Source organism: Streptomyces sp. NPDC041796, assembly GCF_055590785.1.
Genome location: NZ_JBVJAH010000014.1, coordinates 119269 through 174850 on the forward strand (window position 1 = coordinate 119269; position 55582 = coordinate 174850).

Below are 55582 nucleotides of genomic sequence, written 5' to 3' on the forward strand. Positions count from 1 at the left end.
TCCCCCCCTCCCCGTTTCGTGTCGGGCCGTGGGGGTCGGGGAAGCGGGCGTTGCCCCCCCCCCCCCCCCCCTCCCCCTCCCCCCCACCCCTCTCGTGTCGTGCAGCGTCAGACGGTGACCGGCACGGCCACCTTCCGCTCGGCCTCGCGGACGCCGTGGTCGTCGTCGCCGCCGTCGATCGGCGACGCCGACGCCGCGTTGTAGGCGTCGAGGTCCAGGATCTTCTCGCGGGCGGCGACGACCACCGGGACGAGCGCCTGGCCGGCGACGTTCGTCGCCGTACGCATCATGTCCAGGATCGGGTCGATGGCCATCAGCAGGCCGACACCCTCCAGCGGCAGGCCCAGCGCGGAGAGGGTCAGCGTCAGCATGACCGTGGCACCGGTCAGACCGGCGGTGGCCGCGGAGCCGACGACCGAGACGAAGGCGATCATCAGGTAGTCCTGGATGCCGAGCTGGACGTCGAAGATCTGGGCGATGAAGATCGCGGCGAGCGCCGGGTAGATCGCGGCGCAGCCGTCCATCTTCGTCGTCGCGCCGAACGGTACGGCGAAGGAGGTGTACTCCTTCGGCACACCGAGGCGCTCGGTGACCTTGACCGTGACCGGCATGGTGCCGACGGAGGAGCGGGAGACGAAGGCGAGCTGGATCGCCGGCCAGGCGCCCTTGAAGAACTGGACCGGGTTGACCTTGGCGACGGTCGCCAGCAGCAGCGGGTAGACGCCGAACAGGACCAGCGCGCAGCCGATGTAGACGTCGGCGGTGAAGGTGGCGTACTTGCCGATGAGGTCCCAGCCGTAGTCGGCGATGGCGTAGCCGATGAGGCCGACGGTGCCGATCGGGGCGAGGCGGATGACCCACCACAGGGCCTTCTGCAGCAGTTCCAGCACCGACTCGCTGAGGGTGAGGATCGGCTGGGCCTTCTCGCCGAGCTTGAGGGCGGCGATACCGGCGACGGCGGCCATGAAGACGATCTGCAGGACGTTCAGTTCGGTGAAGGGCGTGATGACGTCCGTCGGGATGATGCCGGTGAGGAAGTCCAGCCAGGAGCCGGCGTTCTCGGGCTTCTCGCCGTCCTTGGGGGTGAGCCCCGTTCCGGCGCCCGGGTTGGTGACCAGGCCGATCGCGAGGCCGATGGCGACCGCGATCAGCGAGGTGATCATGAACCAGAGCAGGGTGCGGGAAGCCAGCCGGGCGGCGTTGTTGACCTTCCGCAGGTTGGTGATGGACACCAGGATCGCGAAGAAGACGAGCGGCGCGACGGCCAGCTTCAGCAGCTGGACGAAGATGTGGCCGACCTTGTCGAGCGTGGTGTGCAGCCACTGCACGTCATAGGTGCGGGTGAGCCAGCCGAGGACGACGCCGAGGACGAGACCGGCGACGATCTGGGCCCAGAAGGGCACCTTGGGTATGCGGGACGTGCGCTTCGTGGGGGTTTCGGTGCTCGCGGACGCGGACACGGACACACTCCAGTGGTACGTATCGGGGAATACGGGACGGGGGTGCGGCGCACACGCCTTCCGGCGGCGCCGCTGCATGATGCCGGGTCAGATTTCGCGGCAACAGACCGCGGACATACAGCGGCAGAGGTCGACATGCAGGCGCGCCACGAGCGGGATGCTCATGGCGTCGGCTTGGGGGCGCACTGCTGTCTTCACGCCGAACACGTTAACACTTGAACTTTGAGGACCTCAAAGCACTTCTTTGGGTCAGGCCGGCCGGAACGCCAACACCCCCGTGCGAAGCGTGGCTTCGGCACGGGGGTGCGGGAAGTGGGTGAGCTACCTCACTGGACGGCGCTGTCCTCGCGGGTCCGGTTGGCCTCCAGGCGGGCCTTGGCGCTGTCGACCTTCTCGACGATCTGCGCGGACATCGCGTCACGCTGCTTGCGCAGCAGGACGAAGCTGAGGGGCGCCGAGATCACGATCGACAGGAGCAGCACCCAGAGGAGGTTGGAGTCCCCGAGACCACGCGGCAGCACACCGACGTACACCAGACCCCACAGGGCGAGGAAGCAACCGGCGAAAACGCCGAGGCGCATGAGGGTGTACCGGATCGTGGCGCTCGTGCTGGCAGCAGCGGACACGGCGGGGCCTTCTTCCTTCGTATTCCTTCGTACGGCGTTCCTGCCCGTCTAGTGAAGCACGTGACGAATCGATCAATTCAGGGGGTGAGCGGCAGATACATGATGATGTCGTCGCGGTCGTCGCCGTCGGCGACGCGGATCGCGTCCGGGATGCGCCCGACCTCCTTGTAGCCGCACGAGCCGTAGAACCGGTCGACGCCGGTGCCGCCGCGGCAGGTGAGCCGGATCGCGTCGATGCCGTCGATGCCGCGTACCGCCGCCTCCGTCGCGGCCATGAGGTCGCGCCCGTACCCCTTGCCCTGGTGGCGGGGGTGGACCATCACGGTGTAGAGCCACACCCAGTGCTTCATCAGACGGTGCGTGTTGTACGTGATGAAGGCCGTGGCGGCGACGGCGCCGTCCTCGTCGCGGCCGACCAGGAGGCGGGTGCGGCCCTCGGCGACGGCGGTGAGGTGCCTGACCCACTCGGGGCGGATGTCGTCGGGAGTGACGGGCGGGACGAAGCCGACGGCGCCGCCCGCGTTGGAGACGTCCGTCCACAGGGTGAGGACGCCGTCGCGGAGGGCAGAGTCGATCTGCGGATCCAGCTCGAAGTTCAACGGCATGCGTTCGACGATAAACGGATCAGCGCAAGGCCCGGGCGGCGATCCGCAGGTCGGACACCAGGCCCTCGTAGACCGCTTCGCGGTCGTCGGCGCGCAGCACCGCCGAGGGGTGGATGGTGGCGACCAGGCACTCGCCGCGCTCCTCGTGGCCGGGGAACGGCAGCAGCATGCCGCGTTGCTTGGTGACCCGGAACGACGAGCCGAGCAGGGCCTTCCCCGCGGTGGCCCCGAGGGCGACGATCACCTCGGGGTCGACGAGCCGCAGCTCCGCCTCCAGCCACGGCTTGCAGGCGGTCATCTCGCGGAGGCTGGGCGACTTGTGGATACGGCGCTTGCCGCGTTCGGGGACGACCTCGAACTTGAAGTGCTTGACGGCGTTGGTGACGTACGTGTCGCCCGGCTCGATCCCGGCCTCGTCCAGCGCCCGGGTGAGCACCTTGCCGGCCGGCCCGACGAACGGCGCGCCCTGCCGGTCCTCCTGGTCACCCGGCTGCTCGCCGACCAGCAGGACCCGCCCGTGGGCGTTCCCGGCGCCGAACACCGTGCGGGTCGCGTCCCGGTGCAACGGGCACCCCCGGCACCCGGCGGCAGCCTCGCGCAGCGCCTCGATGCCGGCTGCCTCGGGTACGAAGGGCTCGGCGGTGTACGCGTCCTCGGGGGCCTTGGTACCAGCCATGGCCCCCGGGTACCCGCGGGGTGGCGGGTCGGAACCGGTCAGACCCGCATGGGCTGGGGCGACTCGCGGCGGTCGGCGTCCGGGCCCGGGTACTCGCGGATGATCTCGTAGCGGGTGTTGCGCTCCACCGGGCGGAAGCCCGCGTCGCGGATCAGCTCCAGCAGGTCGTCACGGCCCAGCTTGTTCGGCGTGCCGTAGTTGTCCGCGTCATGCGTGATCTTGTACTCGACGACCGACCCGTCCATGTCGTCCGCGCCGTGCTGGAGCGCGAGCTGGGCGGTCTGGACGCCGTGCATCACCCAGAAGACCTTGACGTGCTGGACGTTGTCGAACAGCAGCCGCGAGACCGCGAAGGTCTTCAGCGCCTCGGCGCCCGTCGCCATCGTCGTCCGCGCCTGGAGCCGGTTGCGGATCTTGCCGTCCTGCATGTCCACGAAGTCGTGCTGGTAGCGCAGCGGGATGAAGACCTGGAAGCCGCCGGTCTCGTCCTGGAGCTCCCGCAGCCGCAGCACGTGGTCCACGCGGTGGCGCGGCTCCTCGATGTGCCCGTACAGCATCGTGCAGGGGGTCTTCAGACCCTTCTCGTGCGCGAGGCGGTGGATGCGGGACCAGTCCTCCCAGTGGGTGCGGTGGTCCACGATGTGCTGGCGGACCTCCCAGTCGAAGATCTCCGCGCCGCCGCCGGTCAGCGACTCCAGTCCCGCCTCGATCAGCTCGTCGAGGATCTCGGAGGCCGACAGCCCGGAGATCGTCTCGAAGTGGTGGATCTCGGTGGCGGTGAAGGCCTTGAGGGAGACGTTCGGCAGGGCCTTCTTCAGCTCGCTCAGTGAACGCGGGTAGTAGCGCCACGGCAGGTTGGGGTGGAGCCCGTTGACGATGTGCAGCTCGGTGAGGTTCTCGTTCTCCATCGCCTTCGCGAGGCGGACGGCCTCCTCGATGCGCATGGTGTACGCGTCCTTCTCGCCCGGCTTGCGCTGGAACGAGCAGTAGGCGCACGACGCCGTGCACACGTTCGTCATGTTGAGGTGCCGGTTGACGTTGAAGTGGACGACGTCACCGTTCTTGCGCGTCCGCACCTCGTGGGCGAGACCGCCGAGCCAGGCCAGGTCGTCCGACTCGTAGAGGGCGATGCCGTCCTCGCGGGTCAGCCGCTCCCCGGACCGGACCTTCTCCTCCAGCTCGCGCTTGAGCCCCGCGTCCATGACGCCTCCCATACGTGTGTCAATCGGGCTCCCCCACCGTACTCCCCCGTACTTCGCAGGCGGGGGGACCCCCGTGGACGCTCCGCGTCAGCCTTCCTCCGGCAGGTCGCCGACCCGGTTCTCCCACTTGGTGGAGAGCACGATGGTCGTCCGGGTGCGGGACACGCCCTTCGTGCCGGACAGCCGGCGGATGGTCTTCTCCAGGCCGTCCACGTCGCTCGCCCGCACCTTGAGCATGAACGAGTCGTCGCCGGCGATGAACCAGCAGTCCTCGATCTCGGCCAGGTCCCGCAGCCGGCGCGCCACGTCCTCGTGGTCGGCGGCGTCGGAGAGGGAGATGCCGATCAGCGCCGTGACGCCGAGGCCGAGGGAGGCGGAGTCGACGGTGGCGCGGTAGCCGGTGATGACGCCGGCCGCTTCCAGGCGGTTGATGCGGTCGGTGACGGAGGGCCCGGAGAGCCCGACGAGCCGGCCGAGCTCGGCGTACGAGGCCCTGCCGTTCTCGCGAAGGGCCTGGATGAGCTGCCTATCCACGGCGTCCATATACCTGAAGCCTTCCATTGTTCAGCAACACAGCACGTTTAATTGTAGAATCAAAGGCGCACAGAGCCAATGCCCTGTGAATCTTTCAGATGATCAAAGACGATCCGTCAGGAGATGACACTCATCGTGTACACGATCGAGATGGCCCACGCCCACATGCGCGCGCTGCAGGAGCTGGCCAACCGCTCGCGTGCCCACCAGCCGGCCGCCGCGTACCGGGTCGACCGCGGGTCCGCGCCCCGCGCGCGCCGCGCCGGGAAGCGCTAGTCCGCACGCGCACCCCCACCCAGTTCCCCCTTCCAGCGGCGGTACAGCCGGTGCGGCACACCCGCCGCGTCCAGCACCCGCCCCGCGACGAAGTCCACCAGGTCCTGGATGTGCGTCGCGCCTGCGTAGAACGCCGGAGAGGCGGGCAGCACGACCGCGCCCGCCTCGTCCAGCGCCACCAGGTGCTTGAGCGTCTGGCCGTTCAGCGGGGTCTCCCGCACCGCGACCACCAGCGTGCGCCGCTCCTTCAGCGTCACGCTCGCCACCCGCTGCAACAGGTCCTTCGACAGGCCGAGCGCCACCCCCGCCACGCACGCGGTGGACGCGGGCACGATCAGCATCCCCTTGACGGGGTACGACCCCGACGACGGCCCCGCGGCGAGGTCGCCCGCCGCCCAGTGCCGTACGTCCGACACGTCCACCCGGTACACGCCCGGCTTCCCGTCCGCGCCCCGCGACAGCCACTCGGTGAGATCCTCGCGCCAGTGCGCGTCCCGGAAGGCGATCCCGGTCTCGTCGAGCAGCGTCAGCCGCGACGCCCGGGACACCACCAGATCGACGCTCTCCCCGGCAGCGAGCAGCCCGCGCAGCACGGCGGCTGCGTACGGGGTCCCTGACGCCCCCGACACCCCGACGACCCACGGACGACGCTGCGTTTCTCCCGGTTCCACGACGCTGAGCCTATCCGGCCGGTCCGATACCGGACCGGCCGGTACGGAACCGAGCAAGGTGCCCCGGACGTTTCCGGGGGGAGACACGCGACACCACAGGGGGCCGCCATGGCGGATACGACAAGGGGCGACGTCACCGGCCGGACGACCGGCGCCGGCCGGGTCGGGGCGGCCGCCGCGCTGATGGCCGCGTGGGTGGCCCTGCTGTGGCTGCTGGAGGCCGTGGACCTGGTCACCGGCCACGCGCTCGACACGTACGGCATCTCCCCGCGCGAGGTCGTCGAGCTGCGCGACCTCGTCCCGGCGGCGTTCCTGCACTTCGGCTTCGGACACGTGGCGGCGAACACCGTGCCGCTGCTGGTGTTCGGCTTCCTCGCCGCGCTCGGCGGCATCCGCCGCTTCCTCGCCGTGGCCGCGCTGATCGTGGTCGTCGACGGCCTGGGCGTGTGGCTGGTCTCCCCCGCCCACAGCGTCACGGCGGGCGCGTCGGGCCTGATCTTCGGACTGTTCGGCTACCTGCTGGTGCGCGGCTTCGTGGACCGCAAGCCGATGGACATCCTGGTGGGCCTGCTGATCGGCGCCGTCTGGGGGAGCACCATCCTGCTCGGCATATCGCCCACCCAGTCGGGCGTCAGCTGGCAGGGCCACTTGTTCGGGCTGCTCGCGGGCGTGGCGGCGGCCTTCGTCTTCCGCCGCCGCCCGCGCACGGCGCCCCCGCTCAGAGCGTGAGGCCGCGCACCAGCAGGTCGGTCAGCGCGCACACGAAGAGCGCGACGCCGATGAAGCCGTTCGTCGTGAAGAACGCCCGGTTGAGCCGTGACAGGTCGTGCGGGCGCACGATGCTGTGCTCGTAGAGGAAGGCGACGGCGACGACCACCAGCCCGGCCCAGAAGAACACCCCCGCGTCGGTGGCCAGGGCGTACCAGACCAGCAGCGCGGTGGTGACGACGTGGCAGGCGCGGGCGCCGTGGAGGGCCGCCGGGATACCGAAGCGCGCGGGGACGGACTTCACCCCGTGGGCACGGTCGGCCTGGACGTCCTGGCAGGCGAAGATCAGGTCGAAGCCGCCGATCCAGACGCCCACGGCGAGCCCCAGGATCACCGCGTCCCAGGACCAGGCCCCGGTGACCGCGAGCCACGCGCCGACCGGTCCGATGGCCTGGGCGAGCCCCAGGATGGCGTGCGGGAAGTTCGTGAACCGCTTGCCGTACGGATAGACCACCATCGGTACGACGGCGAGGGGCGCGAGCACCAGGCACAGCGGATTCAGCAGGGCGGCAGCCCCGAGGAACGCCACCAGGGCCACCAGCGCCCCGGTCCAGGCGGTGCGGACGGACACCGCGCCGGTGACCAGCTCGCGGCCGGCCGTGCGCGGGTTACGGGCGTCGATCTCGCGGTCGATGATCCGGTTGCAGGCCATCGCGAAGGTGCGCAGGCCCACCATCGCGACGGTGACCAGGAGCAGCTCCATCCAGTGGACGGTCCTGTCGTCCTGGTACATCGCGGTGAGCGAGGCGATGTAGGCGAAGGGCAGCGCGAAGACCGAGTGCTCGATGAGCACCAGGCGCAGGAAGGCCTTCACCTTCCCGGCCGGCTGCGGCACGGCGGACGCGGACGCCGAGGCCGACGCGGTCACAGCCCGTACTCCTTCCAGCGGCGGTCGACCAGCGCCGCCGTCGCGGGATCGGACTCGACCATGTCCGGCCAGCCGCCGTCGCGGGTGTAGCCCTCCTCGGGCCACTTCCTCGTGGCGTCGATGCCCGCCTTGCCGCCCCAGAACTGCTGGTACGACGCGTGGTCCAGATGGTCGACCGGCCCCTCCACGACCGTGAGGTCGCGGGCGTAGTCGGTGTTGCCCAGCGCCCGCCAGGACACCTCGTGCATGTTGCGGACGTCGCAGTCGGCGTCGACGATCACGATCAGCTTGGTCAGCGACATCATGTGGGCGCCCCAGATGGCGTGCATGACCTTCTGGGCGTGCTTGGGGTACTTCTTGTCGATCGAGACGATCGCGCAGTTGTGGAAGCCGCCCGACTCCGGCAGGTGGTAGTCCACGATGTCCGGGACGATGATCTTGAGCAGAGGGAGGAAGAAGCGTTCCGTCGCGCGGCCCAGCGGCCCGTCCTCCGTCGGGGGGCGCCCCACGACGATCGACTGGAGCAGCGGCCGCCTGCGCATCGTCACACAGTCGATGGTCAGCGCCGGGAACGGCTCCTGCGGGGTGTAGAAGCCCGTGTGGTCGCCGAACGGCCCCTCGGGGAGCATCTCGCCCGGCTCCAGCCAGCCCTCCAGGACGACCTCGGCCTGCGCGGGGACCTGGAGCGGCACGGTCTTGCAGTCGACCATCTCGATCCGCTTGCCCTGGAGGAAGCCGGCGAACAGGTACTCGTCGATGTCCTCCGGCAGCGGCGCGGTCGACGCGTACGTCACGGCCGGCGGCGCCCCGAACGCGATCGCGACCGGCAGCCGCTCCCCGCGGCGGGCGGCCACCTGGTAGTGGTTGCGGCTGTCCTTGTGGATCTGCCAGTGCATGCCGATGGTGCGCTTGTCGTGGCGCTGGAGCCGGTACAGGCCGAGGTTGCGGATGCCGTTCTCGGGGTGCTTGGTGTGCGTCAGCCCCAGGTTGAAGAAGGAGCCGCCGTCCTTGGGCCAGGTGAAGAGGGCCGGGAGCCTGTCGAGGTCGACGTCCTCGCCGCGCAGGACGACCTCCTGCACCGGCGCGTCCTTGACCTTCTTCGGCGGTACGTGGGTCATCGCGCCCAGCTTGCCGAAGGCCTCGCGCACCCCGACGAAGCCGTGCGGAAGCTCCGGCTTGAGCAGCCCGCCGATCTTCGCGCTGATCTCGTCGTACGACTTCAGGCCCAGGGCCTTCAGCAGCCTGCGGTCCGTCCCGAAGACGTTCATCGCCAGCGGCATCGCGGACCCACGGACGTTCTCGAAGAGGAGAGCCGGGCCGCCGGACTTCTGGACCCGGTCGACGATCTCTCCGACCTCCAGATACGGGTCGACTTCGGCCTTGATGCGCTTGAGGTCGCCTTCGCGCTCCAGCGCCCTGAGCAGCGAGCGAAGATCGTCGTAAGCCATGGGGCCCAGTATCCGTCACCGGCTACGCTGGGCGTGTCACCGGGGCTGACCAGACGCGGCCCGCCAATGCTTCCAGGGGGCTGTCCCACATGCTCAGGGCACTGCTGTACATCCTGCCGCTGGCGCTGACGATCTACGCCTTCATCGACTGCCTGAACACCCCCGAGGACGAGGCCAGGCACCTCCCCAAAGTGGCCTGGATCTTCATCATCCTGCTGTTCTGGATCGTCGGCCCGATCGTCTGGTTCGCCGCCGGCAAGCTGCGTCACGCCCCGGGGGGCGGGCGCACTCCCTCCGAGTGGCACCGGAACCACCGCACCGAGTGGGTCGCTCCTGACGACAACCCCGAGTTCCTGAAGTCGCTGCGCGAGGAGAACCAGAAGGACGAGTCGCTCCTGAAGGACTGGGAGGCCGACCTGCGCCGCCGCGAGGACGAGCTGAAGAAGAAGGACCGGGACGAGCAGCAGGACGGCGGCGACGGCGGCACCGAGAAGTCCTGACCCGTTTCGCGGAAGTCCTGGCCCGTTTCCCGCGGGAAGGGCCCGGCGGCGGGGAAGGTACCCGCCATGGACCATCAGCAGCAGGCACGGCGGTGGCTGGAGACGGCCGTCGCCGAGGCGCGCGCGGGGCTCGCCGAGGGCGGGATCCCCGTCGGGGCCGCCCTGTACGGGGCGGACGGCACGCTCCTCGGGCGGGGGCGCAACCGCCGGGTACAGGACGGTGATCCCTCCACGCACGCCGAGACGGCCGCGTTCCGGGCGGCCGGGCGTCAGCGGTCGTACCGGGGGACGACCATGGTGACCACGCTGTCGCCCTGCTGGTACTGCAGCGGGCTCGTGCGGCAGTTCGGGATCCCGCGGGTCGTGATCGGCGAGGCGCGGACGTTCCACGGGGGCCACGACTGGCTGGCCGGGCACGGCGTGGAGGTCGTCCTGCTCGACGACCCGGAGTGCGTCGCCCTGATGCGCGGCTTCATCGAGGAACACCCGGCGCTCTGGAACGAGGACATCGGCGATGAGTGAGCGACGACGGATCCCCACGATCGATCTGGCGCCATGGCTGTCCGGCGACCCCGACGCCCGCGCGGAGACCGCGCGCACCGTCGACCGGGCACTGCGCACGGCCGGGTTCCTGCTGGTGACCGGCCACGGCGTCGAGCCGGAGCTGCGGGCGGCGATCCGCCGGGAGGCGCGCCGGTTCTTCCACCTGGACGCCCGGGCCAAGGAGCCGTACGCCGTGAGGGTCGGCGGGCGCGGCTGGCTCGGGCCGGGCGCGGAGACCAACGCGTACGCGGAGGGCACGCAGAGCCCGCCGGACCTCAAGGAGTCGCTGTCGTTCGCGTCCCACGAGCCGACCGGCGACCCGGCGGTGGACGCGGAGTGGTTCCTGCCCAACACGTGGCCGGCCGAGGTGCCGGGGCTGAGGCCGCTGGTGGAGGAGTACCTGGCGCGGATGCGGGAGCTGTCCGACCGGCTGCTGGAACTGCTGGGCGTGGCGCTCGGCGAGGGTGATGACTTCTTCACCCGGCACACCGCTCATCCCACCTGGGGCTTCAACATCAACTGGTATCCGGGGCGGGACGTGCTCGGCGAGCCGGAGCCGGGCCAGTTCCGGATCGGGCCGCACACCGACTTCGGGACGGTGACCGTGCTCGACCGGCAGGCGGGCAGGGGCGGGCTCCAGGTGTTCACGGACGAGGGCGGCTGGGAGGACGCCCCGTACGACCCGGACGCCTTCACCATCAACATCGGCGACCTGATGGCCTTCTGGACCGGTGGACGCTGGCGCTCGGGCCGCCACCGGGTGCTGCCGCCGCCCGCCGACGCCCCCACCGAGGAACTGGTGTCGCTGGTGTACTTCTACGAGTGCGATCCCGGTACGGACGTCCGGGGCACCGACTCGCACACGTATCTGCGCGGGCAGCTGGACGCCATCACGACTGAATGACGGTTCCGCCGACTCCTCACGCGGTCAACGGTTCGAAAGTAACCTTGACTTGACGCTGAGTCACGGGGGGTGGCGGTGGACAGAGAGCTGTACGGCCGCGAGGCGGTCCTGGACACGTACGGTCTGGCCGCCCGGCTGACCGGACTGACTCCGTACAGCTTCGCCCCCGCCGGGTACGAGCACGGGGACGATCCACCCGTCACCGTCTTCACCGGCGGCCGGGGCATGGGAAAGACGGCGCTGCTCAAGCAGGTGCGCAACGCCTACCGGGGCGGCACCCCGCTCGCGCTGCTGGACTGCGCGCACATCGAGCCGCCCCTCGACCACGGGCCCGGCTGGAACCCGCTGACGGGCGCGCTCGCGGAGCTGGCCGTCCAGTTGTCGCCGAGGATCCTCACGGCCAAGCCGGTGGAGTTCCCGAGGCTCGCCCTGGGCCTGGCGGCGGTCGCGGTCACCGGCTGGTCGCAGGAGGACGACGACCGGGCGCGACGCGACCTCCAGCGCCTCGGCCCGGTCCTGGCCACCGTGGACGAGGCCAAGGGCGCGGCGGGTACGTGGGTCTCCAAGGTGCTGGCCAAGCTGGCCGCCACGGCCGCCGAGTCGACGTCACCGCTCGCGGGGCTGCTGGCCGAGGCGACGGTGGAGACGGTCCTGGAGGAGGTGTTCGGCCGCTACCAGCGCAAGTCCAAGTCCTGGTACGGCGCGTACCGCAACGCGGGCGGGCGGGGCGAGCTGGGGCTGCACCAGCTCGCGGTCGACTTCGAGCGGGGCGGGCGCCGCCAGGAGGAGGCCGAGGCGTTCCTGGTGGGCGCGCTGGTGGAGGACGTGCGCCAGGCCTACGTGGGCCTCACCCGGCGCGGGACCCGGCGCGGCCGCCCGGTCGTGCTGCTGGACAACGCCCACCTCCCGCTCGGCCGGCGCCTGGTCGAGCCGATCCTCAGGGACCGCAGCGCCGGGAGCCGCGATCAGTTCGTCATCGTCGCCTCGTCCCGTGACGCGGACCACGAGGGGCTGCGCCGGGCGACCCGCAAGCGCCTGCCGGAGGTCGCGCACAAGGCGGGCTGGGAGCGGGGCGCGGACATCACGTCGGGCGTCCTCGCCGTGGAGCTGACCCCGCTGAGCGCGGCGCACACCAGGTCCATGTTCGACCGGTACGACCCGGCGGGGTCCACCCCGGCCGACCTGTCGCGGGCGGTCCACCGCCTGACGGGCGGCCGGCCGCTGGCGGTGGCGCTGCTCGGGCGGACGGCCGGCGGGGTGCCGGCGGCCGGGCGCGGCGGGCTCACGCCGGGTGCGCTGCTGGACCTGACGGTGGAGGTGCGCGAGGACACCGCCGCCGTACCGGTCGCGGACACCCTGCTGGGCGAGCTGCTGCCGCCCGGGCTGCGGCCGGACGTCGCCGCGGTGCTGGCCGCCGCCCACGACGAGGAGTCGGCCCGCCTGCTGGCCCGCACTCGGCTGCGCGGCGCGTCGGCGGAGGGCGACGTGGCGTTGCTGGTGCGGGACGCGCTGCGGGCGGACGGCTGGCCGGAGAGCGGCGGGCACTTCGTGGCCGACCCGCTGCTGCGGGCCCTGCTGCTGCACCGGCTGCGGTTCCACGACGGCGACGCGCCCGAGCACGCCGCGTGGCGCGCCGTCCACGAGACGCTGCACCGCCACTACGGGCCCGAACCCACGCCGTACCGGCTGCGGCAGGAGCTGGCGCTCGGCCGCACCGAGGAGGCGGTGACCGAGCTGCGGCTGACGTTCCCCGGCCCGGACGTCCTGGGCTGGCTGGACCGGCTGCGGGTCGTCGCCTCCGCCCCGTACCCCCGCGCGCACCGGCACACCGGCCCCGATCCGCGGCGCGCGGTGGCGCTCGGCGAGGACCCGGGCGGCCCGCTGCCGGACGGGCTGGACGGGGACGCGACGGCGCTGCACCTGGGGATGCGGCGGCTGCTGCACGCGGTGTGGCTGCTGACCGACCCGCTGGCGCTGCCGGACGACGACGTGGTGGACAAGCTGGTGCACGAGCTGCGCCAGCTTTCCGGCCGGCACCTGACCGGCACCAGCCCGCTGTGGGACGCGGCCACCCACTGGCCGAGGGACATCCGTGCCTGGCGGGGCCTCACGGTCCCCCCGGGCCGGGAGGACGGAGTCTGACGTGCCCAATCCACTGCGCTACCGGGTCTTCTACACCACCCGGCAGAAGGTCGTGACCAGCGTGCTGGTGCTGGCGCTGCTGGCCTGGGGCACGGTCTACGCCGTCGGCCGGCTGACCACTCCGGAGGACCGCTCCTGCGCCCCGGGGGTCGCCCGCCCGGTGGGCGGTGACGAGTGCGTCGGGGTGTCCGGTGACGGCTACGCCTTCGAGGTTCCGGCCCTGAAGGACGTCGCCTCGGCGATCGCCGAGGAGAACAAGCGCCTGAAGGCGGGCGAGTACGCCACCGTGGCGCTGCTGCTCCCGCTGACGTCCACGAGCCCGTCGATGCGGATCAAGGTCCTGCACGAGGTGCAGGGCGCGTTCGCCCAGCAGTACGAGGCCAACAACAAGTCCAACAACCAGGTCCCCAAGATCCGGCTCGTCCTCGCCAACACCGGCAACGGCAACGCCCACTGGCGCCCGGCCGTGGACGCCCTGAAGGCGATGACCGGTGCGCCCCACCACCTGCGCGCGGTGTCCGGCATAGCGACCAGCAGCACGCCCGTGCGGCAGGCGGTGAGCGAGCTGACCCGGTCGGGCATCGCGGTCGTCGGCACCACCATCACCGCCGACGACCTCACCAACGGTCCCGGCAGGAAGCCGTTCCCGGGTCTCGCGCGGGTCTCCCCCACCAACAGCGACGAGGCCGAGGCGCTCTCCCACTTCGGCAGGGTGAACGCGGCGAAGGCGATCCTCGTCCACGACGCCCGTGACGGCGACCACTACACGGACACCCTGAAGGCCGCCTTCTCGAAACTGCTGGCGAAGTCCCCGTACCAGCCGCAGCTGTTCACCTCGCCGAAGGACCCGACCCACGAGGGTCCCACCGCCAACACCTTCCGGCAGATCGCCCACCTGCTGTGCACCACCCGCGCTGACACCGTGTTCTTCGCCGGACGGCACACACAGCTACGGCAGTTCATCAACGCGCTGGGCACGCGCGGCTGCACGCACCGGCCGTTCACCGTGCTGACCGGCGACGAGGGCTCCTACCTGGGCGCGGACCCCCAGCTCGACCGGAGCGCGCTCGGCAAGGGGCTGACCGTCCGCTACGCGGCGCTGGCCCACCCCGACGCGTGGCAGGAGGCGCCGGGCAGGACGCTGCCGAAGGCGGGCGGGTCGGCGGCGGCGTACGAGCGGTTCCGCTCGATGATGGACGCGGTGCGTGCGGAGAAGGTGGGGCCGATCGAACTGTCCGACGGGCAGGCGATCATCGCGTACGACGCGATGGCCACAGCCGTGCACGCGATCCGGCAGGCGACGGTCGAGGGCCGGCTGCCGGCCCGGGAGGACGTGGGGCTGCAATGGCCGCAGGTCACCGGGGACCTGCGGGTGAGGGGCGCGAGCGGCTGGATCTGCCTGGACAATCACGGCAATCCGTACAACAAGGCGGTGCCGGTGGTGGAGCTCACGGGGGACAAGCCCCGGTTCGTGCAGATCGCCTGGCCGAAGGGGAAGCCCCCGACCGGCGAGTGCATGCCTCCCCGCACCCAGTAGCGCCCGTGGCCCGCGGGGCCGCTACGTCGCGCCGAAGTCCCGGGCCTCGTACTGGTCGCGCAGTTCCTGCCGGCGCTCCCGGGACCAGGCCGCCCAGTCCGCCGGGCGGCCGTCCAGGGAATCGGCGAGGTACAGGAAGTGGTCGTGCCAGCCGGCCAGGCAGTCCAGCCGGAACTCGTCCGTCCCACGGAACTCGTTGGTGAACCGCAGCGCGCTCGCCCCCGGCCCACCGCCCGGCTCCAGGTGGAACCGCATCCGGCCGTGCACCTCGACCGTGTACTCCACGATCCGTTCCAGGTCCCACGCGGTGACCGTCCCGGACACGACGGTCGGGGGCTCCGTGTTGAGCCAGCGCAGGGTGATCTCGCCGCCGAGCCTGCTCTGCAGGATGTCCGTCTCGGCCAGCCACCCCCGCAGCCCGCCGGGGGTGGTCAGGGCGAGCCAGACGCGCTCCTCGGGGTGGGGCAGGGGGACCACGAACCGCAGGGTGTGGGTGTCGCCGTGGCTCTCGCTGATACCGGGAGGGATCTGATCGGCCATGTATCCAGCGTCGCGCGGTCCCGTGACGAGCGCTACCTCAGGCCCCCGGGCCTCACACGCCCGCGTACGAGTGGAGGCTGTTCACGAACATGTTGACGCCGTAGTAGTTGAAGAGCCAGCAGGCGAAGGCGATCAGCGCCACGTACGCCGCCTTGCGGCCCTTCCAGCCGGCCGTCGCCCGCGCGTGCAGGTACGCGGCGTAGGCGACCCACGTGATGAAGGACCAGACCTCCTTGGCGTCCCAGCCCCAGTAGCGGCCCCACGCGTCACCGGCCCAGATCGCGCCCGCGATGATCGTGAACGTCCACAGCGGGAAGACCGCCGCGTTGACCCGGTAGGCGAACTTGTCCAGGCTCGCGGCCGCCGGCAGCCGCTCCAGCACGGAGCGGGCGAAAGCGCTCGGCGTGCCGCCGTTCGCGAGCGTGTTCTCGTAGGAGTCCCGGAACAGGTAGAGCAGCGTGCCGACGGCACCCAGGTAGAACACCGCGCCGCAGAAGATCGCGGTCGAGACGTGGATCCACAGCCAGTACGAGTGCAGGGCCGGGACGAGCTGGTCGCTCTCCGTGTACAGCCAGGTCACGGCCACGCCCAGGTCCAGCAGGACTGTGGTGACCAGCGGGAGGCCCATCCAGCGGACGTTCTTCTTCGCGACCAGGAGGCCCAGGTACGCGCCGACCACCACGGTGGAGAAGGTGATCGAGAACTCGTACATGTTGCCCCAGGGCGCCCGCTGCACGGACAGGGCGCGGGCGACCACACCGGCGGCCTCGACGAGGAAGGCGAGGGTGGTCAGGGACACTGCGATGCGCCCGTACAGGTCTCCCTTCTCGTCGCCGCCGGCCGCGCCGGGACCGTCCGGCACGTCGCGGGTCCCGGCCGTGGAGCGGGTGACGACCTTCGGCCGGTCGAGGACGGCGGTGCCGCCCTGCTGCCCGGCACGCACCTGGGCCTGCGCCCGTGCGGCGGCGGGGGTCAGGGCCGCCGCCGTACGGCCGACCTTGCTCCGGCTGCCGAGGACCCACTCGGCGATGTGCGCGAGGAAGGCCAGGGTGTAGACGGCCATCGCGGAGTAGACGAGCACATTGCTCATCTCCGCCAGGCTCTCGTTGGTCGCGGCGGCGAGATTCACTTCTCAGCCCCTTCATCGGCTGGTTCAGGCGCGGTCGGCGCCTGCGCGTTCAGGGTCATGGCCAGGTCGGCCAGCTCCTCGGGGAGCTTCGCGGACTCGCTCCGCCCCAGCCCCGCCATCTCGACGACGGTCACGCCGTCGTCCCCCGGTACGGCCCGCACCCACACCCGGCGGCGCTGGATGAACAGCGAGCCGGCCAGCCCGGCGATCGCGGCGATCGCTCCGGCGAGGGCGAGGCCGTTGCCGGGCTGCTGGGAGATCTGGAAGCTGGCCCACTCCTTGATCTCCTTCTCGAAGGTGATCGAGCCCGCCCCGTCCGGAAGGGTCATGGTGTCGCCGGGCGCCAGCGTCTGCTTGAAGATGTCACCGTTCTCGTCCTTGAACGGCTTCATCTTGCTGGTGTCGAGCTGGTAGACGTTCTGCGGCAGGCCACCGTCGACGCGCAGGTCGCCGAGGTACGCGCTGAGGTTCAGCGCGGGCTGGGCGAGCCCGGGGAACCGGCTGAACATCTGGCCGCTGCCCTTGCCCGCGTACGTCGGCACGAAGAAGGCGGGGAAGCCGAGCTGGGCCTTCTTGCCGGTCTTGTCCCGGTAGCCGTCCATCACCTTGATCACGCCGGTGGAGGTGATGTTGTTGTCGATGGGCAGGAGCGGCACGGCGCCCTGGAACACCGTGCGGCCCTGGCGGTCCTTGACGGTGACGACGGGCGCGTACCCGTGGGCGATCAAGTAGACCTTCGAGCCGTCGATCTCCAGCGGCTCGTTGACCCGGATGACGCTCCGCTTCCGTACGCCGTCGCCCTTCGCGTACGTGACGTCCGCCTCGAAGGTGCGGGGCGTGCCGCGCTGCGGACCGCCGGTCTCGTACGTACCGGTGAACTGGTTCAGCTTGAAACTGAACGGCTCCAGCTCGTCGGTGGAGAACAGCGACCCGGATTTGAAGTCGTCGTACTGGGTGAGCGTGTTGGAGAAGCCGCCGCCCTCGATGATCAGCTTGCCGCCCTCGGACTTGAACAGCTGTCCCACCGCGAACGCCACCAGCATCACGATCAGCGCGATGTGGAAGACGAGGTTGCCGACCTCGCGCAGGTACCCCTTCTCGGCGGCGACGGCGTCACCGGCCGTATGGGCCCGGAAGCGCCGCTTCTTGAGCAGCGCCAGCGCCGCCTCGCGCACCTCCTCGGGCGCGGCCTCGGTGCGCCAGGTGGTGTACGCGGGCAGGCGGGTGAGCCGCCTGGGGGCGGCCGGCGGGCGCCCGCGCAGCTGCCCCGTGAACTGCCAGGTGCGCGGGACGATGCAGCCGATGAGTGAGACGAACAGCAGGATGTAGATCGCGGAGAACCACACCGAGCTGTAGACGTCGAACAACTGGAGGCGGTCGTAGATCGGCGCGAGGACGTCGTGCTGCTCCTTGAAGGAGCGGACCTTCATGTCGTCGACGCTGTTCTGCGGGATCAGCGAGCCGGGGATCGCACCGAGGGAGAGCAGGAAGAGCAGGATCAGCGCGACCCGCATGGACGTCAGCTGGCGCCAGAACCAGCGGATCCAGCCGAGGACGCCGAGCGCCGGGCCGCCGGTGAGGTCTTCCTTGGGGGCGGTCGAAAGCTGCGCGCCGGCCTCCGCCATGTCCCGCTCGGTCGTTTCAGTCTTGCTCATGGATCTAGATCCCCACCTGGAAGCCTGCGGACCACCCTTGCATCTGCTGCACCAGGCTGTCCCACGCACCTGTGAGCAGCAGCAGACCGGTCAGGATCATCATGCCGCCACCGATCCGCATCACCCACGCATAGTGCCGCTTGACCCAGGAGAAGGCACCGAGCGCCTTGCGGAAGGCGATCGCGGCGAGCACGAACGGCACCCCGAGGCCGAGGCAGTACGCCACGGTCAGCAGCGCCCCGCGCCCCGCGCTGGCCTCGTTGGCGGCGAGGGCCTGGACGGAGGCGAGCGTCGGTCCGATGCACGGCGTCCAGCCGATGCCGAAGAGCGCGCCCAGCAGCGGCGCCCCGGCCAGCCCGGACACCGGACGCTTGTGGAAACGGAACTCGCGCTGGGTGAACCAGGGCATGAGCCCCAGGAAGAAGATCCCCATCAGGACCATCAGGACGCCGAGGACGGTGGTGAGCGTCTCGCGGTGTGCCTGGAGGGTCCAGCCGAAGTAGCCGAAGAGGGCGCCGCCGGAGACGAACACGGCGGAGAAGCCGACGACGAAGAGGGCGGCCCCGGCGGCCATCCGGCCGCGCCGGGCCTCGGCGAGGTCGGTGCCGGTGACGCCGGTCACGTACGAGAGGTAGCCGGGGACGAGCGGCAGGACGCAGGGGCTGAAGAACGAGACCAGTCCGCCGAGCACGGCGACGGGCAGGGCCAGCAGGAGGGCACCGCTGAAGACCGTCTCGTTGCGGCCCAGCTCCTCGGCGGCGAGGAGGATCACAGGATCACGCCCGTCACTTCTCGGCCAGCAGCGGGTCGATCATCTTGCGGAGCTGGGTGTCGTCCAGCGCCCTGAGCGAGCGCGAGGCGATCTTCCCGTCGCGGTCGAGCAAGACGGTGGAGGGGATGCCCTGCGGGTTGAGGGTGCCCTTGGGGAAGCCGTAGAGGACGAGCTCGCCGTCCGGGTCGTAGAGGCTCGGGTAGGGGACCTCGTAGTCCTTCTCGAAGGCGAGGGCGGACTGCTTGTTGTGGTCGCGGGTGTTGATGCCGACGAACTCCACGCCCTTGGCTTTGAGCTCGCCCGCGACCTTGGCGAAGTGCTTGGCCTCCGCGCGGCACGGGCCGCACCAGGAGCCCCAGACGTTCAGCACGACGACCTTGCCCTTGAGGTCGGCGACGTCCAACTGCTTGCCGTCCAGGGTCTGACCCGCGATCTTGCCGGGTGCCCTGCGCTCGTCCTTGGCGACGGTGTCGACACCGCCGGTGTTGGTGACGAAGTTGGTGTTGCCGCCACCGCCGGACTTCCCGTTGGAGTCGCCGGTGCACGCGGTCAGCGTGAGCGCGGCGGCCAGGGCGCCGACGGCCAGGAGGGTGCCTCGGGGGGCGCGGCTGAAGCTCATGTGAAAAGTTTCGCATGTGCCTTTCGGGGATCTTGCGCGCCCCCCTGGCTGTCCGTGAAGCCCGATGTCAGGCGGACTTAAGGAAGCTGTTCCAGCCGCCCGTCGGCGATTGGCCCACCTCGAGCGTACGGAGCTTGTCGAGGATCTTCGGGTCCTGGACGTCGAGCCAGTCGACGAACTGCTTGAAGGACACCAGCCGCACGTCCTTCTTCCCGGCCATGCCCTTCAGCGCCTCTTCGACGGCGTCCATGTAGATGCCGCCGTTCCACTGCTCGAAGTGGTTGCCGATGTAGAAGGGCGCGCGATTCGACTCGTAGGCGCGGGTGAATCCGGCGAGGTAGGCCTCGGTGGCCTGCTTCTTCCATTCGGGATAGCGCGAGGGCATGCCCTTGGTCGTGTTCTGCGACTGGTTGGCGAGGATGTTGTAGTCCATGGACAGGACCTCGAAGGAACGCCCGGGGAAGGGGATCTGCTGGAGCGGCAGGTCCCACAGGCCCTGGCGCTTGACGGGCCACTTCTGGTGGCCGCCGGGTGAGCTGGCGTCGTAGCGCCAGCCGAGCTTCTTGGCGGTGGGCAGGAGGTTGTCCTGGCCGAGGAGGCAGGGGGTGCGGGCGCCGATGAGCTCCTTGCGGTAGTCGAAGGGCAGCGGATCGAGGTCGGTCCAGCCGCTGTTGGTCTTCCACTCCGTGACGAATTTCACGGCCTGGTCGATTTCGTTCTGCCAATCGGCCGGGGTCCACTTCTCGACCGAGCCGGAGCCGGCACAGAAGTGGCCGTTGAAGTGGGTGCCTATCTCGTGTCCGTCGAGCCAGGCCTGCCGGACGTACTTCAGTGTCTGCTTGATGTGGTCGTCGGTGAGGTAACCGATGTCCGAGGCGCCGGTGCGGTTGTTCGGCGGGCGGTAGAGGGTCTTCTTCGATTCGGGCAGGAGGTAGAGCCCGGAGAGGAAGAAGGTCATCGCCGCGTCGTGGTTCTTGGCGAGTTCCAGAAAGCGCGGGAAGAGGCCGTTGCCGACCTCGCCGGCGCCGTCCCAGGAGAAGATCACGAACTGCGGCGGGGTCTGCCCGGGCTCCAGCGGAACGGGCTTGTCGGGCTGGTTCGGCTGCTTTCCCGTGTCGGCGGTGGAACCGTCGCCTATGGGACGACCCTCTACCTTGCCGGGGGCCGCATCTTTCCGGCCGCCCTCACCGGGCTGGTTCCCGGGCTTGTCCGAGCCGCCGCCGAACCCGCAGCCGCCGACCCCGATCGCGGCCGCGGCTCCGACTCCGGCTCCCAGCAGGCCCCTTCGACTGATCCCGCGCATATCGTCCCCATCCGCGCTCGCTCGTTGCCGGACATACCTTCCAAACCGGCAATGTGTGAGAGGGGCGGAAGAAGAGGACGGTTCCCGCGATTACCACATAATCTGCTGTGTAACGGGATGGTTACCCGCTTGTGCGTCCGCCGGGGCGACCACGCGCCCCGGCGGATCGGGTGCCGGGCCCGGTTCAGGCGCCGAAGGCCTTGGACTTGCCCTTGACGGGCTTGGCACCGGCCAGCAGGTGCGGCGGGACGAGGTCACGGGCGGGCTCGCTGTAACCGACCGAGACGATCCTGTCGCCGCGGTAGGTGAACGTGGTCAGGGACGCGAGCGTGCACTGCCGGCGGCGCGGGTCGTGCCACAACCGCCGCCGCTCCACGAAGCTCCGGACGATCCAGATCGGCAGCTGGTGACTGACGCAGACCGCCTCGTGCCCGCGCGCCGCGTCACGCGCCGCGTTCAGGGCGCCCATCATCCGGACGACCTGGTCGATGTAGGGCTCGCCCCACGACGGCCGGAACGGGTTGGTCAGGTGCCGCCAGTTGGCGGGCCGGCGCAGCGCGCCGTCACCGACCCCGAACGTCTTGCCCTCGAAGACGTTGCCCGCCTCGATCAGCCGCTCGTCGGTGGCGAGGTCCAGCCCGTGCGACTTGGCGATCGGCTGGGCGGTCTCCTGCGCGCGCTCCAGCGGCGACGCGACGACATGGGTGACGTCCCGGCCCGCCAGGTGCTCGGCCACCCGGTCGGCCATCTGCCGGCCGAGCTCGGACAAGTGGTAGCCCGCCCGCCGCCCGTAGAGGACCCCGTCGGGATTGTGCACCTCGCCGTGGCGCATCAGGTGGACGACGGTGATGTCGTCCTTGCCGGTGGTGCTCATGCCGTGGCCTCCGCGGCGGCGCGCGCGGCGGCGGGCAGCGCGTCGGCGATCCGCTCCACCGCGCGCTCGTCGTGCGCGGTGGACACGAACCACGACTCGAAGGCGGACGGCGGCAGGTAGACGCCCTGCGCCAGCATGGAGTGGAAGAACGCGGTGAAGCGGAACGACTCCTGCTTCTTCGCGTCGTCGTAGTTCACGACCTCGGCGTCGGTGAAGAAGACGGAGAACATGTTGCTCGCCGTCTGGAGGCGGTGCGCCACGCCCTCCTTGGTGAGCGCCCGGGTCACCAGCCCCTGGATCTCGCGCGAGACGGCGTCGACCTTCTCGTACGCGGCGTCGTCCAGCAGCCGTAGCTGCGCGAGGCCGGCGGCCGTGGCGACCGGGTTGCCGGACAGGGTGCCCGCCTGGTAGACCGGGCCGGCCGGGGCCAGGTGCGCCATGACGTCGGCGCGGCCACCGAACGCGGCGGCCGGGAAGCCGCCACCCATCACCTTGCCGAAGGTCATCAGGTCGGGCGCGACGCCGTCGACGCCGTACCAGCCCGCCTTCGACGTACGGAAGCCGGTCATGACCTCGTCGGAGATGTACAGCGCCCCGTTCTGGGCGCACAGGTCCTTCAGCCCCTGGTTGAAGCCGTCGCGCGGCGGGACGACGCCCATGTTGCCGGGCGACGCCTCGGTGATCACGCAGGCGATCTCGCCGGGGTGGGCCGCGAAGGCCTGGCGCACGGCCTCGAGGTCGTTGTACGGCAGGACGATCGTGTCGCCCGCCTGGGCGCCGGTGACGCCCGGCGTGTCGGGCAGACCGAAGGTGGCGAGGCCGGAGCCGGCGGCGGCCAGCAGCGCGTCCACGTGCCCGTGGTAGCAGCCGGCGAACTTCACGACCTTGGCGCGGCCGGTGAAACCACGGGCCAGCCGGATCGCCGACATGGTGGCCTCGGTGCCGGACGACACCAGCCGGACCTGCTCCACAGGGGCGATCCGGGCGACGATCTCCTCGGCGAGCGCGACCTCGCCCTCACCCGGCGTTCCGAAGGAGGTGCCGCGGGAGACCGCCTCCTGGACGGCGGCGATCACCTCGGGGTGCGCGTGGCCGAGGATCATCGGCCCCCACGAGCAGACGAGATCGACGTACTCGCGCCCGTCCGCGTCGGTGAGGTACGGACCGGCACCGGACACCATGAACCGGGGCGTACCACCCACGGCCCGGAAGGCACGTACGGGAGAGTTCACGCCGCCGGGCGTCACGAGGGACGCGCGGTCGAAAAGCGTCTGTGAGACTGGGGCTTCGTATGAATACGGCACGTTGGTCCTGACCTGCGAGAACGAGTTGACGGCAGCAATGCTCGGGCATGGCGTCCGGGGCGGGGCAGTGAGCCCTCCTTGAACGGTCCGCCTGTCCGCGACGTTGTTTACGACGAGGCGCCGGACCTCCGGGTCTGCGAAACTGGGGCGTCATAGGGAATGCTCACGGAATCCATGGTGTCAGAGGCCAGGACGTTCTTGCGGACAGGTGTTTCACCGCACGTTCGTGGGGGAGGTCACTGTCACGATGATCGGGTTGCGCGGCGGGGGCTGTGTTACCTAAAAAGCAGTCGGGTGGAGATATGCATCGCGGTGGCGGACTGGGCGAGGGGACCGACGACCTGGGTCCTGAGCCTGCCCGGCGGGGGAAGCACCGGCGCGAGCAGGACAGAGCCTCCTTGGGGCCGATCGGGAGCGGTGGTGGCCGGGGCATGGGGGTGACCTACAAGTACTTCGGCGCTCCCAATGGCGCGACCGCCGCCCGCGTACCGATCTCGATGCGGCCCGAGGAACTGGGCGGCGACGAGCTGGGCATGGGTGGCATGTTCACCAAGATCAAGCCGGAGACCATAGCCGCCATGGTGCTGACCGGTATCCAGGGGATGCCGCTGCACAAGGTGCCGCCCCTGGAGCTGGTCGTGCTGCACCCCGACTACGCGGTGGTGAAGCTGCCGATGACGGTGGTCGACCCGCTGCGCGGCATCGGCGAGGAGTCGGTGGGCGCGGCGGCGTTCATCTGGTCGACCGTGCCGGACCGCGGCGGCCCGCGGGACGCGTTCAACGTGTACCAGCTGCTCCACGAGTGGCAGGACTTCTCGGTACGGCTGCACGAGGCCGGCCACCAGCCGTACTGCCTGGTCTGGCCCTGAGCCGGGGCCTCGCCCCGCGGCGCAGGCCGTCAGGGTCCCCGGTGCTGTTCCGGGCGTCGTTCCAGGGCGCCGTTGCCGGGCGTCGTTGTCGGGCGCCGCGTTGCCAGGCGCCGTTGACGGGCGTCGTTCCAGGGCGCCGTTGCCGGGCGCCGGGGGACCGTTGCCCACCCGTCGCTGTCAGAGCCCCGCCCTACAGTGCCGGTATGGGAAGTGACGTGTCGCCGGTGCGCATCGAGGCGTGGTCGGAGCGGGACCTCGACCTGCTCCGCGCCGTCAACGCGCCGGAGCTGATGGGGCACCTGGGAGGCCCCGAGACCGAGGAGCAGCTGGTCAAGCGCCACCAGCGGTATGTGGACCTCAGCACCGACCGGACGGGGGCCGGGCGGATGTTCCGGATCGTGCTGGAGCCGGAGGAGGTCCCGGTGGGAGTGATCGGCTTCTGGGAGCAGACCTGGGACGGGATACGGGTGTACGAGACGGGCTGGACGGTGCTGGGCGGCTTCCAGGGGCGGGGCGTCGCGACGGCGGCGACGGCGGCCGTGGTGGAGCGGGCCCGGGCGGCGCGCAAGCACCGGTATCTGCACGCCTTCCCGTCCGTGGACAACGCCGCGTCGAACGCGGTGTGCCGGAAGGCCGGTTTCCGGCTGCTCGGCGAGCGCGACTTCGAGTACCCGCCGGGGAATCCGCTCCGCACCAACGACTGGCGGCTGGACCTGAAAGCCTCCGGCGCGAGGGGCCGGCTCCTAGGCTGATCAACCACGAGGCGCTGTCCCACCGCCCACCGGAGGTCGTCCCATGCTGCTTGCCCACATCAGTGACCTGCACCTCGACGGCACGGAGCGCGCGACGGAGCGCGCGACCCGTGTCGTCGCCCACCTGAACGGCCTGTCGCAGCGGCCGGACGCGGTGCTGGTCACCGGTGACATCGCGGACCACGGCGCACCCGAGGAGTACGCGGAGGCGGCACGGCTGCTCGGCACCCTGGACGCACCCGTCCTCACCTGCCCCGGCAACCACGACGACCGCGCCACGTACCGCAAGGTGCTGCTGGGCGGGGACGGGCCAGGAGGCACCGGGCCGGTCAACGAGGTGCACCTGGTGGCCGGGCACGCGCTGCTGCTGTGCGACTCGACGATCCCCGGCGAGGACGAGGGGCTGCTCGACGACGAGACGCTCGACTGGCTGGCGTGCACGCTGGACGACCTCGGCGACACCCCGGCGATCCCCGCGTTCCACCACCCGCCGGTCCTCCTGCACCATCCGTACGTCGACTCGCTGAACCTCACGAACGCGGACCGGCTGGCCGCCGTGCTGGAGGGGCGGACCAACGTCCCGGCCGTCCTGACCGGTCACGCCCACACGCCCGCGGCCACCACCTTCGCCGGCCGCCCGTTGCTGGTCGCCCCGGGCGTCGTCTCGACCCTGCGCCTTCCGTGGGAGAGCGGCGAGGGCGTGACGGACCGGACGGCTCCGCCCGGGGTGGCGTTCCACGTGGTGACGGGCGACGGGCGGGTGACGACGCACTTCAGGGTCGTGGCGCAGGGCTGACCGGCCCGAGGTGCGCCGGCCCGGCCCGGGGAAATGGCCTGGCCGGTCCCACACGCCCGGTGGCATGCTGACGGCGTGAACGGACCGGAGATCCACATCAGCTTCGCGCCCGGCCTGGGCCTGTTCGTCGCCGCCCCGCGCCGGGCCGGCCGCTCCGTCGTGGTCACCGACGGGGCGTCGACGCTCGGCCATGTCGTCGAGTCGCTCGGCGTACCGCTCACGGAGGCGGGCCTGTTGCTGGTGGACGGGCGGCCGGTCACGCCCGCGCACATCCCGGCCGTCGGCGAGCACGTCCAGGTGCTCGGCGTCCAGCGCCCGCAGCCGGTGCCCGGCGCGCCGCTCCGGTTCCTGCTCGATGTCCATCTGGGCACGCTGGCGCGCCGGTTGCGGCTGCTGGGCGTGGACGCGGCGTACGAGAGCGAGGACATCGGTGACGCGGCGCTGGCCACGTGGTCGGCGAAGGAGCGTCGTGTGATGCTCTCGCGCGACCGTGGGCTGCTGCGGCGCCGCGAGCTGTGGGCCGGGGCGTACGTCTACAGCGACCGGCCGGACGACCAGCTGCGGGACGTGCTGGAGCGGTTCGCCCCGCCGCTCGCCCCGTGGACGCGGTGCACCGCCTGCAACGGGCCGCTCACGGACGCCGACAAGGACGCGGTGCGGGGCCGGCTGGAGCAGGGCACGCAGCGGACGTACGACGTCTTCGCCCAGTGCACCGCGTGCGACCGGGTCTACTGGCGCGGTGCGCACCACGCCCGCCTGGAGGCGATCGTGGAGAACGCCCTGCGCGAATTCGGCGGCGCGGCCGCCTAGACCGAGGGAGCCGGCGCGCGCAGGCGCGCCGGCCCGGCACGGCGCCGAGCTCGGCGCGTACGCCGCGGTGGGTCTACGGAGACGGCTGTTCCCACGGGTCTTCGGCCGTCAGGTACCGCTGCACGGTCGGCGCGAGCCAGGCGACCACTTCGTCGCGCGTCATCTCGACGGCCGGAGGCAGTCGCAGCACGTAGCGGGCCAGCGCCATGCCCAGGATCTGCGAGGCGGCGAGGGCGGCGCGGCGCGGGGCGTCGGCGGGGTCGGGGGAGACACCGGCCGCGATGGGGCCGAGCTGCGTCCGGAACACGCTGCGCATGCGCTCGGCGCCGGCGTCGTTGGTGACCCCCACCCGCAGCACGCCGGTCAGCACGTCGTCCTGCTCCCAGCGGTCGAGAAAGTGCGAGACGAGGACCGCGCCAATGTGCCGGGCGGGCAGCGCCCCGACGTCGGGCAGGCGCAGGTCGATCTCGGAGGCGGCGGCGAACAGCCCCTCCTTGCTGCCGTAGTACCGCATGACCATCGACGGGTCGATCCCCGCGTCGCGGGCGATGGAGCGGATGGTGGCGCGCTCGTACCCGTCGGCGGCGAAACGCTCCCGGGCCGCCTCCAGGATGGCGGCGCGGGTGGTGTCGGAGCGGCGGGTCGGCGTCATGCCAACAACTGTAGGCCAACAACCGTTGACACGCCAGTCGCGCCCGGTCTACCGTTGCCAACAAGCGTTGACCAACAGTCGTTGACCAACACTCGTTGACCCCATTCGGGGGCACCCAGGAGGCAGCCATGAACGGCACGGCCGGCACGGAGATCGACGTCATCGTCGTGGGCGCGGGTCCCACAGGACTGCTGCTCGCCGGCGACCTCGCCACCGCAGGCCTGAAGGTCACCGTCGTCGAGCGGCGACCCCACGGGATCAGCAACATGACGCGGGCGTTCGGCGTGCACGCCCGGACTCTCGAACTGCTCGACGCCCGGGGCCTGGCGGACGAGCTGGTCAAGACGGGCACCCCCATCGCCCGGCTCCGGTTGTTCCGCAGGCTGTCCTTCGACCTGTCCGGGCTGCAGTCCCGCTTCCCCTTCCTGCTCGTCACCCCGCAGTACGAGGTCGAGCGCCTCCTGGAGCGCCGGGCCGTGGCCGCCGGCGCCGAGTTCCGGTACGGCACGGAGCTGCGCGCCCTGCGCCAGGACGCCGACACGGTGACCGCCGAGGTCCTGACCACGGACGGGGCGACGGCCACTCTGCGGGCCCGCCATCTCGTCGGCGCCGACGGCCACCGCAGCGCCGTGCGCCGCGAACTGGGCCTGCCGTTCCCGGGCCGCTCGGTGATCCGCTCCATCGTGCTCGCGGACGTCCGTCTCACCGAAGAACCCGAAGAAGCGGTCATGGCCAACAGCAACAACGGGGAGACGTTCTCCTTCATCGCGCCCTTCGGCGACGGCTGGTACCGCGTCATGGGCTGGAACCGCCACCGCCAGGTCCCCGACAGCGCGCCCGTCGACCTCGAAGAGGTGCGCGAGATCGCCCGGCTCACCCTCGGCTCGGACCTCGGAATGCACGACGCCCGCTGGATCTCCCGATTCCACAGCGACGAGCGCCAGGTCCCCGCATACCGCACGGGCCGCGTCTTCCTTGCCGGGGACGCGGCACACATCCACTCCCCGGCCGGCGGCCAGGGCCTGAACACCGGCCTCCAGGACGCCGCGAACCTCTCCTGGAAGCTCGTCTCCGTCCTGCGCGGGGAAGCCCCCGACCCCGAGGCGCTCCTGGACAGCTACCACTCCGAGCGGCACCCGGTCGGCGCGATGGTGCTGCGCAGCAGCGGCGCCATCGTCCGCCTCGCCATGGCCCACACCCCCGCCCAGCGCGCCGTCCGCGCCCTCGGCGCCGGCTTCCTGAACGCGGTCCGCCCGGCGGCCACCAAGGCGATGGGCATGATCAGCGGCATCGGTATCGCGTACGGCGCCGAGCGGGGCGCCCACCGTCTGACGGGCCGACGCGCCCCGGACCTGGCGCTCACCGAAGGGCGGCTGTACGAGCTGCTCCGCGCGGGGGAGTTCGTCCTCGTCGCGCCGCAGGGCACCGCCCCTCAGGGCCCCCACGCCCCCGTGCCGGGTCGCGTCATACGGGCGAGCTGGGCGAACAGCGCCCGCCACGACACTCTCCTGGTCCGCCCCGACGGTTACATCGCCTGGGCCGCGAACTGAGGGTCCTGGCCCTCTTCCCACCGAATCAGGGATGTCGCGCCGCCCTCGCCGGGGGTCATTCCAGCACGTGCCGCAAGTACGCCTGGGGGTCGGCGAGATAGCGGCGCCAGTGGTCGACGAGGGCCAGGTCCCGCCACGCCACCCGCCGCAGACCGTGGTCGCCGACCTCGACGATATCCGCGCCCGGCAGGGCGGTCAGCAGCGGGGAGTGGGTGGCGCAGACGACCTGGCCGCCCTTCTTGACCAACTGGTCGATGTGTCCCAGCAGTTCGAGGCAGGAGCCGAAGGAAAGCGCTGCCTCGGGCTCGTCCAGCACGTAGAGGCCGGGCTGGAGGAACTTCCCGCGGAACGCCGCGAGGAAGCCCTCGCCGTGGCTCACGTACTCCGGTGCGAACCCTTCCCGGTCCAGCGCGTCCAGTGCCGTCTCGGCCCGCAGGAAGAACCCCTTGCGAGCGGCCCGGCTCCCGAGCATGCGACGCCCCTGCGGTGCCGCCTCGAACCGGATCCGCTCCCCCAGTACGGACTTGCCGCGCTGCGTGGCGTACCGCCAGTCGTGCGAGCCGCCCCAGGAGTCCAGCCCGAAGCCCTCCGCCAGGGCCTCGACCAGCGTCGACTTGCCCGAGCCGTTCTCCCCGACCAGGAAGGTCACCGGCGCGGTGAACCGCAGCCCCTCCTCCATCAGCTCCCGCACACACGGCACCGACCAGGGCCACTCGCCCTCGTCGTAGGCGGCCACATGGGCGTACGCACGTTCGACGATCACGCCCCGAGTGTCACCTCCGCCGCCACCATGGGGCAAACGGCGTCAGAAGACGTACGGATCACCGGTGGCGAGGACCAGCACCCGGTGGTCGTTGTCGGCGGGGTTCCGGTCGGTCGCGCCGCCGTTCCACGCGGTGGCCACACGAGCCGTCAGCTCCTGAGGCACGCCGCTCGCCCGCAGGCTCAGCACCGTCTGCTGCCGCGTTCCGTCGGCCCGCAATGGTCCGGTGGAGCACAGCACCTCCCGGTCGCCGCCCCACACGCAGCCGCCCGGCAGTGGGTGCCCGGCGGCCAGCGGCGCCGAGAAGGCCAGCCGCACGGTCGTGTCGTCGAGCGCCGACGGCCCGCGGTTCTCACTCAGCAGCACGATGTCGAGCCGCCCGTCCCAGAGGGAGACATGGCCGTGGTGCGACACGTCCGCCTCCGGGGCCACCGTGTCCGGGACCACCGCCGTCTCCACGGCCACCGCCTCCGGAGCCGCCGTCCCCGCGGCACCGCCGCCCACGCCCACCACCGCCGCAACGGCGACGGACGTCACCAGCAGACCCCTGCGCATCGCAAACATGCCTTGAACATACCGATATGACCGAATCCCGTAGGCCTCCCCCGCCGCTCGGACGGGATCTTCCCGGCCACCTATGCTGACCGCGTACCGGCTGTTCGATCACCCGCGCGAGGAGTACCGCCATGACCGCCGCCGCCACCCCCGCCGGCTCGCCCGACCTGCCCGTCGCCGTCGTGACCGGCGCGAGCAGCGGCATCGGCGCCGCCACGGCACGGCAGCTCGCCACGACCGGCCACCACGTCGTCCTCACCGCCCGCCGCAAGGACCGCGTCGAGGCCCTCGCCGCCGAACTCACCGCCGCGGGCCACCGGGCGACGGCGTACGCGCTCGACGTCACCGACCGCGCGGCCGTCGACGCCTTCGCCGCCGGCCTGGAGCGCTGTGACGTCCTCGTCAACAACGCGGGCGGCGCCCTCGGCGCGGACCCCGTCGCCACCGGTGACCCCGCCGACTGGCGCCAGATGTACGAGGTCAACGTCATCGGGACGCTGCACATGACCCAGGCCCTGCTCCCCGCCCTCACCGCGAGCGGCGCGGGCACGGTGGTCGTCGTCTCCTCCACCGCCGGCCACGCCACCTACGAGGGCGGTGCGGGTTACGTGGCCGCCAAGAACGGCGCCCGCGTCATCGCCGAGACGCTCCGCCTCGAAATCGTCGGCACCCCGGTCCGCGTCATCGAGATCGCGCCCGGCATGGTCAGGACGGACGAGTTCGCCACCACCCGCTTCCGCGGCGACACCGAGAAGGCCGCCAAGGTATACGCGGGCGTCCCCAACCCCCTGTCCGCCGACGACGTCGCCGACACCATCACCTGGGCGGTCACCCGCCCCGCCCACGTCAACATCGACCTCCTGGTCGTCCGCCCCCGCGCCCAGGCCTCCAACACCAAGGTCCACCGGGAGTTGTGACCTCCGCGACACGGTGAACGGCCACCGCGACAGCGCGGACGGCCCCGACAACACCGTGAACGGCCTCCGCGACAGCGCGGACGGCCCCACGACTGCGGACGACCTCCGCGACAGGCCGCGGACGCCCCCCGCACACGTGAGAGGCCTCGCGACAGGCCGCGGACGCCCCCCGCACACGTGAAAGGCCTCGCGACAGGCCGCGGACGCCCCCCCCGCACACGTGAAGGGCCCCGGCGCCAACCCGCCGGGGCCCTCCGCCTTCCCACCGTCCGCGTCAGCCCTTGACGCAGATCACCTGCTTCAGCTTCGCCACGACCTCCACCAGGTCGCGCTGCTGGTCGATGACCTTCTCAATCGGCTTGTACGCACCCGGGATCTCGTCCACGACGCCGGAGTCCTTCCGGCACTCCACGCCCCGCGTCTGCTCCTCCAGGTCCCGTGTCGAGAAGCGCCGCTTCGCGGCGCTGCGGCTCATCTTCCGGCCCGCGCCGTGCGAGGCGGAGTTGAAGGACGCCGCGTTGCCGAGGCCCTTGACGATGTACGAGCCGGTGCCCATCGACCCCGGGATGATGCCGAAGTCGCCGGAGCCCGCCCGGATCGCGCCCTTCCGCGTGACCAGCAGGTCCATCCCGTCGTACCGCTCCTCCGCCACATAGTTGTGGTGGCAGGAGATGACCTGGTCGAAGGTCACCTTGGCCTTCTTGAACTCCTTGCGGACCACGTCCTGGTAGAGGCCCATCATGATCGCGCGGTTGTACTTGGCGTACTCCTGCGCCCAGAAGAGGTCGTTCCGGTACGCCGCCATCTGCGGGGTGTCCGCGACGAAGACGGCGAGGTCACGGTCGACCAGCCCCTGGTTGTGCGGCAGCTTCTGCGCCTGGCCGATGTGGTACTCGGCCAGCTCCTTGCCGATGTTCCGGGAGCCGGAATGCAGCATCAGCCAGACCGAACCGGACTCGTCGAGACAGAATTCAATGAAGTGGTTACCGGATCCGAGCGAACCCATCTGCTTCGCCGCCCGGTCACGACGGAACCTGACCGCTTCCGCCACGCCGTCGAACCGCGACCAGAAGTCGTCCCAGCCCGACGTCGGGAAGCCGTGCAGCCGGCCGGGGTCGACCATGCCGTCGTGCATACCGCGCCCGACGGGAATGGCCTGCTCGATCTTCGAGCGCAGCCTCGACAGGTCACCGGGCAGGTCGTTCGCCGTCAGCGAGGTCTTCACCGCCGACATCCCGCAGCCGATGTCCACCCCGACCGCCGCCGGGCAGACCGCCCCGCGCATCGCGATCACCGATCCGACCGTCGCACCCTTGCCGTAGTGCACGTCCGGCATCACGGCCAGGCCCTTGATCCACGGCAGGGTGGCGACGTTGTGCAACTGCCGCATCGCCCCGTCCTCCACCGTCGAAGGATCGGTCCACATCCGGATCGGGACGTTCGCCCCGGGCACCTCTACATACGACATGATTCCTCAATTCCCCCGAAAAGTCCGAAAGCGCAAAAACCGGCTCCAAGGTCCGCGAAAGAGACAGCGGACCGGCATCGACGGCGGCGCGTGCGATACACATTGTGTTCATCGACCGACGACCGGCGGCAACCCGTTTTCCCCGCACCGGCCGTACCGATCGGCACCAGAGCGAAAGGAGCCCGGGACCGTGCAGCGAAGGGCGTACGTACCCGGTGTGGCCGCACTCCTCGCGGCGCTCACCGTCGGCGTCACCGGCCTGACCGGATGCAGCGCCGGCTCCGGACCGGACGGTGCCGCCACCGACTCCAAGGCGGGCGACACCGCGGACACCACCGTCCAGCCGGGCAAGTACCGCACGCTCCTCGAACCCTGCGGCTCCATCCAGCGCTCCACGCTCAAGGACCTCCTGCCCGGCGCCGCCCAACTGCCCGAGGAGCAGCGTGAGCGGGTCTACCGCGGCACCGCCGCCGTCACCTACGACACGGACCGCCGCGCCGGCTGCAGCTGGAAGACCGACGGCCCCGACGCCTCCCACCAGCTGACCGTCGACTTCGAGCGCGTCGTCTCCTACGACCCCACCGTCAGCGACGACGACCGTGCCCAGCAGGTGTACGCGGGCAAGGAAGCCGCCGCCGGGCTCCCCGCCCAGACCACCGCCCCCGCCGACGGCAAGGCGCAGCAGGCCCCGCCCGCGACCGGCTCCACCGGCCCCTCCGCGAACCCCGCCGCGAAGTCCCCCGCGGGCCCCACCCCGGCCGCCACCGGCAGCCCCACCGCCCCCGAGGGCCTGGAGCCGCGCGTCCTGGCCGACCTCGCGGACGCGGCGTTCCTCGACGACGTCCTGACCCGCGCCGGTTCGACCGCGCAGCACCGCACCGTGAGCGTGGTGTTCCGCACATCGAACGTCATCGTGACCATCCGGTACGGCGAGCAGCCCGCCCGTGTCACCGAGGTGCCGGACAGCAAGGAACTGCAGGAAAAGGCCCAGGGTCTGGCCCGGAACCTCGCCGAGAGGCTGGAGGAGTAGCCTCCCCCGCACGGCGCCCCGAGGCCCCCGGCGCCCACCCGCCCACCACCACCCAAGGCCCCCGTGGACGTCCCGACTCGGGCTACCGTGTCGGAACCGTAGACCGTAGGACCGCCGGACCGTACGACAAGCGACTGAAGGAACCATGCACCGATCAGCCCCGCGACTCACCCGCATACTCGCCTGCGCAGCCGTACCGGTGATGCTCGTCGTCGCCGGCTGCTCGTCGGACTCCGACAGCAAGAGCGGCAAGAGCGACGCGAACGCGCAGTCGCCGTCCGCCGCCTCCTCGCCGCAGACCGCCGTGAAGCCCACGCCGAGCGTCGCTCCCGCGAAGTACACCAAGCTGCCCGAGGCCTGCAAGGCGATCACCGGGAAGACGATCGAGGACCTGGTGCCGGAGGTGAAGAACGAGAAGGGCACGCCCGGCAAGTCCAGCGACACCGCGAGCCGCGGCAGCTGCGCCTGGAACGGCCTCGACGACAACGGCGTCAAGGGCTCGCAGTACCGCTGGCTCGACATCTCCCTCCTGCGGTACGACTCCGACCCGTCGCTGGGCAGCGGCGAGCAGCGCGCGCAGGCGAACTACACCAAGGAGGTCGCCAAGGTGAAGGCGACCGAAGGTGCCACCAGCGTCAAGACCTCGCCCGCCGGGGGCGTCGGCAACGAGTCGACGGCCATCAGCTACGGCCTGAAGAAGACCGACGAGGACTTCAAGTACGCGGCGATCGTGACCCGCACGGAGAACGTCCTCATCACCGTCTCCTACAACGGCGCCGGTTACGCGGGTGCCAAGACCCCGACCCCGTCGGACCTGATGGAGGACGCGGTCAAGGCCTCCAAGGAGGCGGTTGCCGCCGTCGCGGCGGCCAACAAGTAGCCCTCCACGAACGCTTTGCGGAGCCCGGCCCTCCCCCGAGGTCCGGGCTCCGCACACGTGTGCCAGGCTGTGCCCGCTCAGATTCATCAAGGGGAGGGGATCGCGGGTGGCCGCGATGCAGCTGACACGGACACACCGAATACTCATCGGCGTCGTCATCACCGGTGCGGTGATCATCGCCGCCATCGGTTTCGCCGGTTCGTACGCGGCGGTGCGCGAGCTGGCGGAGAAGAAGGGCTTCGGCGACTTCTCGCTGGTCTTCCCCATCGGCATCGACGCCGGCATCTGTGTCCTGCTCGCCCTCGACCTGCTGCTGACCTGGCTGCGCATCCCCTTCCCGCTGCTGCGCCAGACGGCGTGGCTGCTGACCGCCGCGACGATCGCCTTCAACGGCGCGGCCTCCTGGCCCGACCCGCTCGGCGTCGGCATGCACGCCGTCATCCCGATCCTCTTCGTGGTGGCGGTCGAGGCCGCGCGGCACGCCATCGGCCGGATCGCCGACATCACGGCCGACAAGCACATGGAGGGCGTACGCCTCACCCGGTGGCTGCTCTCGCCGGTGCCCACCTTCCGGCTGTGGCGCCGGATGAAGCTGTGGGAGCTGCGCTCCTACGAGCAGGTCATCAAGCTCGAACAGGACCGGCTCATCTACCAGGCCCGCCTCCAGGCCCGCTTCGGCCGCGCCTGGCGCCGCAAGGCGCCGGTGGAGGCCCTGATGCCGCTGCGGCTGGCGAAGTACGGCGTGCCGCTCGCCGAGACGGCGCCGGCGGGCCTGGCGGCGGCGGGCATCGAACCGGTACTGCTGCCGCCGAACCCCCTCCCGCCGGGGAAGGCGACGCCCGAGCTGGAGCTGCTCCAGCACATGACCCCCGACGAGCAGGACCAGCCCCGGGCCCAGGACCATCCGCAGCCGCAGCACCTCTCCCGGCCACAACCGCAGCCCGAGCCCCGGCCCGAGCTCCAGCCCGAACCTCAGCCGGAACCACAGCCGGAGCCGGAACCGGAAACACAGCCCGAGCCCGAGCCTCCCGCCAACCACGTGAGCCCCTGGTTCGCCGCCGCCCAGCTTCCGCAGGACGCCTACGAGCGCGGTTACGCCCCCGCCTACGTCGACGACCAGGAGCCCGTCCCCGTCGCCCCGGGTCCCGACACCGGTGAGGAGCCGCTGCCCGCCGAGCTCGCCGGCCCGGACGCCGAGGAGTTCAGCCGCCTCGTGTACCCGGTGTTCAAGCAGTTCGTCGACGAGAACAGCGGCTGGCCGAGCGTGGAGGCCCTGGACATCCACTTGGCCGACGCCCATGGCATCCGCCACCCGTTGAGCGCCGTCCTGCTGCGCCGCCTGCTGCCCGAGTTCAAGCACCGTTACCAGGCGCAGCTGGCCGCCGACCACATCGCGTAGCCGACGGTCGCGGGGCTCACCGCTTCGCCCGGACCTTCGCCGTCTCCCCGTACACGGCGAGGGCCGCGCCGAGCACCGCGATCACGGCGTACCCGGCCGTGGGGATCTCCCACCACTTGTGGAGCATGCCCCAGGGCCCGTCCCCGAAGGTCCGTCCCGCGACACCCAGAACGCCCTGGATGCCGGTGACCCATCCGATGACCGCCACGATTTCCTTCATGGCTCCACGGTCGCGTGCCCGATGGCCGGACGCGTCCTGCGCCGGACCGAGACCCGGGTCATCCGAAGGATGCAGAAACGCCCGGAGGGCCCTCACCCGCGGGTGAGGGCCCTCCGGCAGTCCTCCGGTGTCGCGACGCCTAGGCGCCGAGCAGCTTGCGCACCCGGTCGGCGCCCACCGCCAGCAGCAGCGTGGGCAGCCGCGGCCCGGTGTCCCGGCTGACCAGGAGCCGGTAGAGCAGGGCGAAGAAGGTGCGCTGGGCGACCTTCAGCTCCGGCGTCGGCTTCGCCTCCGGGTCGAGCCCGGCCATCACCTTCGGCACGCCGTAGACGAGGGTGGTGAGCCCGTCGAGCGACCAGTGGCTGTCCAGGCCCTCCAGCAGCAGGCGCAGCGACTCCCGCCCCTCCTCGTCCAGCGAACCGAGCAGCTCGGTGTCGGGCTCGGCACGGACGATGGTGCGCTGGTCGGCCGGGACGTGCGTGGAGATCCAGTTCTCCGCGCGGTCCAGCCGCGGCCGCGCCTCGTCGAGCGAGGCCAGCGGGTTGGCCGGGTCCAGCTCGCTGAGGATGCGCAGCGTCTGCTCGTCATGCCCGGCGGTGATGTCCACGACCGAGGCGAGCGTCCGATACGGCAGCGGGCGCGGCGTCCGCGGCAGCTCACCGGCCGCCGTGCGCACCGCGCGGGAGTGGGCGGCGGCGTCGGCCGGCAGCACGCTGCCGTCGGCGACCTTCGCCTCCAGCTTGTCCCACTCGTCGTACAGCCGCTGGATCTCCTGGTCGAAGGCGATCTTGAAGGCCTGGTTGGGCTTGCGGCGCGCGTACAGCCAGCGCAGCAGCGGTGCCTCCATGATCTGCAGCGCGTCTGCCGGGGTCGGCACACCGCCCTTGGAGGACGACATCTTCGCCATGCCGGAGATGCCGACGAACGCGTACATGGGGCCGATCGGCTGGACGCCGTCGAAGACCTCACGCACGATCTGCCCGCCCACCACGAACGACGACCCGGGCGAGGAGTGGTCGACACCGCTGGGCTCGAAGATCACGCCCTCGAACGCCCACCGCATCGGCCAGTCGACCTTCCAGACCAGCTTGCCGCGGTTGAACTCGCTCAGCTTCACCGTCTCGGCGAAGCCGCAGACGCAGCTGTAGGTCATCTCGGTCGACTCGTCGTCGTACGAGACGACCGTCGTCAGGTCCTTGCCGCACTGCCCGCAGTACGGCTTGTAGGGGAAGTAGCCCCCGGCGCCGCCGGAGCCGTCGTCCTCACCGGCCGCGCCGGAGCCCTCCTCGGCGACCAGCTCGGCCTCGTCGACCGGCTTCTGCTGCTGCTTCTTCGGCTTGCCGGTCGCCTTGTCCTTCGTCCGGTACCGGTCGAGGATCGCGTCGATCGCGCCCCGGTGCCGCATCGCGTGCAGGATCTGCTCGCGGTACGCACCGGAGGTGTACTGCTCGGTCTGGCTGATGCCGTCGTACTCGACACCCAGCTCGGCCAGCGACTCGATCATCCCGGCCTTGAAGTGCTCCGCCCAGTTCGGATGCGCGGAGCCGGCGGGGGCGGGGACCGAGGTCAGCGGCTTGCCGATGTGCTGCTCCCACGAGCCGTCCACGCCGGGGATGCCCACCGGCACCTTGCGGTACCGGTCGTAGTCGTCCCAGGAGATCAGGTGACGGACCTCGTGCCCCCGCCGCCGGATCTCGTCGGCGACCAGGTGCGGGGTCATGACCTCGCGGAGGTTGCCCAGGTGGATGGGGCCCGACGGGGACAGACCGGAGGCGACCACGACCGGTTTCCCAGGCGCACGTCGCTCCGATTCGGCGATGACCTCGTCCGCGAAACGGGAGACCCAGTCGGTCTCGGTGCTGCTCTGAGCCACGATCGGCACGTCCTTGATTCCTCGGTCTTCTCGAAGGCTGGCGTAAGACATTCTCCCAGACGGAACAACATCCCCCGAGGTTGTCCACAGGCCGGGCAAAGCCACGACAAAGAGCTTGCGGACCCATGGGACACTTGACAACCGGAATAGGCATTCACCACCACGACAGGAACGGAAGCTCATGGCCTCGGTCCCTTCCCTCGCTTCGACCGTGCAGCAGCGCCTCGCGGACGCCCTTACGGCAGCCCTGCCGGAGGCCGGCTCCGCCGACCCGCTGCTGCGACGAAGCGACCGGGCCGACTTCCAGGCCAACGGCATCCTCGCCCTGGCGAAGAAGCTCAAGGGCAACCCGCGCGAGCTTGCGACCAAGGTCGTCGGGGCCATCGGCGCCAATGACGTCCTCAAGGACATCGAGGTCTCCGGCCCCGGCTTCCTCAACATCACCATCACCGACAAGGCGATCCTCGACACCCTCGCAGCCCGCGCCGCCGACGAGCGCCTCGGCGTCCCGTACGCCCCGAGCGCCGGCACGACCGTCATCGACTACGCCCAGCCGAACGTGGCGAAGGAAATGCACGTCGGGCACCTGCGCTCCGCCGTCATCGGCGACGCCATGGTCAAGATCATGGAGTTCGCCGGCGAGAAGGTGATCCGCCGCCACCACATCGGCGACTGGGGCACCCAGTTCGGCATGCTCATCCAGTACCTGATCGAGCACCCGCACGAGCTGGACCACAAGGACGCGGACGTCTCCGGCGAGGAGGCGATGTCCAACCTCAACCGCCTCTACAAGGCCGCCCGTGCCCTGTTCGACTCCGACGAGGAGTTCAAGGCCCGCTCCCGCGACCGTGTGGTCGCCCTCCAGTCCGGCGACGAGGAGACCCTCGCCCTGTGGCAGCGGTTCGTCGACGAGTCGAAGATCTACTTCTACTCGGTCTTCAACAAGCTGGACATGGAGATCAACGACCCGGACGTGGTCGGCGAGTCCGGTTACAACGACATGCTCGACGAGACCTGCCGCCTCCTGGAGGAGTCCGGCGTCGCGGTCCGCTCCGAGGGCGCCCTGTGCGTGTTCTTCGACGACGTCAAGGGCCCCGACGGCAACCCCGTCCCCCTGATCGTCAAGAAGTCCAACGGCGGCTACGGCTACGCGGCCACCGACCTGTCCGCCATCCGTGACCGCGTCCAGAACCTCGGCGCGGACACCCTGGTGTACGTCGTGGACGCCCGCCAGTCGCTGCACTTCAAGATGGTCTTCGAGACCGCCCGCCGCGCCGGCTGGCTGAACGACCAGGTGCATGCCGTCCAGCTCGCGTTCGGCACGGTCCTCGGCAAGGACGGCAAGCCGTTCAAGACCCGTGAGGGCGAGACGGTCCGGCTGGTCGACCTGCTGGACGAGGCGATCGACCGGGCGGCGGCCGTGGTCCGCGAGAAGGCCCAGGACCTGACCGAGGACGAGATCGCCGAGCGTGCCGCCCAGGTCGGCATCGGCGCGATCAAGTACGCGGACCTGTCCACCTCCGCGTCCCGGGACTACAAGTTCGACCTGGACCAGATGGTGTCGCTCAACGGCGACACGTCCGTCTACCTCCAGTACGCGTACGCCCGGATCAAGTCGATCATCCGCAAGGCCGGCGACTCCAAGCCCGCCGCCCACCCGGACCTCGCCCTGGCCCCGGCCGAGCGCGCCCTGGGCCTGCACCTGGACCAGTTCGCCGAGACCCTTGCCGAGGTCGCGTCCTCGTACGAGCCGCACAAGCTGGCCGCGTACCTGTACCAGCTGGCGTCCCACTACACGACGTTCTACTCGGAGTGCCCGGTCCTCAAGGCGGACACCCCGGAGCAGGTCGAGAACCGCCTGTTCCTGTGCGAGCTGACGGCCCGCACCCTCCACCAGGGCATGGCCCTGCTCGGCATCCGCACCCCCGAGCGCCTCTGACCCGAGCCATGACCGGTCGCCGCACCCCACGGATGCGGCGACCGGAACAGCCCCGTCCTCAGCCTTCGTCCGGCACGTGCGGGACCCACCCGCTGCCGCCGAGGGGATAGTCGAAGGCCGGACGGCCGCCGATGGCGCTCGTGGCGAACGGCCGCCCGTGGTCGTCGACCTTCAGCGTCCCCCGACGGCTCCCGCTGCTCCACTCCAGCTCCAGGTACCAGCGCACGGAGTGCCCGGCCGTGTGCGCGGTGACCCGCAGCATCTGGGGATCGCTCGCCGACACCTTGTACGGGAAGTCCCCCGCCGGGATCTCCCTGTCCCCCTGCCGCCCGGCGACGGGCACGGTGTGCGGACGCGCCACGTCCAGGTTGATGTCGAGGCTCTTCGGCGTCATCTCGCCGCCGCACCCCACACCCATGGTGTACGCGTTCCAGGGCAGCGGCGCGCTCTTCTCCACCACCCGTACGTGCAGCGCGTGGAGCACCACCGTGTCCTCGCCGCTGCCCTGCACGGCGAGCTCCATCAGCATGTCCCCGCCGGGCGCCCCGCCCAGGGCGGTCACCCAGCCCCGCGCGTCCTGTTCCGAGGGCGGCGGCGGAACCTGCGCGGGCGGCCGGTCCACCACGTACACCTGACCGCACGGATCGGGCCAGACATAGGGCCGTACGTCGACGGTCAGCGGTACGGCCCGGTCGCGCGGCCGGTCCGGTACCGCCGCCCCGGGGGCCGGGGCCCCGGACGGCGCGGCGGACGGCGGGGTGCCGCCGGCGGTCGGGGTGGGCGCGCCGGCCGGGACGGAAGCGGACGGCGAGGGTGCCGTGGACGTGCTCGGGCGCGGGCCCGGGTGCGGGGAGCCGGACGGGCCGGCGGCACCGGAGGCCGCGGCGCGCCCGGCGGGGCCCGCCGTGGTGTCGGCGCCCTGCGGGTGCCCGGAGTTCAGGGTCACGGCGAGCGCGGTGGTGGCGGTCAGCACGACGACGGCCGCCGCGGCGGCCACGAGCCTGCCCCGCCGCCGGGAGCGGTGCGGGCCGGACACCGCCGGGGACGCCGGCGCGAGCACGGCGACGGGTTCGTCACCCGGATCACCCGAAGAACCGTCCAGGTCCCTCGAACCCCGCCCGTCCTCACCCGAAGAACCGTCCAGGTCCCTCGAACCGCGCCCGTCCTCACCCGAAGAACCGTCCACGCCCCCCGAACCGCGCCCGTCCTCCGAAGCGTCAGCAGCGGCCGTCACAGGCTCGTTCACGCCCTCCCGCCCGGCGGCCGGGGGCTCCTCCGTTCCGGGGGCGGTGCCGTCCCGCCGCTCGGGGGGCGACGCCTCCGCGGCCGCCCCCTGCGCCGGGGCGCGCCCGCGCCGCCGGGCGTCGTCCGCGACGATCCATCGCCGGTGCAGCGCCACCATCTCGTCGCGGGACGCCCCGCACAGCCGCGCGAGCCGTTCCACGGGGGCGAACTCGGTCGGTACGGCGTCCCCGTTGCAGTAGCGGTGCAGCGTCGACGTGCTCATGTGCGCCCGCTTGGCGAGCGCGCCGTAACTGAGCCCGGAGCGCTCCTTCAGCCCGCGCAACGCCTCCGCGAAGCCTTCCGTCTCGGTCCCCACCCCAGCCGTCCCTCCACCGCACCATCCCGGAACAGCGTTCCAGGCACTCAACGAACCCGCAGGTCAAAGCCGTTCCAGCGTTCCAGCGTTCCCCATTGTCCCGTGCCGATTGCCCGTGGATCACACCGCCCGGCACGGTGTGTCCAGCACCACCGGAGAGGGGGACAGCGATGCGGCCCCACCGCCGCCTCCACCTCGTCGACGCCTGCGCGACCGGCGTACTGATCGCCTGCACGGCCGTCGTCCTCGTACTGATCAACCGTCACTGACCACCACCCACGGGGGAGAACGAACCACCATGCGCACCTTCCGGACCCGCACCACCGCCGCCGCCGCGACCGCCCTCCTGGCCGCGCTGTCGCTCACCGCCTGCCAGAACGACGACCCCACGGCCGCGGCCGGCCCCACGTCGTCCGCCGCACCGGCGACCCCGGCCCCCGACGCGACGCCCCCCGGCCGGACTGCCGGCGGCACGTCCGCCGAGCCGGACACCGGCAACCCGGGCCACGCCAAGGGCACCGCGAAGCCCACCGCCGCCACGACCGGCTCCACCGGCACCGGCCAGGGCAGCGGCGGATCGGCGGGGGCGTCCGACGACGGCCCCGTCACCGAGCCCTGCGGAACCGACGTCAAGGTCACCTACACCGCCGTGAGCCGCCCCCTGAACCATGGGCTGCTCACCCTGACCAACACCGGCTCCACGCCGTGCGACGCCTACCACGCGCCACTGCTCCGCTTCGACGACTCACAGGCCGCCACCGGCGTCAACGACGGCAGCAAGCCGCAGGCCGTGGTCACCGTGGGCCCCGGCGAATCGGCCTACGCCTCCATCACCCTGGCCGCGGCCGACGGAAGCGGCAGCGAGGGCCGGACCGCCCGCAAGCTCGCCGTACACTTCGCCCCGCGCAGCGGCGAGGGCTCGACGGACGCGGCCCCGGCCGTGGTGACGCTTCCCACGGGCACGTACACCGACAGCTCCGCGAAGGTGACGTACTGGCAGAGCTCCATGGACGACGCGCTCATGTACTGACCTGTGTCACTCACCATCCGGTAAGTACCTCACCAAATAGTCGGTACTTGTGGGTGGTTCAGGGGCGGACAAGGATCGAGGCATCCCACCGGCAAACCCCTCCCCAAGGAGCCGTGCCATGCCCGCGTCCACGTCCGCCCCCACCGCCCCCGTCACCGCCCCGGTCTCCGTTCTCGGCCTCGGCATGATGGGCACCGCCCTCGCCACCGCCCTCCTCGGAGCCGGGCACCCGGTCACCGTCTGGAACCGTTCGCCCGCCAGGAGCGCCCCCCTCGTCGCCCAGGGCGCCCTCGCCGCCGAGACACCCGCCGACGCGGTGACCGCGAGCCCCTTGGTCGTGCTGTGCCTCCTCACCAACGACAACGTCAAAGAGGTCCTCGACACCCTGGGGGACACCGTCTGCGGCCGTACCCTGGTCAACCTCACCAACGGCACCCCGGCCCAGGCCCGGGAGCTGGCCGCGTGGGCCGCCGAACACGGCGCCCAGTACATCGACGGCGGCATCATGGCCGTACCGCACATGATCGCGGGCCCGCACGCGTACGTCTTCTACAGCGGGGACGAGCAGGCCTTCCAGACCCACCGGGCCACCCTCGCCGCCCTCGGCGGCACCACGTGGACCGGCACGGACCCCGGCCTGGCGGCGCTGTACGACCTCGGCCTGCTCACCGGCATGTACGGCATGGTCATCGGCGTCCTCCAGGCCTTCGCCCTCGTCCGCACCGAGAACATCCCGGCCACCGAGTTCGCCGAGCCGCTCGTCGCCTGGATCCAGGCCATGCTCACCGGCGCCCCCGAGTGGGCCAGGGCCATCGACTCCGGCGAGCACCTCACCGACGTCTCCAGCATCGCCGTCAACCAGGCGGCGTTCCCCAACTTCCTCACCACCTACCGCGACCAGGGCATCAGCGGTGAACTCTTCGAACCCTTCCAGGCCCTCCTGGACCGTGCACTGGCGGACGGCCACGCCGCCGACGGACTGTCCCGCCTCGCGGACCTGCTCCGAAAGAAGTGAGCCACCTGTGACCCACCTGCCCCCATGCGCCCCCGTTGCGCCCACCGCCGGGGGCACCGGCCGGGACAGGATGCCAGCGCTGACCCGGCCGGCAGGAGGAACGGATGCACGGCAAGACCCGCTTCGAGGACATCTACGACCGCCCCGACCCGCGCGCCTACTTCACCCGGCTGGCGCCACTGTCGTACGAGATCCCCCACCACGCCCAGGCCGTGTTCCGCCGCACCGTCGCCGAACGGGCGGAACCCGGCCTCACCGTCCTCGACCTGTGCTGCTCGTACGGCGTGAACGCCGCCCTGCTCAACCACGACCTGACCCTCGCCGAGCTGTACGCCCACTACACCGGCCCCGGCGCCCGGCGCCTGACGACCGCGGAACTCATCGAACGCGACAAGGAGTTCTACGCCGCCAGGCGACGGCCCGACGCCGTCCGCGTCCTCGGCGTCGACATCGCCGGGAACGCCCTCGACTACGCCCACGCGGTCGGCCTCCTCGACGCCGTCCACGCCGACAACCTCGAAGAGCACGCCCCCACCCCCGCACTGGCCACCGCGATGGCCGACGTGGGACTCATCACCCTCACCGGCGGGGGCAGTTACCTCAGCCGCCGCACCTTCGCCGCACTGCTCGAATGCGCCCGGCACCCGGTCTGGGTGACCGCGTTCGTGCTGCGCACGGTGCCGTACGCGCCCATCGCCGCCTGCCTCGCCGGCTTCGGCCTCACCACCCGCACCGACGCCGAACGCACCTACCCACAACGCCGCTTCACGAGCCTTCAGGAACGGCGTGCCGCGATCTCCGCCCTACGCCTCGCGGGTCTGGACCCCACGGGCAGGGAAGCGGACAACCGCTACCACGCCGCCCTGTACGAATCGCGTCCCTGAGGATTGTCAGTGGCGGCACCTATGGTCGTTCCATGGTCATCAACCCGAACGCGCTGGGCCTGGACCTGCCGCCCGGCACCCCGCGCGTCCAGCCCTCGCTCTGGTACGCGGACGAACCCGCCACGCCCGACACCTGGGCACGCCTCCTGCCCGCCCGGGAAGCCGCAGGCATGCAGCCCGTGCTGCTCACCGAGACCCAGTATTTCCACACCACCCAGGTGGCCGACCCCGACGACCACGACCCGGCCACGACACTGGCCGACCTCTGGGCCGAGCTCGCGCAGGAGGAAGAGGACGCCGACACCGTTGCGCCCTTCTCCGCCACCTGGCCCGGCCTGGCCCCGCCCGGCGAGGGCGGCACCGACCCGGACGACACCGCCGCCCGCGTCACGGCCGAACTGACCGGCGACGACGACTGGTTGAAGGGAGCCCGCGGCGCCCTGGTCCCGGCCCGCCGCAGCGCCGACATCCCGGCCGTCCTCGGCTGGGGCGGCGCCACCAACCACACCGACGCCGTCCGGCTCTCCGCCGTGCTCCGCTCCTGGGAGGACCGGTTCGGCATACGGGTCGTGGGCCTGGGCCCCGATCTCCTCACCGTCTCCGTCGCCGCGCCGCCCCGCACGATGCCCGACGCCCTCGCCGTGGCGGCCGAGCACTACGCCTTCTGCCCGGACAACGTCTGGGACGGGTACGAAACACTCCACGCCTACGCCGCCGAGGAGGTACTCGACCGCCACGAGTGGACGTTCTGGTGGGACTAGGACCTAGGACCTTCCGAGCCGCTGGGCGACCTCGGTCGCCCAGTAGGTGAGGATCATGTGGGCGCCCGCCCGCCTGATGCCCGTCAGGGACTCCAGGATCGCCTTGTCGCGCTCGATCCAGCCCTTCTCGGCGGCGGCCTCGATCATCGCGTACTCACCGCTGATCTGGTACGCCGCGACCGGCACGTCCACCGCGTCGGCGACCTTCGCCAGCACATCCAGATAAGGCCCGGCCGGCTTGACCATCACCATGTCGGCGCCCTCTTCCAGATCGAGCGCCAGCTCCCGCATCGACTCGCGCACATTGGCCGCGTCCTGCTGGTACGTCTTCCGGTCGCCCTTCAGTGACGACCCGACCGCCTCACGGAACGGCCCGTAGAACGCAGACGCGTACTTCACCGAGTAGGCGAGCACCGCCACGTCCTCCTTGCCGATGGTGTCCAGGGCGTCCCGGACCACCCCGACCTGGCCGTCCATCATCCCGCTGGGCCCCACCACATGGACGCCCGCGTCCGCCTGGACCTGCGCCATCTCGGCGTACCGCTCCAGGGTCGCGTCATTGTCGACGCGCCCCTCCGCGTCGAGAACCCCGCAATGCCCGTGATCGGTGTACTCGTCGAGACAGAGGTCCGACATGATCACCAGATCGTCCCCGACCTCGGCCCGCACGTCGCGAATGGCGACCTGAAGGATCCCGTCAGGATCGGTGCCGGCGGTCCCGAGCGCGTCCTTCTTGGCGTCCTCCGGCACGCCGAAGAGCATGATCCCGGACACCCCGGCCTCGACCGCCTCCACGGCGGCCTTCCGCAGCGTGTCCCGCGTGTGCTGCACGACCCCGGGCATCGCCGAGATCGGCACCGGCTCGCTCACGCCCTCGCGCACGAACGCGGGCAGGATCAGATCGGCCGGATGCAGCCGCGTCTCCGCGACCATCCGCCGCATCACGGGAGTCGTCCGCAGCCGCCGCGGCCGCGAACCGGGGAAGGATCCGTACGAAGTCATACGCCCACGCTACGCCCGCCTCACCCGTGCTCTTGCCGACAGCGTGCCGGAAGGCCCCGCCCGGCACCCGCGCCACCAGAAGCCGTGCGGGGTCACCGGACGGGCGTCACGGCGACGCCCCCGCACAAGGGCGACGCCCCCGCACATGGGCAGCGCCCCGCACAAGGGCGCCGCCCCGACCGTCAGGTCGTACGCCTCCGCCGCGCACCCGGGCGCCGCTCGCTCGGCCGGGTGACCGGGTCGCCGGCCTCCACGGCCGCGGCCCGGCGCCGGAGCCCGAACTCGGCCAGCGCCTCGGCCAGCTTGTGCACGGACGGCTCCGGCGACAGCACGTCCACCCGCAGCCCGTGCTCCTCCGCCGTCTTGGCGGTCGCCGGACCGATGCACGCGATCACCGTCACGTTGTGCGGCTTGCCGGCGATGCCGACCAGGTTCCGCACCGTGCTCGACGACGTGAACAGCACCGCGTCGAACCCACCGCCCTTGATCGCCTCCCGCGTCTCGGCCGGCGGCGGCGAGGCGCGCACGGTCCGGTAGGCGGTGACGTCGTCCACCTCCCACCCGAGCTCGATCAGCCCGGCGACCAGCGTCTCCGTGGCGATGTCGGCCCGCGGCAGGAAGACGCGGTCGATCGGGTCGAAGACCGGGTCGTACGGCGGCCAGTCCTCCAGCAGCCCGGCCGCCGACTGCTCGCCGCTCGGCACCAGGTCCGGCTTCACACCGAACTCGACCAACGACGCGGCGGTCTGCTCGCCGACCGCCGCGACCTTGATCCCGGCGAAGGCACGGGCGTCGAGCCCGTACTCCTCGAACTTCTCCCGCACCGCCTTCACCGCGTTGACCGACGTGAAGGCGATCCACTCGTACCGCCCGGTCACGAGCCCCTTGACCGCGCGCTCCATCTGCTGCGGCGTACGCGGCGGCTCGACGGCGATGGTCGGGACCTCGCTCGGCACGGCGCCGTAGGACCGAAGCTGGTCGGAGAGCGACGCCGCCTGCTCCTTGGTGCGCGGCACGAGGACCTTCCAGCCGAACAGCGGCTTGGACTCGAACCACGCGAGCTGGTCGCGCTGGGCGGCGGCGCTGCGCTCACCGACCACGGCTATGACGGGCTGGTGCCCCTCGGGCGAGGGCAGCACCTTCGCCTGCTTGAGCACCTGCGCGATCGAGCCGAGCGTCGCCGTCCACGTCCGCTGCCGGGTGGTCGTACCGGCCACCGTCACGGTCAGCGGGGTGTCGGGCTTACGGCCCGCCGACACCAGTTCACCGGCCGCGGCCGCCACGGAGTCGAGCGTCGTCGACACGACCACCGTGCCGTCCGAGGCGCCCACCTCCGTCCAGCAGCGCTCGCTCGCGGTCCGCGCGTCCACGAAGCGCACGTCGGCGCCCTCCGCGTCCCGCAGCGGCACACCGGCGTACGCCGGCACACCCACGGCCGCGGCGACACCGGGCACGACCTCGAAGGGAATGCCCTCCGCGGCGCAGGCGAGCATCTCGGCACCCGCGTTGCCGTCGAGCCCCGGGTCACCGCTCACCGCACGGACGACCCGCTTGCCGCCCCGCGCGGCCTCCATGACAAGATTGGTCGCATCCCTCAACACGGGGACCCCGGCGGGCATTGACGCGTCGTCAACGACCGTCAGCTCAGGCGTGCTCACGCCCGCCCGCGCATGGCCGCGTACGACGTCGAGCACATCCGGCTCGGCGATCAGTACGTCAGCGCCTGACAGGGCCTCGACGGCGCGCAGGGTCAGCAGCCCCGGATCACCGGGTCCGGCGCCCAGGAAGGTGACGTGCCCGCACGCGGAGAACGCGGAGGAAGCCTTGGATGCAGTGATGGGGCTCAAAGTGCTCGCTCCCCCATAAGACCGGCCGCACCCTTCGCCAGCATCTCGGACGCGAGTTCGCGACCGAGCGCGACAGCGTCGCCGTGCGACGTGGGTACGGGACCGGTGGTGGACAACTGCACCAGCGTGGAGCCGTCGGTCGTGCCGACGACGCCCCGCAGGCGCATCTCATGAACAACCTGCGCATCGGCCTGGGGGTCCTCCCACTCGAGCGGAGCCGAGAGTGGGGGAAGGTCGGCCAACGCACCCACGGGTGCGGAGCAGCCGGCCTCCAGGGCGGCGAGCAGGGACCGCTCGGCGGTCACGGCGGCCCGGGTGTGCGGGTCGTCGAGCTCGGCGAGCGCGGCGGCGAGGTCGGTGTTCGCCGCCGTGCACTCGATCGCCAGCGCGCCCTGGCCGGGCGCGGGCAGAACGGTGTCGACCGACAGGAAGTCGGTGACCTCCTCACTACGCCCGATGCGGTTGAGCCCGGCCGCGGCGAGTACCACCGCGTCCAGCTCCCCGTTGCGTACGTAGCCGATGCGCGTGTCGATATTCCCCCGAATGGCGACGCACTCGATCTCCATGCCGTGGGCCCGCGCGTACGCGTTGAGCTGCGCCATGCGCCGCGGCGAACCGGTACCCACGCGGGCACCGGCCGGAAGCTGCTCGAACCGGAGGCCGTCGCGGGCGACCAGCACGTCACGCGGGTCCTCGCGCCGCGGGATCGCCGCGAGCACCAGGTCGTCGGGCTGGGCGGTCGGCAGGTCCTTCAGCGAGTGCACCGCGAAGTCGACCTCACCGGCGAGCAGCGCGTCGCGCAGCGCGGTGACGAAGACGCCGGTGCCGCCGATCTGCGCGAGGTTCTCGCGGGAGGTGTCGCCGTAGGTGGTGATCTCCACGAGCTCCACGGGGCGCCCGGTCAGCTGCCGCACCGCGTCCGCGACATGGCCGGACTGGGCCATGGCGAGCTTGCTGCGCCTGGTCCCGAGTCTCAATGCCCTCTCGGTCATACTCGCCCTCTATTCGGGTCGTTCATGTCGGCCCGGCTGACGGAGGCGACCGTCTCCGGGTCGAGGTCGAAGAGTGTGCGCAGCGCGTCCGCGTACCCGGCGCCGCCGGGCTCGCTGGCGAGCTGCTTGACCCGCACGGTCGGCGCGTGGAGGAGCTTGTCCACCACACGGCGCACGGTCTGGGTGATCTCGGCGCGCTGCTTGTCGTCCAGGCCGGGCAGCCGCCCCTCCAGCCGGGCCATCTCCCCCGCGACGACGTCGGCGGCCATGGTGCGCAGCGCGACGACGGTGGGGGTGATGTGCGCGGCGCGCTGGGCGGCGCCGAAGGCGGCGACCTCGTCGGCGACGATGCCGCGCACCTGGTCCACGTCGGCGGCCATCGGCGCGTCGGCGGAGGCGTCGGCGAGCGACTCGATGTCGACGAGCCGGATGCCCGCCAGCCGGTGCACGGCGGCGTCGATGTCGCGGGGCATGGCGAGGTCGAGCAGCGCGAGCGGCGCGGTACGCCCCGCGGTCGCGCTCTCCACGGCCGCCCCGGTCAGCACCAGCCCGGTGGCCCCCGTGCAGGACACGACCACGTCGGCACGTGTCAGTTCGTCGCTCACGGCGGTCATGGCCACCGCACGCGCGGCCACCCCCGTACCCCCGGGCTCGGTCAGGATCTGTACGAGCCGTTCGGCACGCTCCACCGTCCGGTTGGCGATGACGATCTCGCCGACCCCGGCGCGCGCGAGCGTGGCGGCGGCCAGCGAGGACATCGACCCGGCGCCGATGACGAGCGCCCGCTTGCCCTCGGCCCAGGCGGCGACGTCGCCACCGGCGGCCAGTTGCTCCAGCCCGAAGGTGACGAGCGACTGACCGGCCCGGTCGATGCCGGTCTCGCTGTGGGCCCGCTTGCCGACCCGCAGGGCCTGCTGGAACAGGTCGTTCAGCAGCCGCCCGGCGGTGTGCAGCTCCTGCCCGAGCGCGAGGGCGTCCTTGATCTGGCCGAGGATCTGGCCCTCGCCGACGACCATGGAGTCCAGCCCGCACGCCACCGAGAAGAGGTGGTGGACGGCCCGGTCCTCGTAGTGCACGTACAGGTAGGGCGTGAGCTCCTCCAGCCCGACCCCGCTGTGCTGGGCGAGGAGGGTGGACAGCTCGGCGACGCCCGCGTGGAACTTGTCCACGTCGGCGTACAGCTCGATGCGGTTGCAGGTGGCCAGGACGGTGGCCTCGGCGGCCGGTTCGGCGGCGAGGGTGTCGTGGAGCAGCTTGCCGCGCGTGTCGGAGTCGAGGGAGGCCCGCTCCAGCACGCTGACGGGGGCGCTGCGGTGGCTGAGACCGACGACGAGGAGGCTCATGCCGGCATCACGGCGGGCATGTCCCCGTCAGGTCCCTTCCGGCCCTCGGCGGGCGTGGCGGCGGCCGCGTCGCGGACGACCGGAGGCAGGACCGCCTCGCCGCCCGTCTCCTCGCCGGCCTTGCGCTGCTCGTGGAAGGCGAGGATCTGCAGCTCGATGGAGAGGTCGACCTTCCGTACGTCCACGCCGTCGGGCACGGACAGTACGGTCGGCGCGAAGTTCAGGATGGAGGTCACCCCGGCGGCGACCAGCCGGTCACAGACCTGCTGCGCGGCGCCGGCGGGCGTGGCGATGACGCCGATCGAGACGCCGTTCTCGGCGACGATCTTCTCGAGGTCGTCGATGAACTGGACCGGCATGCCCGCGACCGGCCTGCCCACCATCGAGGGGTCGGCGTCGATCAGGGCGGCGACGCGGAACCCACGGGACGCGAACCCGCCGTAGTTGGCGAGGGCGGCGCCGAGGTTACCGATACCGACCATGACGATCGGCCAGTCCTGGGTCAGCCCCAGCTCACGGGAGATCTGGTAGACGAGGTACTCGACGTCGTAACCGACGCCACGGGTGCCGTACGAGCCGAGGTACGAGAAGTCCTTGCGCAGCTTCGCGGAATTGACCCCCGCCGCCGCCGCGAGCTCCTCGGAGGAGACCGTGGGTACGGAGCGCTCCGACAGTGCGGTGAGCGCCCGCAGATACAGCGGAAGCCTGGCGACGGTGGCCTCGGGGATTCCTCGGCTACGGGTCGCCGGTCGGTGTGTTCGGCCAGTTGCCACGGTGCTCCTGCGGGATGAGCGGGGCTGCAGGCGGCCATACGTACCAAGACCGCCCCGTCGACAGCAGGCTATGTCTTTGTGAACGCGTGCACAAAGATGGTGTCCATTTTGTCCGCGCAAAGTGACCGGGCTCACGCGAATCGTTCGCGCCATCCCGGAACCGAGGGGAACCTCAGTCCGTTCGCGAGCCGCAGGGGACAAAGCCGTACACACTCCTCATGACCACGCCCCCGAAGCGCAACAAAACGCACACGATGGTAACCGTCTTTCCCAGTCACCCACCGCCCTCAGCCCCGCGGCGCACAGCCGTGGCAGGCCCGCCGAACCCCTGCGGGGCGGCCCGCCACGACCCCTCCTCGCCCGGCGTACGACCGGGGTGAGCCCGGCGGGGCCACGCCCCCACCCGCCGGCAGCCCGCCGCGCCGCGCACGGCACCGCACCACGCCGCACCGCACCACGCCGCGCCGCACCACGCCGCGCCGCGCCGCACGAGCGTCACGCCTCCAGCGCGCGCCGCAGACGACCGGCGTCGACCTTCCAGAACGTGTGCTGCTCGCCGTCCACGAGGACGACCGGGATCTGCTCCCAGTACGCCCGGTGCAGTTCCTCGTCCTGGAGGATGTCCTTCTCCTCCCACACCGCGCCCGTCTCCGCACACACCTGCTGGATCACCACCCGCGCGTCGTCGCACAGGTGGCACCCGGGCTTCCCGATCAGGGTCACCGTCCGCGGACCGGCCTTCTTCTTCGTACGTCCGAACATGCACCCATTCTCCGCCCGCGTCACACCTGCGCCCCACAGAGTTCACGCCATGGCATCCCCACGAGTCGGGAAGGACCGAACACAGTGGCTATGCTCACGACATGGCCGCACTGGGATGGCTCACTCCTCATAGGCGTTCCGCCACCGCGCGCAGCGTGCTGGCGGGCGAAGCGTCGGCCGAGGCCGCCCGCAAGACCTCGCAGCCGGCGCCCGAACCCCTGTTCCCCGTGCCCGGCGACGAGCACGCCGCCGCCTTCTTCGACCTCGACAACACGGTGATGCAGGGCGCCGCGATCTTCCACTTCGGCCGCGGGCTGTACAAGCGGAAGTTCTTCCAGCGCCGGGAGCTCGCCCGATTCGCCTGGCAGCAGGCCTGGTTCCGGCTCGCCGGCGTCGAGGACCCCGAGCACATGCAGGACGCCCGCGACAGCGCGCTGTCCATCGTCAAGGGCCACCGCGTCTCCGAACTGATGACCATCGGCGAGGAGATCTACGACGAGTACATGGCCGACCGCATCTGGCCCGGCACCCGCGCCCTGGCCCAGGCCCACCTGGACGCCGGCCAGAGGGTCTGGCTGGTCACCGCCGCGCCCGTCGAGACAGCGACCATCATCGCCCGCCGCCTGGGCCTGACGGGGGCGCTCGGCACGGTCGCCGAATCCGTCGACGGCGTCTACACCGGCAAACTCGTCGGCGAGCCCCTGCACGGCCCAGCCAAGGCCGAGGCGGTCCGGGCCCTGGCCGCCGCCGAGGGCCTGGACCTGTCGCGCTGTGCGGCGTACAGCGACAGCCACAACGACATCCCCATGCTGTCCCTGGTGGGCCACCCCTACGCCATCAACCCGGACACCAAGCTGCGCCGGTACGCGCGCGAGCGCGAGTGGCGGCTGCGCGACTACCGCACGGGCCGCAAGGCGGCCAAGGTGGGCATCCCGGCCGCCGCGGGCGTCGGCGCCATCGCCGGCGGTACGGCCGCCGCCGTGGCCCTCCACCGCCGCCGCCGCTGACGGCCGCGCCCGGCACCCCGCCGCGCCCGCCTCGCTCCCTCTTCCCCTGCGGCCGCCCTCGGCCGCCCTCCGCCCGCGGCCAATCCGAGCCTCTTACCCCCCTCGGACCCGTGCCAGTCGCCCCGTACGCACTCGGGCACAAGAGATCCCGCACCCAAGCACTTATCGAAGTAATCCGATCAATAACTGGTCACGAAGTGCGACTTGATCAGCCGCGTAGACGCAAGAGAAGCGACTGAATCGATGATTTGAGCAACTCGGCGTAGCGCTCCCTGCACTAAGCGTTATTCTCCTCAGACGCATACGAGACCCCCACCCGTCGCTACGACGGGTGAAAGGTTCCGTACTGCACGTGATGGAAGCTCTGCCTCTGGGAGTCCCGTGTACCCACACGTCGGGGTTGACGCCTCGGGCCTGGCTACGCTCCGCGCGACGGTCATCGACCATCTGCGCGGCTTCGTCCCCACCGCGTACGCCGTCCCGGCCTTCGCCTCACCGGCACTCGCCGGTCCTTGCTATGCCCTCGCCGACGGCGGTGCAGCCGTCGGGAGACGCGGCGGCCGGGGCGGTTCGGGCACCTCGACCACCGCCCGCCGACCCACCGCCGACAGCGACAGCGCACGCATGATGGAACTGGTCGAGCGCGCCCAGGCCGGCGAGGCCGACGCCTTCGGCCGCCTGTACGACCAGTACAGCGACACCGTCTACCGCTACATCTACTACCGCGTCGGCGGGAAGGCGACGGCCGAGGACCTGACCAGTGAGACGTTCCTGCGCGCCCTGCGCCGGATCTCCACCTTCACCTGGCAGGGGCGCGATTTCGGCGCCTGGCTGGTCACCATCGCTCGCAACCTGGTCGCCGACCACTTCAAGTCGAGCCGATTCCGACTGGAAGTGACCACCGGCGAAATGCTCGACGCCAACGAGGTCGAGCGCAGCCCGGAGGACTCGGTCCTGGAGTCCCTCTCCAACGCCGCCCTCCTGGAGGCGGTCCGCAAGCTGAACCCGCAGCAGCAGGAGTGCGTGACCCTGCGCTTCCTCCAGGGCCTGTCCGTCGCGGAGACCGCCCGCGTCATGGGCAAGAACGAAGGTGCGATCAAGACCCTCCAGTACCGGGCGGTCCGCACCCTGGCCCGTCTGCTGCCCGAAGACGCCCGCTGACCCCGTACCCCAACTCACCGTCGGTGACGCCTCGATGACGCGCTGGTCCGATCATCTTTCGTGCGTAACCCAAGTGCCGAGCCGCTCGTTGTTCGGGATGCAGGCTCCCTGTGGTCACACCCTGACCCCAGCCACTCACTCGTTCGTGTGGATGTGCTCAAGGTGTGCAACCTTCCGGAACCCCCGGGGAGTCGACCGTGATGACGAGAGGAGGTGCCGCCAGTGATCGCGAACGTATCGGCGCACCGGCGGGCGAACGCCTTCGCCCAGGCCCTGGAAGAGCAGGCGGCCGAGCAGCCCGAGGCATCGGTCGAACCGACCGAGCAGGGTCGGCTGTTGGCCCTGGCGAACGGTCTCGCCGAGCTGCGAAAGCCGGAGTTGGACCCCGAAGTGAAGGTGGTGCAGCGAGCCCAGCTCGTCGCCGCCATGGAAGCGATGTTCGCCGAAGGGAGCGCATCCGCGGGCCCTACGGTGCCGGAGCAGCGGGCGGCGACCGGGCGGGGTGCCCACCGGGCCACCGCGCTCCGGAAGTTGCGGCCCCGTTCGCGCTGGTCGAAGGGGCTCGCCGCCGGCGGCCTCACGGTCGGAGTGGCGGCGGGCGCGTTCAGCGGGGTGGCCGCTGCCAGTTCCGACGCCCTCCCCGGTGACTCGCTCTATGGGCTCAAGCGGGGTATGGAAGACCTCAAGCTCGGTATGGCGGACGACGACGCCGACCGGGGCGAGATCTACCTCGACCAGGCCTCCACCCGGCTCAACGAGGCCCGTCGCCTGATCGAGCGCGACCGGTCCGGGGCTCTGGACCATGAGTCCCTGGGTGAGATTCGGCGAGCGCTCAACGGCATGAAGCACGACGCCACCGAAGGCCACCGGCTGCTCCGCCTGGCGTACGAGAAGGGCGGCACCATCGCCCCGATGGCCACGCTCAATTCGTTCGCCCGCAACCACCGGGAGGCCTGGAACGGCCTGCGCGACCGGCTGCCCGTCCAGCTCACCGACGTACGGGACGAGGTGAGCGACGTCTTCGCCGCCATAGACGAAGAGGTCGGGCCTCTCCAGTCCCAGCTGCCGCAACCCCCGGAGCGGAGCGACAGCAGGGGATCCGGCCGGCCGGGCGCCACCGAGGAATCCTCCGGCTCCCGACCGTCCCGCCAGGCCCCGTCCACCCCGGAGTCCCGGCCCTCGGGCAGCAGCAGCAAGCCCGGCCCCTCCGGTTCCGGGTCCGGCGCGGCGAAGGACGACGGCCTGCTCGGCGGCAACACGGGCGGCCTGCTCGAACCGGACCCGACCACGCCGCCCCCGGCCACGGGCAGCGGCAGCGGCGGCGGCAGTAGTCAGCCCTCCGCGCCGCCGGCCCCGGACGTCACGATCCCGCCGATCCTCCCCGGCATCATCCCGGGCCTGGGCATCGACGAGGAAGACGCGAGGTAGCGGACAGACCGATGGGTGGGTGGCCTCCCCGAGGAGGGCACCCACCCATCAGCCGTTCGTCGGAAGAACCAGATTCGTCAGAAGAACACCGACCGCCGCTGCACCAGCAGCTTGTACAGCGTGTGTTGAATCTGTTCCCGCACCTGGTCCGTCAGGTTGAACATCAGCATGGGGTCCTCCGCCGCCTCCGGCGGGAAGTGGTCCGTCGGGATCGGCTCACCGAACTGGATCGTCCACTTCGTCGGCAGCGGCACCGCGCCCAGCGGCCCCAGCCAGGGGAACGTCGGGGTGACGGGGAAGTACGGAATGCCCAGCACCCGCGCGAGGGTCTTCACATTGCCGATCATGGGGTAGATCTCCTCCGCCCCCACGATCGAGCACGGCACGATCGGCGCACCCGCCCGCAGCGCGGTCGACACGAAACCGCCGCGGCCGAACCGCTGGAGCTTGTAGCGCTCGCTGAAGGGCTTCCCGATGCCCTTGAAGCCCTCCGGCATCACCCCGACGACCTCGCCGCGCTGGAGCAGCCGCTCCGCGTCCTCCGCGCA

General features: G+C 71.3%; 55 protein-coding genes (1 of these 55 cut by a window edge). 24 read left to right on the top strand and 31 right to left on the bottom strand.

The genetic code is table 11. The features are described 5' to 3' along the window. Positions 1–107 precede the first annotated feature (107 nt). From ACZ6C1_RS26860 to ACZ6C1_RS26885, 6 genes are all read right to left on the bottom strand, one after another. A complete protein-coding gene (locus tag ACZ6C1_RS26860; RefSeq protein ID WP_469244000.1) occupies positions 108–1466 on the bottom strand; it encodes a dicarboxylate/amino acid:cation symporter in 1359 nt (452 codons plus the stop codon). Positions 1467–1786: 320 nt separating this feature from the next. After that, positions 1787–2041 carry a DUF4229 domain-containing protein gene (locus tag ACZ6C1_RS26865; RefSeq protein WP_469244104.1) on the bottom strand — a complete coding sequence of 85 codons (255 nt, stop codon included), beginning with the start codon at positions 2039–2041 and terminating at the stop codon, positions 1787–1789. 122 nt (positions 2042–2163) lie between these two features. Next, complete coding sequence (locus tag ACZ6C1_RS26870; RefSeq protein ID WP_469244001.1) at positions 2164–2691, bottom strand: GNAT family N-acetyltransferase; 528 nt, start codon at positions 2689–2691, stop codon at positions 2164–2166. A gap of 19 nt (positions 2692–2710) precedes the next feature. After that, positions 2711–3367 (bottom strand): UdgX family uracil-DNA binding protein, encoded by a 657-nt coding sequence (locus tag ACZ6C1_RS26875; RefSeq protein ID WP_469244003.1) that lies wholly within the window; start codon positions 3365–3367, stop codon positions 2711–2713. 38 nt (positions 3368–3405) lie between these two features. Then, positions 3406–4569 (bottom strand): aminofutalosine synthase MqnE, encoded by a 1164-nt coding sequence (gene mqnE, locus ACZ6C1_RS26880; protein WP_469244004.1) that lies wholly within the window; start codon positions 4567–4569, stop codon positions 3406–3408. A gap of 87 nt (positions 4570–4656) precedes the next feature. After that, positions 4657–5112 (bottom strand): Lrp/AsnC family transcriptional regulator, encoded by a 456-nt coding sequence (locus tag ACZ6C1_RS26885; protein ID WP_073753265.1) that lies wholly within the window; start codon positions 5110–5112, stop codon positions 4657–4659. Between the two features lie 114 nt (positions 5113–5226). Between ACZ6C1_RS26885 and ACZ6C1_RS26890 the strand changes: the two genes are divergently transcribed. Continuing rightward, positions 5227–5379 (top strand): hypothetical protein, encoded by a 153-nt coding sequence (locus tag ACZ6C1_RS26890; protein WP_469244006.1) that lies wholly within the window; start codon positions 5227–5229, stop codon positions 5377–5379. Here the strand turns inward: ACZ6C1_RS26890 and ACZ6C1_RS26895 are convergent. After that, positions 5376–6050 carry a UbiX family flavin prenyltransferase gene (locus tag ACZ6C1_RS26895; RefSeq protein WP_469244008.1) on the bottom strand — a complete coding sequence of 225 codons (675 nt, stop codon included), beginning with the start codon at positions 6048–6050 and terminating at the stop codon, positions 5376–5378. The two genes, ACZ6C1_RS26890 and ACZ6C1_RS26895, sit on opposite strands and share 4 nt — an antisense overlap. 108 nt (positions 6051–6158) lie before the next feature. On the opposite strand from ACZ6C1_RS26895, the gene ACZ6C1_RS26900 reads away from it, so the two are divergent. Continuing rightward, positions 6159–6779, top strand: a complete 621-nt coding sequence (locus ACZ6C1_RS26900; protein ID WP_469244010.1) for a rhomboid family intramembrane serine protease — start codon at positions 6159–6161, stop codon at positions 6777–6779. On the opposite strand, the gene mqnP is transcribed toward ACZ6C1_RS26900, so the two are convergent. Both mqnP and ACZ6C1_RS26910 read right to left on the bottom strand, forming a co-directional pair. Then, complete coding sequence (gene mqnP, locus ACZ6C1_RS26905; RefSeq protein ID WP_469244012.1) at positions 6769–7686, bottom strand: menaquinone biosynthesis prenyltransferase MqnP; 918 nt, start codon at positions 7684–7686, stop codon at positions 6769–6771. The two genes, ACZ6C1_RS26900 and mqnP, sit on opposite strands and share 11 nt — an antisense overlap. Next, positions 7683–9134: a menaquinone biosynthesis decarboxylase gene (locus tag ACZ6C1_RS26910; protein ID WP_469244014.1), complete on the bottom strand. Its 1452-nt coding sequence runs from the start codon at positions 9132–9134 to the stop codon at positions 7683–7685. The genes mqnP and ACZ6C1_RS26910 overlap by 4 nt, the downstream gene beginning before the upstream one ends. A gap of 89 nt (positions 9135–9223) precedes the next feature. Between ACZ6C1_RS26910 and ACZ6C1_RS26915 the strand changes: the two genes are divergently transcribed. The 5 genes from ACZ6C1_RS26915 (at position 9224) to ACZ6C1_RS26935 (ending at position 14760) form a co-directional block, all read left to right on the top strand. Then, complete coding sequence (locus tag ACZ6C1_RS26915) at positions 9224–9634, top strand: PLD nuclease N-terminal domain-containing protein (RefSeq protein WP_469244015.1); 411 nt, start codon at positions 9224–9226, stop codon at positions 9632–9634. Positions 9635–9700: 66 nt separating this feature from the next. Further along, the gene (locus ACZ6C1_RS26920) at positions 9701–10156 is read left to right on the top strand and encodes a nucleoside deaminase (RefSeq protein ID WP_469244017.1); all 456 of its coding nucleotides are present in this window, start codon (positions 9701–9703) and stop codon (positions 10154–10156) included. Further along, positions 10149–11081, top strand: coding sequence for an isopenicillin N synthase family dioxygenase (locus tag ACZ6C1_RS26925; RefSeq protein WP_469244018.1), 933 nt, complete (start codon positions 10149–10151; stop codon positions 11079–11081). The genes ACZ6C1_RS26920 and ACZ6C1_RS26925 overlap by 8 nt, the downstream gene beginning before the upstream one ends. Positions 11082–11156: 75 nt before the next feature. After that, entirely contained in the window at positions 11157–13223 is a 2067-nt protein-coding gene (locus tag ACZ6C1_RS26930; protein WP_469244020.1) for a hypothetical protein, read from the top strand. Between the two features lies 1 nt (position 13224). Beyond that, complete coding sequence (locus ACZ6C1_RS26935) at positions 13225–14760, top strand: ABC transporter substrate-binding protein (protein WP_469244022.1); 1536 nt, start codon at positions 13225–13227, stop codon at positions 14758–14760. A gap of 21 nt (positions 14761–14781) precedes the next feature. Here ACZ6C1_RS26935 and ACZ6C1_RS26940 read toward each other — a convergent pair whose 3' ends face one another. The 8 genes from ACZ6C1_RS26940 to hemL form a co-directional block, all read right to left on the bottom strand. Further along, positions 14782–15300 carry an SRPBCC domain-containing protein gene (locus ACZ6C1_RS26940; RefSeq protein ID WP_469244024.1) on the bottom strand — a complete coding sequence of 173 codons (519 nt, stop codon included), beginning with the start codon at positions 15298–15300 and terminating at the stop codon, positions 14782–14784. Between the two features lie 52 nt (positions 15301–15352). Further along, on the bottom strand, positions 15353–16429 hold the full coding sequence (gene ccsB / locus ACZ6C1_RS26945; RefSeq protein WP_469244026.1) for a c-type cytochrome biogenesis protein CcsB: 1077 nt from the start codon (positions 16427–16429) through the stop codon (positions 15353–15355). Further along, positions 16426–18084, bottom strand: coding sequence for a cytochrome c biogenesis protein ResB (resB, locus tag ACZ6C1_RS26950; protein WP_469244028.1), 1659 nt, complete (start codon positions 18082–18084; stop codon positions 16426–16428). The genes ccsB and resB overlap by 4 nt, the downstream gene beginning before the upstream one ends. Before the next feature lie 4 nt (positions 18085–18088). After that, positions 18089–18856 carry a cytochrome c biogenesis CcdA family protein gene (locus ACZ6C1_RS26955; RefSeq protein ID WP_469244030.1) on the bottom strand — a complete coding sequence of 256 codons (768 nt, stop codon included), beginning with the start codon at positions 18854–18856 and terminating at the stop codon, positions 18089–18091. Positions 18857–18869: 13 nt separating this feature from the next. Then, positions 18870–19475, bottom strand: a complete 606-nt coding sequence (locus tag ACZ6C1_RS26960; RefSeq protein WP_469244031.1) for a TlpA family protein disulfide reductase — start codon at positions 19473–19475, stop codon at positions 18870–18872. A gap of 67 nt (positions 19476–19542) precedes the next feature. Beyond that, positions 19543–20778: a polysaccharide deacetylase family protein gene (locus ACZ6C1_RS26965; protein WP_469244032.1), complete on the bottom strand. Its 1236-nt coding sequence runs from the start codon at positions 20776–20778 to the stop codon at positions 19543–19545. 184 nt (positions 20779–20962) lie between these two features. Next, positions 20963–21652: a histidine phosphatase family protein gene (locus ACZ6C1_RS26970; protein ID WP_469244033.1), complete on the bottom strand. Its 690-nt coding sequence runs from the start codon at positions 21650–21652 to the stop codon at positions 20963–20965. Then, entirely contained in the window at positions 21649–22956 is a 1308-nt protein-coding gene (hemL, locus tag ACZ6C1_RS26975; RefSeq protein WP_469244034.1) for a glutamate-1-semialdehyde 2,1-aminomutase, read from the bottom strand. Before hemL ends, ACZ6C1_RS26970 begins: the two co-directional genes overlap by 4 nt. A 302-nt stretch (positions 22957–23258) precedes the next feature. Between hemL and ACZ6C1_RS26980 the strand changes: the two genes are divergently transcribed. The 4 genes from ACZ6C1_RS26980 (at position 23259) to ACZ6C1_RS26995 (ending at position 26183) form a co-directional block, all read left to right on the top strand. Continuing rightward, complete coding sequence (locus ACZ6C1_RS26980) at positions 23259–23825, top strand: hypothetical protein (RefSeq protein WP_351819366.1); 567 nt, start codon at positions 23259–23261, stop codon at positions 23823–23825. Between the two features lie 203 nt (positions 23826–24028). Beyond that, on the top strand, positions 24029–24577 hold the full coding sequence (locus tag ACZ6C1_RS26985) for a GNAT family N-acetyltransferase (protein WP_469244035.1): 549 nt from the start codon (positions 24029–24031) through the stop codon (positions 24575–24577). A gap of 43 nt (positions 24578–24620) precedes the next feature. Further along, the gene (locus ACZ6C1_RS26990) at positions 24621–25373 is read left to right on the top strand and encodes a phosphodiesterase (protein WP_469244036.1); all 753 of its coding nucleotides are present in this window, start codon (positions 24621–24623) and stop codon (positions 25371–25373) included. 75 nt (positions 25374–25448) lie between these two features. Further along, positions 25449–26183 carry a Mut7-C RNAse domain-containing protein gene (locus ACZ6C1_RS26995; RefSeq protein WP_469244037.1) on the top strand — a complete coding sequence of 245 codons (735 nt, stop codon included), beginning with the start codon at positions 25449–25451 and terminating at the stop codon, positions 26181–26183. A gap of 73 nt (positions 26184–26256) precedes the next feature. On the opposite strand, the gene ACZ6C1_RS27000 is transcribed toward ACZ6C1_RS26995, so the two are convergent. Next, a complete protein-coding gene (locus tag ACZ6C1_RS27000) occupies positions 26257–26835 on the bottom strand; it encodes a TetR/AcrR family transcriptional regulator (RefSeq protein ID WP_469244038.1) in 579 nt (192 codons plus the stop codon). 128 nt (positions 26836–26963) lie between these two features. Here ACZ6C1_RS27000 and ACZ6C1_RS27005 point away from each other — a divergent pair, with 128 nt between their 5' ends. Next, positions 26964–28385 (top strand): FAD-dependent oxidoreductase, encoded by a 1422-nt coding sequence (locus tag ACZ6C1_RS27005; RefSeq protein WP_469244040.1) that lies wholly within the window; start codon positions 26964–26966, stop codon positions 28383–28385. Between the two features lie 55 nt (positions 28386–28440). Here ACZ6C1_RS27005 and ACZ6C1_RS27010 read toward each other — a convergent pair whose 3' ends face one another. Next, positions 28441–29148, bottom strand: coding sequence for an AAA family ATPase (locus ACZ6C1_RS27010; RefSeq protein WP_469244042.1), 708 nt, complete (start codon positions 29146–29148; stop codon positions 28441–28443). Positions 29149–29190: 42 nt separating this feature from the next. Further along, positions 29191–29712, bottom strand: coding sequence for a hypothetical protein (locus ACZ6C1_RS27015; RefSeq protein ID WP_469244044.1), 522 nt, complete (start codon positions 29710–29712; stop codon positions 29191–29193). A 122-nt stretch (positions 29713–29834) separates the two neighbouring features. On the opposite strand from ACZ6C1_RS27015, the gene ACZ6C1_RS27020 reads away from it, so the two are divergent. Next, the gene (locus ACZ6C1_RS27020) at positions 29835–30620 is read left to right on the top strand and encodes an SDR family NAD(P)-dependent oxidoreductase (RefSeq protein ID WP_469244045.1); all 786 of its coding nucleotides are present in this window, start codon (positions 29835–29837) and stop codon (positions 30618–30620) included. Between the two features lie 274 nt (positions 30621–30894). Here ACZ6C1_RS27020 and ACZ6C1_RS27025 read toward each other — a convergent pair whose 3' ends face one another. Next, entirely contained in the window at positions 30895–32088 is a 1194-nt protein-coding gene (locus ACZ6C1_RS27025; RefSeq protein WP_469244047.1) for an RtcB family protein, read from the bottom strand. A 190-nt stretch (positions 32089–32278) separates the two neighbouring features. On the opposite strand from ACZ6C1_RS27025, the gene ACZ6C1_RS27030 reads away from it, so the two are divergent. From ACZ6C1_RS27030 to ACZ6C1_RS27040, 3 genes are all read left to right on the top strand, one after another. Then, positions 32279–33118, top strand: coding sequence for a DUF3558 domain-containing protein (locus tag ACZ6C1_RS27030; protein WP_469244049.1), 840 nt, complete (start codon positions 32279–32281; stop codon positions 33116–33118). A gap of 145 nt (positions 33119–33263) precedes the next feature. After that, positions 33264–33998 (top strand): DUF3558 domain-containing protein, encoded by a 735-nt coding sequence (locus ACZ6C1_RS27035; RefSeq protein ID WP_469244051.1) that lies wholly within the window; start codon positions 33264–33266, stop codon positions 33996–33998. A gap of 115 nt (positions 33999–34113) precedes the next feature. Further along, a complete protein-coding gene (locus ACZ6C1_RS27040) occupies positions 34114–35397 on the top strand; it encodes a DUF2637 domain-containing protein (protein ID WP_469244053.1) in 1284 nt (427 codons plus the stop codon). Between the two features lie 16 nt (positions 35398–35413). Here the strand turns inward: ACZ6C1_RS27040 and ACZ6C1_RS27045 are convergent, their stop codons facing one another. Together ACZ6C1_RS27045 and lysS are read right to left on the bottom strand one after the other, a co-directional pair. Beyond that, complete coding sequence (locus ACZ6C1_RS27045; RefSeq protein ID WP_469244055.1) at positions 35414–35617, bottom strand: hypothetical protein; 204 nt, start codon at positions 35615–35617, stop codon at positions 35414–35416. 139 nt (positions 35618–35756) lie between these two features. Next, positions 35757–37499 (bottom strand): lysine--tRNA ligase, encoded by a 1743-nt coding sequence (gene lysS, locus ACZ6C1_RS27050; protein ID WP_469244057.1) that lies wholly within the window; start codon positions 37497–37499, stop codon positions 35757–35759. A 172-nt stretch (positions 37500–37671) separates the two neighbouring features. Between lysS and argS the strand changes: the two genes are divergently transcribed. Next, positions 37672–39429 carry an arginine--tRNA ligase gene (argS, locus tag ACZ6C1_RS27055; RefSeq protein WP_469244058.1) on the top strand — a complete coding sequence of 586 codons (1758 nt, stop codon included), beginning with the start codon at positions 37672–37674 and terminating at the stop codon, positions 39427–39429. Positions 39430–39487: 58 nt separating this feature from the next. On the opposite strand, the gene ACZ6C1_RS27060 is transcribed toward argS, so the two are convergent. Further along, the gene (locus ACZ6C1_RS27060) at positions 39488–41029 is read right to left on the bottom strand and encodes a helix-turn-helix domain-containing protein (RefSeq protein WP_469244060.1); all 1542 of its coding nucleotides are present in this window, start codon (positions 41027–41029) and stop codon (positions 39488–39490) included. A gap of 298 nt (positions 41030–41327) precedes the next feature. Between ACZ6C1_RS27060 and ACZ6C1_RS27065 the strand changes: the two genes are divergently transcribed. The 4 genes from ACZ6C1_RS27065 to ACZ6C1_RS27080 all read left to right on the top strand — a co-directional run bounded on the left by ACZ6C1_RS27065 (position 41328) and on the right by ACZ6C1_RS27080 (position 44719). Then, positions 41328–42059 carry a DUF4232 domain-containing protein gene (locus ACZ6C1_RS27065; protein WP_469244062.1) on the top strand — a complete coding sequence of 244 codons (732 nt, stop codon included), beginning with the start codon at positions 41328–41330 and terminating at the stop codon, positions 42057–42059. 118 nt (positions 42060–42177) lie between these two features. Next, positions 42178–43074, top strand: a complete 897-nt coding sequence (locus ACZ6C1_RS27070; protein ID WP_469244063.1) for an NAD(P)-dependent oxidoreductase — start codon at positions 42178–42180, stop codon at positions 43072–43074. A 104-nt stretch (positions 43075–43178) separates the two neighbouring features. Continuing rightward, the gene (locus tag ACZ6C1_RS27075; RefSeq protein WP_469244065.1) at positions 43179–43958 is read left to right on the top strand and encodes a hypothetical protein; all 780 of its coding nucleotides are present in this window, start codon (positions 43179–43181) and stop codon (positions 43956–43958) included. A gap of 32 nt (positions 43959–43990) precedes the next feature. Further along, the gene (locus tag ACZ6C1_RS27080) at positions 43991–44719 is read left to right on the top strand and encodes a DUF4253 domain-containing protein (RefSeq protein WP_469244067.1); all 729 of its coding nucleotides are present in this window, start codon (positions 43991–43993) and stop codon (positions 44717–44719) included. A gap of 3 nt (positions 44720–44722) precedes the next feature. Here the strand turns inward: ACZ6C1_RS27080 and hemB are convergent, their stop codons facing one another. The 6 genes from hemB to ACZ6C1_RS27110 all read right to left on the bottom strand — a co-directional run bounded on the left by hemB (position 44723) and on the right by ACZ6C1_RS27110 (position 51438). Next, entirely contained in the window at positions 44723–45721 is a 999-nt protein-coding gene (gene hemB / locus ACZ6C1_RS27085) for a porphobilinogen synthase (protein ID WP_469244069.1), read from the bottom strand. A gap of 182 nt (positions 45722–45903) precedes the next feature. Further along, on the bottom strand, positions 45904–47568 hold the full coding sequence (locus ACZ6C1_RS27090; RefSeq protein ID WP_469244071.1) for a bifunctional uroporphyrinogen-III C-methyltransferase/uroporphyrinogen-III synthase: 1665 nt from the start codon (positions 47566–47568) through the stop codon (positions 45904–45906). Continuing rightward, positions 47565–48560, bottom strand: coding sequence for a hydroxymethylbilane synthase (gene hemC, locus ACZ6C1_RS27095; protein ID WP_469244073.1), 996 nt, complete (start codon positions 48558–48560; stop codon positions 47565–47567). The genes ACZ6C1_RS27090 and hemC overlap by 4 nt, the downstream gene beginning before the upstream one ends. Further along, positions 48557–49903, bottom strand: a complete 1347-nt coding sequence (locus tag ACZ6C1_RS27100; protein ID WP_469244075.1) for a glutamyl-tRNA reductase — start codon at positions 49901–49903, stop codon at positions 48557–48559. Before ACZ6C1_RS27100 ends, hemC begins: the two co-directional genes overlap by 4 nt. Further along, the gene (locus ACZ6C1_RS27105; protein WP_064070093.1) at positions 49900–50676 is read right to left on the bottom strand and encodes a redox-sensing transcriptional repressor Rex; all 777 of its coding nucleotides are present in this window, start codon (positions 50674–50676) and stop codon (positions 49900–49902) included. The genes ACZ6C1_RS27100 and ACZ6C1_RS27105 overlap by 4 nt, the downstream gene beginning before the upstream one ends. A gap of 495 nt (positions 50677–51171) precedes the next feature. Further along, on the bottom strand, positions 51172–51438 hold the full coding sequence (locus tag ACZ6C1_RS27110; protein ID WP_469244077.1) for a glutaredoxin family protein: 267 nt from the start codon (positions 51436–51438) through the stop codon (positions 51172–51174). A gap of 101 nt (positions 51439–51539) precedes the next feature. On the opposite strand from ACZ6C1_RS27110, the gene ACZ6C1_RS27115 reads away from it, so the two are divergent. From ACZ6C1_RS27115 to ACZ6C1_RS27125, 3 genes are all read left to right on the top strand, one after another. Further along, positions 51540–52445, top strand: a complete 906-nt coding sequence (locus ACZ6C1_RS27115; RefSeq protein ID WP_469244079.1) for an HAD family hydrolase — start codon at positions 51540–51542, stop codon at positions 52443–52445. Between the two features lie 381 nt (positions 52446–52826). After that, positions 52827–53606 (top strand): ECF subfamily RNA polymerase sigma factor, BldN family, encoded by a 780-nt coding sequence (locus ACZ6C1_RS27120; RefSeq protein ID WP_084907479.1) that lies wholly within the window; start codon positions 52827–52829, stop codon positions 53604–53606. Positions 53607–53828: 222 nt separating this feature from the next. Further along, positions 53829–55034 (top strand): DUF5667 domain-containing protein, encoded by a 1206-nt coding sequence (locus ACZ6C1_RS27125; protein ID WP_469244081.1) that lies wholly within the window; start codon positions 53829–53831, stop codon positions 55032–55034. A 77-nt stretch (positions 55035–55111) separates the two neighbouring features. Here the strand turns inward: ACZ6C1_RS27125 and ACZ6C1_RS27130 are convergent, their stop codons facing one another. Then, a protein-coding gene (locus tag ACZ6C1_RS27130; RefSeq protein ID WP_469244083.1) for a lysophospholipid acyltransferase family protein crosses the window boundary here: on the bottom strand, positions 55112–55582 show its end. It continues 627 nt past the right edge of the window; the window shows 471 of its 1098 coding nt (coding positions 628–1098); its start codon lies off the right edge, out of view; the stop codon is at positions 55112–55114.

Coding starts and splice junctions, on each gene's coding strand:
- ACZ6C1_RS26940 (WP_469244024.1), bottom strand. CDS start 15,300: ATGGCCGATCAGATCCCTCCCGGTATCAGCGAGAGCCACGGCGACACC.
- ACZ6C1_RS27065 (WP_469244062.1), top strand. CDS start 41,328: ATGCGCACCTTCCGGACCCGCACCACCGCCGCCGCCGCGACCGCCCTC.
- ACZ6C1_RS26970 (WP_469244033.1), bottom strand. CDS start 21,652: ATGAGCACCACCGGCAAGGACGACATCACCGTCGTCCACCTGATGCGC.
- hemB (WP_469244069.1), bottom strand. CDS start 45,721: ATGACTTCGTACGGATCCTTCCCCGGTTCGCGGCCGCGGCGGCTGCGG.
- ACZ6C1_RS26865 (WP_469244104.1), bottom strand. CDS start 2,041: ATGCGCCTCGGCGTTTTCGCCGGTTGCTTCCTCGCCCTGTGGGGTCTG.
- ACZ6C1_RS27080 (WP_469244067.1), top strand. CDS start 43,991: ATGGTCATCAACCCGAACGCGCTGGGCCTGGACCTGCCGCCCGGCACC.
- ACZ6C1_RS27035 (WP_469244051.1), top strand. CDS start 33,264: ATGCACCGATCAGCCCCGCGACTCACCCGCATACTCGCCTGCGCAGCC.
- ACZ6C1_RS27110 (WP_469244077.1), bottom strand. CDS start 51,438: ATGTTCGGACGTACGAAGAAGAAGGCCGGTCCGCGGACGGTGACCCTG.
- ACZ6C1_RS27005 (WP_469244040.1), top strand. CDS start 26,964: ATGAACGGCACGGCCGGCACGGAGATCGACGTCATCGTCGTGGGCGCG.
- mqnE (WP_469244004.1), bottom strand. CDS start 4,569: ATGGACGCGGGGCTCAAGCGCGAGCTGGAGGAGAAGGTCCGGTCCGGG.
- ACZ6C1_RS27045 (WP_469244055.1), bottom strand. CDS start 35,617: ATGAAGGAAATCGTGGCGGTCATCGGATGGGTCACCGGCATCCAGGGC.
- ACZ6C1_RS26920 (WP_469244017.1), top strand. CDS start 9,701: ATGGACCATCAGCAGCAGGCACGGCGGTGGCTGGAGACGGCCGTCGCC.
- resB (WP_469244028.1), bottom strand. CDS start 18,084: ATGAGCAAGACTGAAACGACCGAGCGGGACATGGCGGAGGCCGGCGCG.
- ACZ6C1_RS26900 (WP_469244010.1), top strand. CDS start 6,159: ATGGCGGATACGACAAGGGGCGACGTCACCGGCCGGACGACCGGCGCC.
- ACZ6C1_RS27070 (WP_469244063.1), top strand. CDS start 42,178: ATGCCCGCGTCCACGTCCGCCCCCACCGCCCCCGTCACCGCCCCGGTC.
- ACZ6C1_RS26915 (WP_469244015.1), top strand. CDS start 9,224: ATGCTCAGGGCACTGCTGTACATCCTGCCGCTGGCGCTGACGATCTAC.
- ACZ6C1_RS27040 (WP_469244053.1), top strand. CDS start 34,114: ATGCAGCTGACACGGACACACCGAATACTCATCGGCGTCGTCATCACC.
- ACZ6C1_RS26890 (WP_469244006.1), top strand. CDS start 5,227: ATGACACTCATCGTGTACACGATCGAGATGGCCCACGCCCACATGCGC.
- ACZ6C1_RS26925 (WP_469244018.1), top strand. CDS start 10,149: ATGAGTGAGCGACGACGGATCCCCACGATCGATCTGGCGCCATGGCTG.
- ACZ6C1_RS27115 (WP_469244079.1), top strand. CDS start 51,540: ATGGCCGCACTGGGATGGCTCACTCCTCATAGGCGTTCCGCCACCGCG.
- ACZ6C1_RS26985 (WP_469244035.1), top strand. CDS start 24,029: ATGGGAAGTGACGTGTCGCCGGTGCGCATCGAGGCGTGGTCGGAGCGG.
- ACZ6C1_RS27020 (WP_469244045.1), top strand. CDS start 29,835: ATGACCGCCGCCGCCACCCCCGCCGGCTCGCCCGACCTGCCCGTCGCC.
- ACZ6C1_RS26990 (WP_469244036.1), top strand. CDS start 24,621: ATGCTGCTTGCCCACATCAGTGACCTGCACCTCGACGGCACGGAGCGC.
- ACZ6C1_RS26885 (WP_073753265.1), bottom strand. CDS start 5,112: ATGGACGCCGTGGATAGGCAGCTCATCCAGGCCCTTCGCGAGAACGGC.
- ACZ6C1_RS27015 (WP_469244044.1), bottom strand. CDS start 29,712: ATGTTTGCGATGCGCAGGGGTCTGCTGGTGACGTCCGTCGCCGTTGCG.
- ACZ6C1_RS27075 (WP_469244065.1), top strand. CDS start 43,179: ATGCACGGCAAGACCCGCTTCGAGGACATCTACGACCGCCCCGACCCG.
- hemC (WP_469244073.1), bottom strand. CDS start 48,560: ATGACCGAGAGGGCATTGAGACTCGGGACCAGGCGCAGCAAGCTCGCC.
- ACZ6C1_RS26980 (WP_351819366.1), top strand. CDS start 23,259: ATGCATCGCGGTGGCGGACTGGGCGAGGGGACCGACGACCTGGGTCCT.
- argS (WP_469244058.1), top strand. CDS start 37,672: ATGGCCTCGGTCCCTTCCCTCGCTTCGACCGTGCAGCAGCGCCTCGCG.
- ACZ6C1_RS26875 (WP_469244003.1), bottom strand. CDS start 3,367: ATGGCTGGTACCAAGGCCCCCGAGGACGCGTACACCGCCGAGCCCTTC.
- ACZ6C1_RS26965 (WP_469244032.1), bottom strand. CDS start 20,778: ATGCGCGGGATCAGTCGAAGGGGCCTGCTGGGAGCCGGAGTCGGAGCC.
- ACZ6C1_RS27000 (WP_469244038.1), bottom strand. CDS start 26,835: ATGACGCCGACCCGCCGCTCCGACACCACCCGCGCCGCCATCCTGGAG.
- ACZ6C1_RS26960 (WP_469244031.1), bottom strand. CDS start 19,475: ATGAGCTTCAGCCGCGCCCCCCGAGGCACCCTCCTGGCCGTCGGCGCC.
- ACZ6C1_RS27025 (WP_469244047.1), bottom strand. CDS start 32,088: ATGTCGTATGTAGAGGTGCCCGGGGCGAACGTCCCGATCCGGATGTGG.
- ACZ6C1_RS26870 (WP_469244001.1), bottom strand. CDS start 2,691: ATGCCGTTGAACTTCGAGCTGGATCCGCAGATCGACTCTGCCCTCCGC.
- ACZ6C1_RS27100 (WP_469244075.1), bottom strand. CDS start 49,903: ATGAGCCTCCTCGTCGTCGGTCTCAGCCACCGCAGCGCCCCCGTCAGC.
- ACZ6C1_RS26910 (WP_469244014.1), bottom strand. CDS start 9,134: ATGGCTTACGACGATCTTCGCTCGCTGCTCAGGGCGCTGGAGCGCGAA.